This window comes from Kitasatospora sp. NPDC092286 (assembly GCF_044755565.1).
Taxonomy (GTDB): Bacteria; Actinomycetota; Actinomycetes; order Streptomycetales; family Streptomycetaceae; genus Kitasatospora.
Genome location: NZ_JBIVRD010000016.1, coordinates 1 through 56,218 on the forward strand (window position 1 = coordinate 1; position 56,218 = coordinate 56,218).

At 71.4% G+C, this 56,218-nt stretch carries 49 protein-coding genes, 1 tRNA gene and 1 pseudogene (1 of these 51 cut by a window edge); 27 read left to right on the top strand and 24 right to left on the bottom strand.

Going from position 1 to position 56,218, the window contains the following annotated elements; genetic code table 11:
- Positions 1-378 precede the first annotated feature (378 nt).
- The gene (locus ACIQIB_RS18060; RefSeq protein ID WP_363607148.1) at positions 379-1,212 is read right to left on the bottom strand and encodes a serine hydrolase domain-containing protein; all 834 of its coding nucleotides are present in this window, start codon (positions 1,210-1,212) and stop codon (positions 379-381) included.
- A gap of 108 nt (positions 1,213-1,320) precedes the next feature.
- Between ACIQIB_RS18060 and ACIQIB_RS18065 the strand changes: the two genes are divergently transcribed.
- From ACIQIB_RS18065 to ACIQIB_RS18075, 3 genes are all read left to right on the top strand, one after another.
- Complete coding sequence (locus tag ACIQIB_RS18065) at positions 1,321-1,812, top strand: MerR family transcriptional regulator (RefSeq protein ID WP_363607146.1); 492 nt, start codon at positions 1,321-1,323, stop codon at positions 1,810-1,812.
- The gene (locus ACIQIB_RS18070; protein ID WP_400758934.1) at positions 1,809-2,822 is read left to right on the top strand and encodes an aldo/keto reductase; all 1,014 of its coding nucleotides are present in this window, start codon (positions 1,809-1,811) and stop codon (positions 2,820-2,822) included. The genes ACIQIB_RS18065 and ACIQIB_RS18070 overlap by 4 nt, the downstream gene beginning before the upstream one ends.
- Positions 2,823-2,942: 120 nt before the next feature.
- A complete protein-coding gene (locus ACIQIB_RS18075) occupies positions 2,943-4,013 on the top strand; it encodes a helix-turn-helix transcriptional regulator (protein ID WP_400758936.1) in 1,071 nt (356 codons plus the stop codon).
- On the opposite strand, the gene ACIQIB_RS18080 is transcribed toward ACIQIB_RS18075, so the two are convergent.
- The 7 genes from ACIQIB_RS18080 to ACIQIB_RS18110 all read right to left on the bottom strand — a co-directional run bounded on the left by ACIQIB_RS18080 (position 3,977) and on the right by ACIQIB_RS18110 (position 11,216).
- Positions 3,977-5,188, bottom strand: coding sequence for an alpha/beta hydrolase (locus tag ACIQIB_RS18080; RefSeq protein WP_363607140.1), 1,212 nt, complete (start codon positions 5,186-5,188; stop codon positions 3,977-3,979). The two genes, ACIQIB_RS18075 and ACIQIB_RS18080, sit on opposite strands and share 37 nt — an antisense overlap.
- A gap of 160 nt (positions 5,189-5,348) precedes the next feature.
- Positions 5,349-5,696, bottom strand: a complete 348-nt coding sequence (locus tag ACIQIB_RS18085; protein ID WP_363607138.1) for an MmcQ/YjbR family DNA-binding protein — start codon at positions 5,694-5,696, stop codon at positions 5,349-5,351.
- Positions 5,697-5,775: 79 nt separating this feature from the next.
- Positions 5,776-7,005 carry an acyltransferase gene (locus tag ACIQIB_RS18090; RefSeq protein ID WP_400758938.1) on the bottom strand — a complete coding sequence of 410 codons (1,230 nt, stop codon included), beginning with the start codon at positions 7,003-7,005 and terminating at the stop codon, positions 5,776-5,778.
- Positions 7,006-7,076: 71 nt separating this feature from the next.
- Positions 7,077-8,219, bottom strand: coding sequence for an alpha/beta hydrolase (locus ACIQIB_RS18095; RefSeq protein WP_400758940.1), 1,143 nt, complete (start codon positions 8,217-8,219; stop codon positions 7,077-7,079).
- Positions 8,220-8,343: 124 nt separating this feature from the next.
- The gene (locus ACIQIB_RS18100; protein ID WP_363607132.1) at positions 8,344-9,018 is read right to left on the bottom strand and encodes a response regulator transcription factor; all 675 of its coding nucleotides are present in this window, start codon (positions 9,016-9,018) and stop codon (positions 8,344-8,346) included.
- Positions 9,015-10,316: a sensor histidine kinase gene (locus ACIQIB_RS18105; RefSeq protein ID WP_363607130.1), complete on the bottom strand. Its 1,302-nt coding sequence runs from the start codon at positions 10,314-10,316 to the stop codon at positions 9,015-9,017. Before ACIQIB_RS18105 ends, ACIQIB_RS18100 begins: the two co-directional genes overlap by 4 nt.
- Positions 10,317-10,442: 126 nt before the next feature.
- The gene (locus tag ACIQIB_RS18110; RefSeq protein ID WP_363607128.1) at positions 10,443-11,216 is read right to left on the bottom strand and encodes a TetR family transcriptional regulator; all 774 of its coding nucleotides are present in this window, start codon (positions 11,214-11,216) and stop codon (positions 10,443-10,445) included.
- Positions 11,217-11,433: 217 nt separating this feature from the next.
- On the opposite strand from ACIQIB_RS18110, the gene ACIQIB_RS18115 reads away from it, so the two are divergent.
- Positions 11,434-13,038, top strand: coding sequence for an MFS transporter (locus ACIQIB_RS18115; RefSeq protein WP_363607126.1), 1,605 nt, complete (start codon positions 11,434-11,436; stop codon positions 13,036-13,038).
- A gap of 142 nt (positions 13,039-13,180) precedes the next feature.
- On the opposite strand, the gene aceE is transcribed toward ACIQIB_RS18115, so the two are convergent.
- On the bottom strand, positions 13,181-15,931 hold the full coding sequence (aceE, locus tag ACIQIB_RS18120) for a pyruvate dehydrogenase (acetyl-transferring), homodimeric type (RefSeq protein WP_363607124.1): 2,751 nt from the start codon (positions 15,929-15,931) through the stop codon (positions 13,181-13,183).
- A 516-nt stretch (positions 15,932-16,447) separates the two neighbouring features.
- Here aceE and ACIQIB_RS18125 point away from each other — a divergent pair.
- From ACIQIB_RS18125 to ACIQIB_RS18145, 5 genes are all read left to right on the top strand, one after another.
- Entirely contained in the window at positions 16,448-16,882 is a 435-nt protein-coding gene (locus tag ACIQIB_RS18125) for a DUF3052 domain-containing protein (protein WP_363607122.1), read from the top strand.
- A gap of 326 nt (positions 16,883-17,208) precedes the next feature.
- Positions 17,209-17,667, top strand: a complete 459-nt coding sequence (locus ACIQIB_RS18130) for a peroxiredoxin (RefSeq protein ID WP_363607120.1) — start codon at positions 17,209-17,211, stop codon at positions 17,665-17,667.
- A 196-nt stretch (positions 17,668-17,863) separates the two neighbouring features.
- A complete protein-coding gene (locus ACIQIB_RS18135; RefSeq protein ID WP_400652129.1) occupies positions 17,864-18,439 on the top strand; it encodes a TerD family protein in 576 nt (191 codons plus the stop codon).
- Positions 18,440-18,647: 208 nt separating this feature from the next.
- Entirely contained in the window at positions 18,648-19,223 is a 576-nt protein-coding gene (locus tag ACIQIB_RS18140; protein WP_363607116.1) for a TerD family protein, read from the top strand.
- A gap of 152 nt (positions 19,224-19,375) precedes the next feature.
- A complete protein-coding gene (locus tag ACIQIB_RS18145) occupies positions 19,376-20,485 on the top strand; it encodes a DUF475 domain-containing protein (protein ID WP_400758945.1) in 1,110 nt (369 codons plus the stop codon).
- A 176-nt stretch (positions 20,486-20,661) separates the two neighbouring features.
- Here ACIQIB_RS18145 and ACIQIB_RS18150 read toward each other — a convergent pair whose 3' ends face one another.
- Positions 20,662-21,786, bottom strand: coding sequence for a DUF2637 domain-containing protein (locus ACIQIB_RS18150; protein WP_363607113.1), 1,125 nt, complete (start codon positions 21,784-21,786; stop codon positions 20,662-20,664).
- A gap of 359 nt (positions 21,787-22,145) precedes the next feature.
- On the opposite strand from ACIQIB_RS18150, the gene ACIQIB_RS18155 reads away from it, so the two are divergent.
- Positions 22,146-22,886 carry a Tellurium resistance gene (locus ACIQIB_RS18155; protein WP_363607111.1) on the top strand — a complete coding sequence of 247 codons (741 nt, stop codon included), beginning with the start codon at positions 22,146-22,148 and terminating at the stop codon, positions 22,884-22,886.
- Positions 22,887-22,939: 53 nt separating this feature from the next.
- On the opposite strand, the gene ACIQIB_RS18160 is transcribed toward ACIQIB_RS18155, so the two are convergent.
- A complete protein-coding gene (locus ACIQIB_RS18160; protein ID WP_363607110.1) occupies positions 22,940-24,055 on the bottom strand; it encodes a TerD family protein in 1,116 nt (371 codons plus the stop codon).
- 363 nt (positions 24,056-24,418) lie between these two features.
- On the opposite strand from ACIQIB_RS18160, the gene ACIQIB_RS18165 reads away from it, so the two are divergent.
- The 3 genes from ACIQIB_RS18165 to ACIQIB_RS18175 all read left to right on the top strand — a co-directional run bounded on the left by ACIQIB_RS18165 (position 24,419) and on the right by ACIQIB_RS18175 (position 29,218).
- Entirely contained in the window at positions 24,419-25,735 is a 1,317-nt protein-coding gene (locus ACIQIB_RS18165) for an HpcH/HpaI aldolase/citrate lyase family protein (RefSeq protein ID WP_400758949.1), read from the top strand.
- Positions 25,736-25,865: 130 nt separating this feature from the next.
- Positions 25,866-28,367 carry a phosphoribosyltransferase gene (locus tag ACIQIB_RS18170; protein ID WP_400758951.1) on the top strand — a complete coding sequence of 834 codons (2,502 nt, stop codon included), beginning with the start codon at positions 25,866-25,868 and terminating at the stop codon, positions 28,365-28,367.
- Between the two features lie 5 nt (positions 28,368-28,372).
- Complete coding sequence (locus tag ACIQIB_RS18175; RefSeq protein ID WP_363607106.1) at positions 28,373-29,218, top strand: HAD family hydrolase; 846 nt, start codon at positions 28,373-28,375, stop codon at positions 29,216-29,218.
- Between the two features lie 53 nt (positions 29,219-29,271).
- On the opposite strand, the gene ACIQIB_RS18180 is transcribed toward ACIQIB_RS18175, so the two are convergent.
- Positions 29,272-29,493 (bottom strand): zinc ribbon domain-containing protein, encoded by a 222-nt coding sequence (locus ACIQIB_RS18180; RefSeq protein ID WP_363607104.1) that lies wholly within the window; start codon positions 29,491-29,493, stop codon positions 29,272-29,274.
- A 107-nt stretch (positions 29,494-29,600) separates the two neighbouring features.
- Positions 29,601-30,962 (bottom strand): hypothetical protein, encoded by a 1,362-nt coding sequence (locus ACIQIB_RS18185; RefSeq protein ID WP_400759109.1) that lies wholly within the window; start codon positions 30,960-30,962, stop codon positions 29,601-29,603.
- 166 nt (positions 30,963-31,128) lie between these two features.
- On the opposite strand from ACIQIB_RS18185, the gene ACIQIB_RS18190 reads away from it, so the two are divergent.
- Positions 31,129-31,203 (top strand) — tRNA-Val (locus tag ACIQIB_RS18190).
- 536 nt (positions 31,204-31,739) lie between these two features.
- Here the strand turns inward: ACIQIB_RS18190 and ACIQIB_RS18195 are convergent.
- Both ACIQIB_RS18195 and ACIQIB_RS18200 read right to left on the bottom strand, forming a co-directional pair.
- A complete protein-coding gene (locus ACIQIB_RS18195) occupies positions 31,740-32,687 on the bottom strand; it encodes a hypothetical protein (RefSeq protein ID WP_400652142.1) in 948 nt (315 codons plus the stop codon).
- Between the two features lie 2 nt (positions 32,688-32,689).
- Positions 32,690-33,706: a DUF262 domain-containing protein gene (locus ACIQIB_RS18200; protein WP_400652145.1), complete on the bottom strand. Its 1,017-nt coding sequence runs from the start codon at positions 33,704-33,706 to the stop codon at positions 32,690-32,692.
- 412 nt (positions 33,707-34,118) lie between these two features.
- Here ACIQIB_RS18200 and ACIQIB_RS18205 point away from each other — a divergent pair, with 412 nt between their 5' ends.
- Together ACIQIB_RS18205 and ACIQIB_RS18210 are read left to right on the top strand one after the other, a co-directional pair.
- Complete coding sequence (locus tag ACIQIB_RS18205) at positions 34,119-34,658, top strand: winged helix-turn-helix domain-containing protein (protein ID WP_400653479.1); 540 nt, start codon at positions 34,119-34,121, stop codon at positions 34,656-34,658.
- Positions 34,583-35,182 carry a transposase gene (locus ACIQIB_RS18210; protein WP_400758955.1) on the top strand — a complete coding sequence of 200 codons (600 nt, stop codon included), beginning with the start codon at positions 34,583-34,585 and terminating at the stop codon, positions 35,180-35,182. The genes ACIQIB_RS18205 and ACIQIB_RS18210 overlap by 76 nt, the downstream gene beginning before the upstream one ends.
- Before the next feature lie 14 nt (positions 35,183-35,196).
- On the opposite strand, the gene ACIQIB_RS18215 is transcribed toward ACIQIB_RS18210, so the two are convergent.
- Together ACIQIB_RS18215 and ACIQIB_RS18220 are read right to left on the bottom strand one after the other, a co-directional pair.
- Entirely contained in the window at positions 35,197-35,658 is a 462-nt protein-coding gene (locus tag ACIQIB_RS18215; protein ID WP_400758958.1) for a DUF4279 domain-containing protein, read from the bottom strand.
- 259 nt (positions 35,659-35,917) lie between these two features.
- Positions 35,918-36,490, bottom strand: a pseudogene (locus ACIQIB_RS18220) (transposase); the annotation flags it as partial.
- A gap of 279 nt (positions 36,491-36,769) precedes the next feature.
- Here ACIQIB_RS18220 and ACIQIB_RS18225 point away from each other — a divergent pair.
- From ACIQIB_RS18225 to ACIQIB_RS18235, 3 genes are all read left to right on the top strand, one after another.
- Positions 36,770-37,660 (top strand): YDG/SRA domain-containing protein, encoded by an 891-nt coding sequence (locus ACIQIB_RS18225; protein WP_400758960.1) that lies wholly within the window; start codon positions 36,770-36,772, stop codon positions 37,658-37,660.
- Between the two features lie 137 nt (positions 37,661-37,797).
- On the top strand, positions 37,798-38,499 hold the full coding sequence (locus tag ACIQIB_RS18230; RefSeq protein ID WP_363607102.1) for a VIT family protein: 702 nt from the start codon (positions 37,798-37,800) through the stop codon (positions 38,497-38,499).
- Positions 38,500-38,585: 86 nt separating this feature from the next.
- Positions 38,586-41,117 carry an ATP-dependent Clp protease ATP-binding subunit gene (locus ACIQIB_RS18235; RefSeq protein WP_400652344.1) on the top strand — a complete coding sequence of 844 codons (2,532 nt, stop codon included), beginning with the start codon at positions 38,586-38,588 and terminating at the stop codon, positions 41,115-41,117.
- Between the two features lie 63 nt (positions 41,118-41,180).
- Here ACIQIB_RS18235 and ACIQIB_RS18240 read toward each other — a convergent pair whose 3' ends face one another.
- Positions 41,181-42,092, bottom strand: coding sequence for a metallophosphoesterase family protein (locus ACIQIB_RS18240; RefSeq protein ID WP_400758962.1), 912 nt, complete (start codon positions 42,090-42,092; stop codon positions 41,181-41,183).
- A gap of 393 nt (positions 42,093-42,485) precedes the next feature.
- Between ACIQIB_RS18240 and ACIQIB_RS18245 the strand changes: the two genes are divergently transcribed.
- From ACIQIB_RS18245 to ACIQIB_RS18270, 6 genes are all read left to right on the top strand, one after another.
- The gene (locus ACIQIB_RS18245) at positions 42,486-43,397 is read left to right on the top strand and encodes a serine protease (RefSeq protein ID WP_400652157.1); all 912 of its coding nucleotides are present in this window, start codon (positions 42,486-42,488) and stop codon (positions 43,395-43,397) included.
- Between the two features lie 124 nt (positions 43,398-43,521).
- Entirely contained in the window at positions 43,522-45,021 is a 1,500-nt protein-coding gene (locus ACIQIB_RS18250) for a S28 family serine protease (protein WP_400758965.1), read from the top strand.
- 141 nt (positions 45,022-45,162) lie between these two features.
- The gene (locus ACIQIB_RS18255) at positions 45,163-45,831 is read left to right on the top strand and encodes a TetR/AcrR family transcriptional regulator (RefSeq protein WP_363607096.1); all 669 of its coding nucleotides are present in this window, start codon (positions 45,163-45,165) and stop codon (positions 45,829-45,831) included.
- Positions 45,815-47,449, top strand: a complete 1,635-nt coding sequence (locus ACIQIB_RS18260; RefSeq protein WP_400652161.1) for an acyl-CoA dehydrogenase family protein — start codon at positions 45,815-45,817, stop codon at positions 47,447-47,449. The genes ACIQIB_RS18255 and ACIQIB_RS18260 overlap by 17 nt, the downstream gene beginning before the upstream one ends.
- Positions 47,446-48,456 carry an amidohydrolase family protein gene (locus ACIQIB_RS18265; RefSeq protein ID WP_400758968.1) on the top strand — a complete coding sequence of 337 codons (1,011 nt, stop codon included), beginning with the start codon at positions 47,446-47,448 and terminating at the stop codon, positions 48,454-48,456. Before ACIQIB_RS18260 ends, ACIQIB_RS18265 begins: the two co-directional genes overlap by 4 nt.
- 146 nt (positions 48,457-48,602) lie before the next feature.
- Entirely contained in the window at positions 48,603-49,040 is a 438-nt protein-coding gene (locus ACIQIB_RS18270; RefSeq protein ID WP_400758970.1) for a hypothetical protein, read from the top strand.
- 10 nt (positions 49,041-49,050) lie between these two features.
- On the opposite strand, the gene ACIQIB_RS18275 is transcribed toward ACIQIB_RS18270, so the two are convergent.
- From ACIQIB_RS18275 to ACIQIB_RS18285, 3 genes are all read right to left on the bottom strand, one after another.
- On the bottom strand, positions 49,051-49,887 hold the full coding sequence (locus ACIQIB_RS18275; protein ID WP_400652165.1) for a helix-turn-helix domain-containing protein: 837 nt from the start codon (positions 49,885-49,887) through the stop codon (positions 49,051-49,053).
- A 53-nt stretch (positions 49,888-49,940) separates the two neighbouring features.
- Complete coding sequence (locus tag ACIQIB_RS18280) at positions 49,941-50,423, bottom strand: DUF2269 family protein (protein ID WP_363607088.1); 483 nt, start codon at positions 50,421-50,423, stop codon at positions 49,941-49,943.
- Positions 50,424-50,585: 162 nt separating this feature from the next.
- The gene (locus ACIQIB_RS18285) at positions 50,586-51,302 is read right to left on the bottom strand and encodes a 4'-phosphopantetheinyl transferase family protein (protein ID WP_400758972.1); all 717 of its coding nucleotides are present in this window, start codon (positions 51,300-51,302) and stop codon (positions 50,586-50,588) included.
- A 295-nt stretch (positions 51,303-51,597) separates the two neighbouring features.
- Between ACIQIB_RS18285 and ACIQIB_RS18290 the strand changes: the two genes are divergently transcribed.
- Entirely contained in the window at positions 51,598-53,004 is a 1,407-nt protein-coding gene (locus ACIQIB_RS18290) for a choice-of-anchor A family protein (protein ID WP_400758973.1), read from the top strand.
- Positions 53,005-53,102: 98 nt separating this feature from the next.
- Here ACIQIB_RS18290 and ACIQIB_RS18295 read toward each other — a convergent pair whose 3' ends face one another.
- The gene (locus tag ACIQIB_RS18295; RefSeq protein WP_400758976.1) at positions 53,103-53,966 is read right to left on the bottom strand and encodes a helix-turn-helix domain-containing protein; all 864 of its coding nucleotides are present in this window, start codon (positions 53,964-53,966) and stop codon (positions 53,103-53,105) included.
- 217 nt (positions 53,967-54,183) lie between these two features.
- On the opposite strand from ACIQIB_RS18295, the gene ACIQIB_RS18300 reads away from it, so the two are divergent.
- Positions 54,184-54,357: a hypothetical protein gene (locus ACIQIB_RS18300; protein ID WP_363607083.1), complete on the top strand. Its 174-nt coding sequence runs from the start codon at positions 54,184-54,186 to the stop codon at positions 54,355-54,357.
- Between the two features lie 125 nt (positions 54,358-54,482).
- Here ACIQIB_RS18300 and ACIQIB_RS18305 read toward each other — a convergent pair whose 3' ends face one another.
- Together ACIQIB_RS18305 and kynU are read right to left on the bottom strand one after the other, a co-directional pair.
- Entirely contained in the window at positions 54,483-54,980 is a 498-nt protein-coding gene (locus ACIQIB_RS18305; RefSeq protein ID WP_363607082.1) for a hypothetical protein, read from the bottom strand.
- 154 nt (positions 54,981-55,134) lie between these two features.
- Positions 55,135-56,218, bottom strand: partial view of a kynureninase gene (kynU, locus tag ACIQIB_RS18310; protein ID WP_400652346.1) — the 3' portion only. The gene runs 137 nt beyond the window's last position; the window shows 1,084 of its 1,221 coding nt (coding positions 138-1,221); the start codon falls outside the window, past its right edge — the gene reads right to left on this strand; it ends in the stop codon at positions 55,135-55,137.

The window sequence follows — 56,218 nt, forward strand, 5'->3', positions numbered from 1 at the left end:
GCGTGAAACGGAGGTCGTCGCCGTGTCCGGCAGATCCCCATGTGGGTGACCAGATCGAACAACCTCAAGCCGATCACCGGAGGTAAAACGACAAGGTTAGGGCCTGTCGTCGAACTCCCGCCTGCGTGGCGGCGTTGGGGCACGCACTCCCCCAGCCTTCGGCCGGGAGGTGCCCCCACGCCGCGTTGTCGTCGGTCGCCGATGGCCCCCAGCCTCCGGCCGGGAGGTACCCCCACCGCAGTGGCTCCCTCCTCCGCCTTGCGATGCACGCACCCCAACGCCGCCACGCCCGCCCTCCGGGCGGACGACGGGAGTTCGACGACAGGCCCGAGCGGGGCCCGCGGTGGGCGGCCGGTGCGGCGCGCCCACCGGGCTTGCTCAGCCGCGCAGTTCGGCCAGGACGGCGTCGCTGAGGAGCGGCCAGGACTCGGCGGCCCACGGGCCGAAGTCCCGGTCGGTGAGCGCGACGCAGGCCACGCCCGCCTCGGGGTCGGTCCAGAGGAAGGTGCCGGACTGGCCGAAGTGGCCGAAGGTGGCGGGCGAGTTGGCGGTGCCCGTCCAGTGTGGCGCCTTGCCGTCCCGGATCTCGAAGCCGAGGCCCCAGTCGTTCGGGCGGCGGTGGCCGAAGCCGGGCAGGACACCGCTGGTGCCCGGGAAGGCGACCTCGCGGGTGGCCGTGCGTACGGTGGACGGGTCCAGCAGCTTGGGCGCCTGCAACTCGGCCGCGAACAGCGCGAGATCGCCCACGGTGGAGAGACCGCCGGCTCCGGCGGGGGACTTGTGCGCGGTGTTGATCAGCGTCGAGCGCATGCCGAGCGGCTCGAACACCGCCTCGGCGGCGTACCGGCCGAACTCGATGCCGGACGCCTGGGTCAGGGTCTGTGCCAGCACGTCGAAGCCGGCGTTGGAGTAGAGCCGGCGGTTGCCCGGCTCGGCCATCACCCGCTGTTCGTCGAAGGCCAGCCCCGAGGTGTGTGCCAGCAGGTGGCGGACGGTCGAACCCGCGGGCCCGGCCGGGTCGTCCAGCTCGAAGACGCCCTCCTCGACCGCGACCAGGACGGCGTACGAGGTGAGCAGCTTGGTCACCGACGCCAGCGGGAACAGGTGCTGCTGCGGGCCGTGTCCGGCGAGCACCGCGCCGTCCGCGCCCCGTACCACCGCCGCCGCGGCGTTGGGCACCGGCCAGTTCTCGATCATCCGCAAGCTCTCCATGGGCCCGACTCTAACCGGGTGGTCCGAGCACCCGCGTGGGAGGCTTGCTTGGAGTGCACTCCAACTCGCTAGCGTCGTAGACACCGCTCACCACTGGGGGTTCCGATCATGGCAACGCTCGCGCCGATCGAGGTCGACCCGCGCACCTGTTCCGACGTGTTCAACCAGCCGGTCGGCGACCCGGACCGGACCCCGCGGCACAGCATCAGCGAGGTCGCGGCGGCCAGCGGACTGACCGCCCACACCCTGCGCTGGTACGAGCGGATCGGTCTGCTCGACCCGGTCGACCGCTCCGCCTCCGGCCAGCGCCGCTACTGCGACGCCGACCTGCACCGGCTGGCCTTCCTGGGCCGGCTGCGGCTGACCGGAATGACGGTGGCCGACATGCTCCGGTACGTCGAACTGGCCCGCCAGGGCGAGCGGACCTTCGAGGGACGGCGCGACCTGCTGGTCGCCCACCGCGAGGAGGTCCGGCAACGCATCGCCGACCTGCACGCGACCCTCGCCGTGCTCGACTACAAGATCGATCTCTATGCCGGGAAGATCGCCGACCGCGGCGAACCGGCCCGCCGCCAGCAGAGGAAGAAGCAGAGCGCATGACTCTCCCCACCCTCCCCACCACCCAGCTGGGCACCGACGGTCCGTCCGTGGGCGTCCAGGGCCTCGGCTGCATGGGCATGAGCGAGTTCTACGGCCCGACCGACACCGCGGAGGCGCTCGCCACCCTGGACGCCGCCCTGGAGGCGGGCGTCACCCTCTTCGACACCGCCGACGCCTACGGCTTCGGCCGGAACGAGGAGTTGATCGGTCCGTTCGTCCGCGCCAACCGCGACCGGGTGGTGGTCGCCACCAAGTTCGCCATCGAGCGCAAGGAGGACGACCCGGCCCACCGGGGCATCCGCAACGACCCGGCGTACATCCGGGCCGCCGCGGACGCCTCGCTGCGCAGGCTCGGCGTGGACGTGATCGACCTCTACTACATGCACCGCCGCGACCCGGCCGTGCCGCTCGCCGAGTCGGTGGGCGCGATGGCCGAGCTGGTCCGGGCGGGCAAGGTGCGTCACCTCGGCCTCTCCGAGGTGACCGGCGCCGAACTGCGCGAGGCGTACGCGGTGCACCCGATCGCGGCCCTGCAGTCGGAGTGGTCGGTCTTCGCCCGGGACGTCGAGCGCTCGGCGGTGCCGGCCGCGGCCGAGCTGGGCGTCGCCTTCGTGCCGTACTCGCCGCTCGGCCGGGGCTTCCTGACCGGTTCGTTCGCCGCCGCCGAGGAACTGGCGGCGGACGACGTGCGCCGCACCCAGCCCCGGTACAGCGGGGCGAACGCGGCCGCCAACACCGCGCTGCTGGAGCCGATCCGGGAGATCGCGGCGGCGCGCGGGATCACCGCCGCCCAGGTGGCGCTCGCCTGGGTGCACCAGCGCGCCGAGGTGCACGGCCTGGCCGTGGTGCCGATCCCCGGCACCCGCAAGCGCAGCCGGCTCGCCGAGAACACCGCCGCGGCGACGCTGCGGCTCACCGCGGAGGAACTGGCCGCGCTGGAGCCGGTCGCGGCGAAGGTGGCCGGCGACCGCTACCCGAACATGGCCTTCACCTCGGTCGGCCGCGAGTAGCCGCGCGCCCGGTGCGGGCGCCGGCGGTCCGGTGCGGGGGCCGGCCGGTCCGGCCCCCGTTCCGGCAATCTCCCGGTAAAAGCTGACAACCGGCGTCAGGGTTTCTGGGATCCTCGTGCCATGAAGGCCGACCGCCTGCTCTCCATCCTGCTGCTGCTCCAGACCTGCGGCCGGGTGCCCGCCACCGAACTGGCCGAGCGCCTGGAGGTGTCGGTCCGCACCATCTACCGCGACGTCGAGGCGCTCTCGGCGGCCGGCGTCCCCGTCTACACCGAACGCGGCCGGCACGGCGGGATCAACCTGCTGCCCGGCTACCGCACCGACGTCAGCGGGCTCACCGCCGACGAGGCCCGCGCCCTGTTCGTGCTCTCCGCCCAGGGCGCGCACAGCGACCTCGGGCTGGACGGCGCGCTCGGCTCGGCGCTGCGCAAGGTGATGGCCGCGCTGCCGGCCCCGCACCGCCCGGCCGCCGAGCGGATCAGCGAGCGCGTCCTGGTGGACCCGGCCCGCTGGCTCCAGGCGGGCGTGCCCGCCGGACCGGACCTCGGCGAGCTGCAGTACGCCGTCTTCGCCGACCGCCGGCTACGGCTGCGCTACCGGCACAGCGGCACCTCGGGGCCCGCCGAGTACACCGTCGACCCGTACGGCCTGGTGAGCAAGGCGGCCGTCTGGTACCTGGTGGCCGATCTGCGCGGTGAGCCCCGGCTGTTCCGGGCCGACCGGGTGCTGGCCGCCGAGACCGCCGAGGAGCCGGTGCGCCGCCGTCCCGGTCTCGGTCTGGGCGAGGTCTGGGCGGTGCTGCGCGAGCAGGTCGAACGGCTGCCCAAGGAGGTGTCGGTCAAGGTCCGGGTGCGGCGCGCCCGGCTGGACATGTTCATCCGTCTCCACGGGACCAGGCTCACCGCGCCGCCGCCCGAGTGGGGTACCGGGCCCGCCGACGAGTGGGTCGAGCTCGCCCTGGGCTTCCAGTCGCTGCCGGCCGTCCGCTCGCTGCTCTCCTTCGGCGGGGACGCCGAGGTGCTCTCACCGCCCGCCGCCCGGCGGGAGATGGCCAGGGTCGCCGCCGAGGCCGCCCGGCTCTACCCGGACCGCGGGGCGGCCCCCGGCCGGGGCAGGGCGTCCGACCGGCCGCAGTCCGCCAGGGAGCGGAGGGTTCAGGCCCCGGCCGTCGGGCGGACCACCTCGTCGTAGTGGCCGAGCGAGATGGCCGCGAAGTTGTGCAGGCTGTCGGTGCCCTCGGTGAAGTAGCCGTTGTGGCCGGAGGCCCGGGCGGAGGAGATCTCCTCGGCGCCGAAGCCGGCCGAGGTCGGGTCGGCGCCGTGGCCGAGCCCGCCGACCTCCAGGTACGGCACGTTGCCGATCCAGTCGCTGCCGTTGCGGGTGGCCCAGACGTGCACGCCGGCGCCCAGTTCGGAGGTGGTCTGCACTCCCATGCCGGGGCTGCCGAACACCACCAGGTCGGTGACCCCGGAGGTGTCGGACGGCGAGGCGGCCGCCCGCGGGATGTCGGGGGCGGCGTTGCCGCAGACCACCGAGCCGTAGGAGTGGCAGAGCAGCGACGGCGGGGCGTCCGGCCGGGTGGTCTCCTTCAGCCCGGCGAGCAGCCGTTCCAGCCGGGGCGCGGCGACGTCGGCGAGCCGCGAGGTGACGGCGTCCGGACCGAGTCCGGAGGGGGTGACGTAGCCGGTCCAGGCGATCACCGCGGTCCGGGTGCGGGGCGACTGCCGCCGCTCCTCGGCGTACAGCGCGCGGGCCATCCCGGCGGGGGAGCGCAGCGGTTCGGCGGTCTGGTCGAAGTGGCCGAGGTCGGCGTCCGAGCCGGGGACCAGGACGGAGATCCGGTCGGCGTCCGCGAGATCGCCCCAGACCTCGGTGACCAGGCCGCGGCCGCGCGGGTCGAAGGCGAGGACCTGGCGGTCGGGGGCCAGCAGGTGCTCGATGTCGTTGGCGCGGGAGACGGCCAGCGCGCGCAGGTCGGAGTCGAGCTTCCGGTTGTTGGCGCGGTCCCGGGCGTGGTCCCGCTCGGCGGCGAGGGCGATCCGGTTGGCGCGGTAGCGCAGCTCCACCGGGGCGCCGTCGAAGTTGCCGACGACCAGCGGGTAGTCCTGGATCAGCCGGTCCAGTTCGGTGGGGGCGAGCGACGTGAAGAACTCGGCGGCGGCGGCCGGGGTGGTGGTGGCCGGGTCGGGCAGACCGCGGCCGAAGGAGTGGTCCTCGACCCAGGCGGCGCTGCCGGCCGGAGGCGTGGAGATCGCCAACTGCTCGGTGGACGCGGCGGCCTGGGCCGCCGCCGCACCGGCGTCGGCGAGCACGGCGCAACCCGCGAAGGCGCCGATCAGTACACGCTTCCACCGCCGACGGCGCATCGCGTCAACTCCCTAGGGGCCCGTCACCGTTCCGCGGGCGGGGGCCCGGAGGGTGCTACGACTGCCAACTTCCCTTCGCAAGCCTAGGGCGCCCGGAGGAGTGATGGACCCGCCCTAAACTGTGTTTAGCATCACATGAACCGCCGGTGTCCGGGCGGCGTCACCGGGCCGCCTCCGCGTCGAACTCCTTGACGAGCCGCTTCGGTGCGGTGCGCCGCCAGGCGTCGGTCAGCAGGTCGCGCAGCTCGTCCGGGTCGACCAGGTCGAGCCGGACGCCCACCCAGCCGTGCCGCCCGACGTACTGGGGGAAGGAGAACACCTCGGGCTCGGCGGCGAGCAGCTCGGCCTGGTCCTCCCGGGAGGCCTTCACGCTGACCGTCCCGCCGTCCGGCGAGCCCATCGCGAAGATCTTCGAGTGGACCCGCAGCGTCTCGATCTCCCAGGTCGGCTCCTGGACGGCCTGCGGCAGGGCCAGCGCCATCGCGCGGAACTCATCGAACGTCACCATGGCGGCAGGGTAGGGCAGCGGACCGACACCGCGCCCCGGAACGCACTGCGTTCCGGGGCGGAGGCCGCTCCGGCGCTGGTCAGACCAGACCCAGCGCGTACGCGGCGAAGAGCGCCGCCGCGGCCCCGGCCACGGCCTTCCAGACGCGGGAGAACGCCGTCCAGGGCCCGTCGAACCGGCGGGTGAACCACCCGATCGTCACCAGGACGGCGCCGAACAGCGGGAGCAGCGCCAGCCGGGCGGCCACCCAGCCCAGAGTCGACGGTGCGGTGGTCAGCCCCGGCACCGCGCCCAGGGCCGCCGCACCGGGCACCGCGACGGCGAGCATCGCGCTCTGGTGCCAGCAGAAGATCGTCATCGCCGAGAGGTTGACGGCCACCACCGGCAGCCAGAGCAGCGGCCGGCGCCCCAGCAGCCGGCCGAGCCGCTCGCGCAGCAGGACCGCCGCGCCGCACTGCACCGCCGCCAGCGCCAGGACCAGCAGGGACGGCGGGTGCGAGTTGGTCCGCTCGGCGCCGGGCACGCCGACCATGCTGGCCGGGTAGTGGAAGACCAGCAGCAGTACGGCGAACAGCGCACCGCCGCCGAGCAGCAGCAGCCGCGCGGCCGGGCGGCGCAGCCGGCCCTGCGCCCAGAGCACGCCCAGCTGGTAGCCGAAGAGCCAGCCCGGCAGCACGTTCACCAGCCCTACCCAGGACGGCACCGCGTCCGCCCAGGGGCCGTACCGCCCCAGGTCGACCAGGGCGACGACGGCCACCAGCGCGCCCGCCGACCAGCCGCGCAGCCGGCGGCCGGCCGCCACACAGAGCGGGGTGAGCGCGGTCAGCCCCAGGTAGACGCCGATGTACCAGAGCGGCTGCACCACCAGCACCGAGCCGGTCCGGACGGTGTCGCCCGGCACTCCGAGCCGCTCCAGCAGCGGGATCAGCAGTGCCCAGACGGCCGTCACCCCGAGCACCGGGCGCAGCAGCCGCACCGCCCGGCCGCGCAGCCAGCCCGGGTACGTCACGCCCTTGGCGCGGGCCCGCTCCAGCGAGTGGACGGTGGAGTGGCCGCCGACCAGGAAGAACACACCGAGCATCTGGAGCACCCAGCTGAGCGGGGCGAAGAAGCCGAGCGAGCCGAGCGGGCTGGCGTTGTGCAGCGCGCCGTCTGGGGAGAGGGTGAAGCCGCCGAGCATCCAGTGGCCGACCGGGACGGCGAGCAGGGCGAGGGCGCGCAGCCCGTCCAGGGCGCGGTCGCGGGTCTCGGGGGTGCGGGCGTCGACCTGGTGGGCGGCGCGGCGCAGGGCGGTGAGCGGGTGGGCCATGGCGGTGCTCCTCACGGTGGCACGGGCGGGACGGGCGGGACGGGCGGGACGGGCGGGTCGGGCGCGGCTCGTCAGCGGCCGAGGGCGATGTCGGCGAAGGCCGCGAGGGAGGCGGTGCCGGGCGCGAAGTACCCGGTGTGGCCGTGCGAGCCGGTGGCGGGCAGCGGGCGGGCGCCGAAGGCGGGGCCGGTCGGGTCGGCGCCGTGGCCGAGGCCCAGGACGGAGACGAACGGCACGTTGCCGATCCAGTCGGAGCCGTTGCGGGCGGTGGCCCAGAGCGGGACCTCCGGGTCGAGATCGGCGGCCGAGTCGACGCCCATCCCGGGCGAGCCGAGCACCACCACCCCTGAGGACTGCGCGGGCCCCGGCCGGGCCAGCCCGCAGACCACCGAGCCGTAGCTGTGGCAGAACACCGTGGCGGGCGCGTCGGGCCCGGTGGTGACGGCGAGTCCGTCGAGCAGCCGGGCCAGCCGCTTCGCCCCGGCGTGGGCCAGCTTCTCGGTGGCGGCGTCCGGGCCCACGCCGACCGGGGTGGTGTAGCCGGCCCAGGCGATCACGGCGGTCCGCCGGCCGGTCGCGTCGTGGAGCGCGCGGGCCATCCCGGCCGGGGTGCCGTACGGGTCGGTGGCGCGGTCGAAGCTCAGCAGGTCGATGTCGGAGCCGGGCACGACGACGGCCGTCCGGCGGGCGGTGGCCAGGTCGCCGTAGACCTCGGCGACCTGGCCGCGGCCGCGCGGGTCGAAGGCGAGGATCTGCCGGCCGCCGTCGAGCAGGGTGCGGTAGCGCTCGGCGCGGGCGCGGGCGGCGGCGTGGTCCTGCGGGGTGCGCGCCGGGTCGGTGGCGCGGGCCAGTTCGCGGCCACGCTCCTCGGTCAGGGCCAGCGCGTTGGCCCGGTAGCGCAGTTGGACGGGAGCGCCGTCCAGGTTGCCGACCACCAGCGGGTGGCGGACGGCCAGCGCGTCCCGCCGGGCCGGCGTGAGGCCGGCGAAGAAGGCGGCCACCTCGGCGGGCGTGGCGGTGGCCGGGTCGGGCAGGCGGATCCCGAGGGTGGTGTCCGCCACCCAGGCGGTGCTGCCCGGTGGCGGTCCGGTGAGGGCGTGCTGGGTGTCGGCGGCCCAGCCGCCCGAGCCCAGTACGGCGGCCAGGGCCACCGCGGCGGCGGTGAGCGCCCGGCGCAGACGTGTGGACCTGTTCTGGGGGCGCTGCTGCCGCATGTCCCTTGTCTCCCTTGTCCGTTCGGTCTCGACGGAGAGGAAGGTAGGAATGCGGCGGCCCCGCGGGCGTCACACCGCGGGGCCAACTCCCGGGTACTACCCGGGTATCACGAGGGGGGAAGTGCTACTGACCAGGTGTCACCAGGCCGGACTCGTAGGCGAGCACCACGGCCTGGGCGCGGTCGCGCAGGTCGAGCTTGGCGAGGATGCGGCCGATGTGGGTCTTGACGGTCTGTTCGGCGAGCACCAGCCGGGCGGCTATCTCCTGGTTGGAGAGGCCGCGCGCGATCAGCTCCAGCACCTCGGTCTCGCGCGGGGTCAGGCCGTTGAGCCGCAGCTTGGGGTCGCGGCGCCTGGCGGGCCTGGTCCGGGCGAAGTCCTCGATCAGCCGGCGGGTCACCGACGGGGCGAGCAGCGCCTCGCCGGCCGCGACCACCCGGACGGCGGCGATCAGGTCGGCCGGGGGCGCGTCCTTGAGCAGGAAGCCGCTGGCCCCGGCGCGCAAGGCCTCGTACACGTAGTCGTCCACGTCGAAGGTGGTCAGCATCAGCACCTTGGGGCGGTGCGCGCCGGGCACGGCCGGGTCGAGCAGCCGCCGGGCCGCCTCCAGGCCGTCCATGACGGGCATCCGGACGTCCATCAGGACCACGTCCGGATGGGTGCGGCCGGTGACCTCCAGGGCCTGCGCGCCGTCCGCCGCGTCGCCCACCACATCGATGTCGCTCTGGGCGTTGAGCAGGGCGGCGAAGCCGGCCCGCACCATCGCCTGGTCGTCGACGATGATCACGCGGATGGTCATGCGGATGTCTCCAGGGGGGTGTCGAACGGCAGGACGGCGGCCACCTTGAAGCCGCCGTCGGGCAGCGGGCCGGTGTCCAGCCTGCCATCCAGCAGGCGGACGCGTTCCCGCATGCCGACCAGACCGTGGCCGGTGCCCTCGGCCGAGGCCTCCAGGGACTCGACGCGCTCGGGCGGGGCGCCGTTCACCACGGTGACCAGCAGCGCGGGGCCGTCCACGGCCAGCGAGACCCAGACCCGCGCGCCGGGGGCGTGCCGGACGACGTTGGCCAGCGCCTCCTGGACGATCCGGTACACGGAGAGTCCGACGGCCTGCGGCAGGGCGTCGTCGAGTTCGGGCGCCACGGACAGTTCGGCCGGCACCCCGGCCCGGGCGACCGTCTCGACCAGCTGGGCCAGCTGCCCCACCCCGGGCTGCGGCACCTTCTCGGTGGTGGACTCCTCGCTGCGCAGCACACCCAGCAGCCGCCGCATCTCGGCCAGCGACTCACGGGCGGTGCCGGCGATGGCGGTGAACTCCTCGGCGGCGTCGTCCGGGACTCCGGTGATCCGGTAGGGGGCGCTGGCGGCCTGGACGGCGATCACCGACATGTGGTGGGCGACCACGTCGTGCAGCTCGCGGGCGATCCGGGCGCGCTCCTCCAGCAGGGTGCGCCGCTCGCGTTCGGCCTCGCTGATGTGCTCCTGCTCGGTGAGCAGCCGCTGGGCCTCGGCCCGCTCCCGCAGGGCTCCGCCGAGCAGCAGGACCGCGCCGGTCAGGACCACCGCGAGCATGCTGTTGTCGCTGCCGACCTCGGCCGTGGCGCCGGCCAGGGAGAGCGCGAGACTGGCGGCGGCGGTGGCCAGCCAGACGGAGAGCAGGGTGCGGCGCGGCTCGCGGAGGGCGAGCGGGAGCATCAGCAGCAGATAGCCGACCATGCTGGTGGCCGGCCAGGGCCAGGCGGAGGAGGTCCCCCGCCCGGTGGTCAGGATCAGCAGGGACGTCAGCAGGTTGGTGCCGCCGATGACCCACCAGGCGGCCAGCGGGCGGCTCGGCGTCAGCAGCAGCGGTGCCGTCTGCGCGATGGCGAGGCCCGCGGCGAGCCCGGTCGCGAGCTTGTAGTCGTGCGCGAGGACGTTGATCGAGTTGGGCAGCAGGGAGGTGAAGGCGGCCAGTGCGAGGACGTAGGGGAGGTAACGGACCCACCGGCTGGAGGCGTTGGCCAGCATCGGGGTGCGGTCGGCGGACGGTCGGGCGAGCGGCGCGAGCAGGGCCCGCAGCGGGTCGCTCCGGGCCGGTCCGGGGGGCGGGTCGATCATCCCGCCAGGGTAGGCGGGCCGGGCGCCGCCGTCGTCCGACCGGGGGCCGGGATCCCGGGTAGTACCCCGGTATGACCCGGTGCCCCGGGTGCGACCGGACGGCGGCCCGCCCTGGTCCGCCGGTCCTCAGTGCCGCCAGTCGCCGGCCAGGGCGGGGCCGAGCTGGTCGAAATGACGCTCGATCAGGGTGATCATGGCCTCCGGGCCGCACTTCTCCTGGTCGTCGCACCAGGACAGGTGGGCGGAGCGCAGCACGCTGCCGAAGACGGCGGCCAGTACGGTCGGACGCAGGTCCTCGGCCGGATCCAGCCCTTCGCGTTCGGCGATCACCGTGACCACGATCCGCTCCTGCTGCGTGATCCGGCGCAGGTGCGCGGCGAGCAGGGTGGGGGTCTCCTCGATCAGCCGCACCAGCTCCAGCGCGCTGGTGATCGAGCCCGGTCCGCCGAGGTCGCCGGAGCCCAGGTCGCGCCAGGACTGGACGATCGCGGCGCGCAGGGCCTGGAGCGGGTTCTCCTCGGCCGGGCGGCGGCGCAGGCACTCGATGAAGTAGTCCTCGGCGTCGGCCATCACGGCGAGCGCGACCTCGTCCTTGTTGGCGAAGTACCGGAAGAAGGTGCGCTGCGAGACGTCGACGACGGCGGCGATCTCGTCCACGGTCGTCCCGGCGAAGCCCTGGGTGAGGAAGAGCCCGTGGGCGGCGTGCACCAGGGCGTCCCGGGTGCGTTGCTTCTTGCGCTCGCGCAGCCCGGGCGGTCGGCCGGAGGCGCGGTCGGCCGGGTGGTCCGGTGTGCGGTCGGGCGTGTGGTCGGCGGCCGGATCGGGTGTCGCGCCGGGGGCCGTGCCGTCGGCGGTTCTGCCGTCCGGGGCGGTGGCGGGGGGCGAGGTCTGAGCGGCCATGGCGGGGGCCTTCCGGGCGGTGGTGCGGGAGGGGTGTGATCACAACCTTAGCGCTCTGACAAATGTCAGCTGAAGTCAGAAGTCACCATTTGCCGAATGTCAGTGGCTGACATAATCTGCCGGAAGTGGCGTCCGTCGGGCCGGGTGACTCGTGGGGACGGGTGGGCCGGGGCGCCACGACCACGTTTGTTCTCTGCCATGCCCCGGAGGGCCCCAGATGAGCCAGTCCGCCGTCAAGAACGCCCAGCCGGGCGTGGAGCCGCCACACCGGCCCCCGTCCGGGAACCGGCTGAAGGGACACCCCTGGCTGACCCTGCTGACCGTCGCCGTCGGCGTCATGATGGTGGCCCTCGACGGCACGATCGTCGCGATCGCCAACCCGGTCATCCAGGCCGACCTGAAGGCCGCGCCCTCCGAGATCCAGTGGGTGACCAGCGGTTATCTGCTGGCGCTGGCGGTCTTCCTGATCACCGCGGGGAAGATCGGTGACCGGTTCGGCCACAAGAACACCTTCCTGGTCGGCGCGGTCGGCTTCGCCGCCACCTCGGCCGCGATCGGCTTCGCCACCAACATCCAGACGGTGATCGCCTGCCGGGTGCTCCAGGGCCTGTTCGGCGCGCTGCTCCAGCCGGCCGCGCTCGGCCTGCTGCGCGGGGCCTTCCCGGCCGAGAAGCTCAACATGGCGATCGGCATCTGGGGCGGGGTGATCGGAGCCTCCACCGCGGCCGGCCCGATCGTCGGCGGTCTGCTGGTCGAGCACGTCAACTGGGAGTCGGTGTTCTTCATCAACATCCCGGTCGGCCTGATCGCGCTGGCCCTCGGCGTCTGGATCCTCCAGGACGTGCGGGCCGAGAAGGCCGCCAAGTCCTTCGACCTGCCCGGCATCGCCCTGCTCTCGGTGGCGATGTTCGCCCTGGTCTTCGGCATCATCAAGGCGCCCGAGTGGGGCTGGGGCAACGCCTCCACGCTGCTGCTCCTGGGCGGCGCGGTGGTCCTGATGGTGGCTTTCGCGCTCTGGCAGCGGGTGGCCCGCGAGCCGCTGATCCCGCTCGGCCTGTTCCGCTCGGTGCCGCTGTCGGCGGGCACCCTGCTGATGGTGCTGATGGCGTTCGCCTTCTTCGGCGCGATCTTCTTCGTGACCTTCTACCTGCAGAACGTCCACGGGATGTCGCCGGTCTCGGCCGGCGTCCACCTGCTGCCGATGACCGCCATGATGATCGTCGGATCACCGGTGGCCGGCCTGGCCATCGGCAAGCTCGGCCCGCGGATCCCGATCGTGGCCGGCATGCTGGTCACCACCACCGCCATGTTCGGGATGTCCACCCTGGACGCGGGCTCCGGCACCGGCGTGATGTCGCTCTGGTTCGTGCTGATGGGCCTGGGCATCAGCCCGGTCATGGTCGGTGCCACCGAGGTGATCGTCGGCAACGCCCCGCTGGAGCTGTCCGGCGTGGCCGGCGGCCTCCAGCAGGCCGCGATGCAGGTCGGCGGCAGCCTGGGCACCGCCGTGCTGGGCGCGCTGATGGCCGCCAGGGTCACCGACGTGCTGCCCGGCAACTGGGCCAGGGCCGGCCTGCCGCCGGTCGAGCCCGCGCAGACCGAGGGCCTCAACCAGGCCGCCCAGCTCGGCATCGCCCCGCCCGCCCCGGCCGGCACCCCGCAGCAGGCGGTGGACGCGATGGCCGGCGCGGTGCACGACTCCTTCGTCAGCGGGATGTCGCTCGCCTTCGCGGTGGCCTCCGTGGTGGCCTTCGCCGCCGCCCTGCTCGGCCTGCTCACCCGCCGCGGCACCACCGACGCGGGCCCGGCCGTCCACATCTGACCGGCCCCGCGCGACGGCGGCCCCGGACTCCGCGGAGTCCGGGGCCGCCGTGCGTCCGAACCGAAGACCGTTCGAGTGCCGCACATGCCGAAGGGCCGGACCTCCGTCGAGGAGGTCCGGCCCTTCGGTGTCCGACTGTGGATCAGGCGTCGCCGCCGGCGGCGCCCGGGTCGGCCGCCGCCACGTCCAGCAGCTGGTAGCGGTCGATCGCGTCCTTCAGGGCGCTGCGGTCGACCTTGCCCTGCTTGGCGAGCTCGGTGAGCACGCTCAGGACGACCGACTGCGCGTCGATGTGGAAGAAGCGACGGGCCGCGCCACGGGTGTCGGCGAAGCCGAAGCCGTCGGCGCCCAGCGACTGGTACTGGCCCGGCACCCAGCGGGAGATCTGGTCCGGCACCGCGCGCATCCAGTCGGAGACGGCGACGAACGGGCCCTCGGCGCCCTGGAGCTTCTGCGTCACGTAGGGGACGCGCTGCGTCTCCTCCGGGTGCAGCAGGTTGAACTCCTCGGCCTCCACCGCGTCGCGGCGCAGCTCGTTCCAGGAGGTCGCGGACCAGACGTCGGCCTTGACGTTCCACTCCTCGGCGAGGATGCGCTGGGCCTCCAGGGCCCACGGCACCGCCACACCGGAGGCGAGGATCTGCGCCGGGATCTGGCCGGCGGTGGCCGGCGCGTACCGGTGCAGACCCTTGAGGATGCCCTCGACGTCGACGTTCTCCGGCTCGGCCGGCATCTTGATCGGCTCGTTGTAGACGGTCATGTAGTAGAACACGTCTTCGCCGTGCGGGTGCTGCTCGCTGGAGCCGTACATCCGCCGCAGACCGTCCTGGACGATGTGCGCGATCTCGAAGCCGTACGCGGGGTCGTACGCGACGACGCCCGGGTTGGTCGAGGCCAGCAGGTGCGAGTGGCCGTCGGCGTGCTGCAGGCCCTCACCGGTCAGCGTGGTGCGGCCGGCGGTGGCGCCGATCACGAAGCCGCGGGCCAGCTGGTCGGCCATCTGCCAGAACTGGTCGCCGGTGCGCTGGAACCCGAACATCGAGTAGAAGACGTACACCGGGATCAGCGGCTCGCCGTGGGTGGCGTAGGACGAGCCGGCGGCGATCAGCGAGGCGGTGCAGCCGGCCTCGGAGATGCCGTCGTGCAGCATCTGGCCGGTCGGCGACTCCTTGTACGCCAGCAGCAGATCGCGGTCGACCGACTCGTAGGTCTGGCCGAGCGGGTTGTAGATCTTCGCCGACGGGAACAGCGAGTCCATGCCGAAGGTGCGGTACTCGTCGGGCGCGATCGGCACGAAGCGGTTGCCGATGCCCTTGTCCCGCATCAGGTCCTTGAGCACCCGGACGAACGCCATGGTGGTGGCGATGGTCTGGTTGCCGGAACCCTTCTTGACCGCCTTGTACGCGTCGTCGCCCGGCAGCTCCAGCTGGCGCGGCCGCACCTTGCGGGTCGGCACGTAGCCGCCCAGCTCCCTGCGGCGGTCGTGCATGTACTGGATCTCCTCCGAGTCACGGCCCGGGTGGTAGTAGGGCGGGTAGCCCTCCTCCAGCTGCTTGTCCGTGATCGGGATGTGCAGGCGGTCGCGGAAGCGCTTCAGGTCCTCGACCGTGAGCTTCTTCATCTGGTGCGTCGCGTTGCGGCCCTCGAAGTTGGGGCCCAGCGTCCAGCCCTTGACGGTCTGGGCGAGGATGACCGTCGGCTGGCCCTTGTGCTCGCGGGCCGCCTTGAACGCCGCGTACACCTTGGCGTGGTCGTGGCCGCCGCGACCCAGGTGCTGGATCTGCTGGTCGGTCATGTTCTCGACCATCTTGCGCAGGCGCAGGTCGCTGCCGAAGAAGTTCTCGCGGATGTACGCGCCGGTCTCGGTGGCGTAGGTCTGGAACTGGCCGTCCACCGTGGTGTTGAGCTTGTTCACCAGGACGCCGTCGCGGTCCTGCGCGAGCAGCGGGTCCCAGCTGCGGTCCCAGACGAGCTTGATCACGTTCCAGCCGGCGCCCCGGAACTGGGACTCCAGCTCCTGGATGATCTTGCCGTTGCCGCGGACCGGGCCGTCCAGGCGCTGCAGGTTGCAGTTGACCACGAAGGTCAGGTTGTCCAGACCCTCGCGGGCCGCCAGCGACAGCTGGCCCAGCGACTCCGGCTCGTCCATCTCGCCGTCGCCGAGGAAGGCGTACACGTGCGAGTCGGAGGTGTCCTTGATGCCGCGGTGCTCCAGGTAGCGGTTCATCCGGGCCTGGTAGATCGCGCCGAGCGGGCCGAGGCCCATCGAGACGGTCGGGAACTCCCAGAAGTCCGGCATCAGCCGCGGGTGCGGGTAGCTGGACAGGCCGTACGGAGCCTTCGACTTCTCCTGGCGGAACGCGTCGAGCTGCTGCTCGCTCAGCCGGTCCAGCAGGAAGGCGCGGGCGTAGATGCCGGGGGAGGCGTGACCCTGGAAGAAGATCTGGTCGCCGGACTCGCCCTCGGCGTCCTTGCCGCGGAAGAAGTAGTTGAAGCCCACGTCGTACAGCGACGCGGAGGAGGCGAAGGTGGCGATGTGGCCGCCCACGCCGATGCCCGGGCGCTGGGCCCGGGAGACCATGACGGCCGCATTCCAGCGGGTCGCGTTGAGGACCTTGCGCTCGATCTCCTCGTTGCCGGGGAAGAACGGCTCGTCCTTGGTGGCGATGGTGTTGACGTAGTCCGTGCTGCGCATCTCGGGCACGGCGACACGCTTCTCGCGGGCGCGCTCGATCAGGCGGAGCATCAGGTAGCGGGCACGCTCGCGCCCCCGCTCGTCGATGGCCGCGTCAAGCGACTCCAGCCATTCCGCGGTCTCCTCGGGATCGAAGTCCGGGACCTGACTCGGAAGGCCGCCAATGATGATCGGGTTGCGATCGGATCCGGAAGCCACGCTGTTCCTTCACTGTCGGTCGAAACTGAGGTGTGTCGCGCCGCCTCCATCGTGCTACCGCGCTCGGAGATCCGTCATCTCTACCGATCGGTAACCGTTCCGCCTGGTGGGCGGTACGGTCTGGCGGTGTGCGGCTCAGGCGCTGTCGCCTGCGCCGCGCACCACCGGGTGTTACGAACAGAGGTGGTCCGACCTGGTTGCCCGACCGTCCGATGGCGGGCGGTCGGGGTGAGGGCCAACAGGAGACTCTACGCCCGCGTACGCGCGGACCCGAATGCCGTTCGTATCTCGGGCACGCGTACGCCCTGTGGGCCGGGACCACCCGAAGCATCCTTGTCCTACGCAGAGAAGGGCAAATCGGTGTGATTCCCGACACGTCGACCGGCGTGTTTCGGTGCGACACGTCAACCTTTGGAGGGGATCGGGGGTCGGGTACTTGCGCGAACCGCCGCGCCCGTGTGGACTACGGCCACAGCCTCGGCATGGACGCCGGGCCGAATACTGGAGGTTATTCCCGTGAGCGCGACCGCGGACCCCGCGGACAAGTCCAACCCGGCGCACCGTCTCGGCTTCGAAGAAGGCCAGATCATCCAGGAGCTGGGGTACGACGAAGACACTGACCAGGACCTCCGCGAAGGCATCGAGGAGATCACCGGGACGGATCTCGTCGACGAGGACTACGACGACGTCGCCGACGCCGTCCTGCTGTGGCACCGCGACGACGACGGGGATCTCACCGACTCCCTCGTCGACGCCCTGGAATACCTTGCGGAGGGCGGCCTGATCTGGCTGCTGACGCCCAAGACCGGCCGGGACGGCCACATCGAGGCCTCGGACATCGCGGACGCGGCCAAGACCGCCGGTCTCTCGCAGACCAGCTCGATCGCGATCGCCAAGGACTGGGCGGCCACCCGCCTGGCCACCAAGGCCGCGAAGTCGGGCAAGCGCTGACCGCCCCCGGCGTCGCCGAACGCACCTGAGCACGGCCCGGCCGGGCCTCGCCGGAACTTCCTCCGGTGAGGCCCGGCCGCGTCCGTTTCCCGGCCGGGGGCGCCGGCGGGGGGTGTGCTCGGGGCCGTCACGGTCGCGCCGTCGGCCGGGGTCGGGGCCGCGGTCGCCGGGGTACCGGTGCGCCCGGGCGCGCGTTCGCCGAGGGCGAAAGCGGCTGGGTGCGGGGCCGGCGCCCTCACTCGTCCGGCGGAATCGGTCCGGGCGGATGGGAGGATGTGGCTCGCCGCGCCCGCCGCGCGGCACTGTCGCGTCAGAAAGGTCCCACCATGGCCATCGAGGTCGGTACCCAGGCTCCGGACTTCGAGCTGAAGAACCAGCACGGCGAGCTGGTCAAGCTCTCCGACTTCCGGGGCGAGAAGAACGTCGTCCTGGTCTTCTACCCGTTCTCCTTCACCGGCGTCTGCACCGGCGAGGTCTGCGCGATCCAGAACGAGCTGCCGCGGCTGCAGAACGACGACGTGCAGGTGCTCGGCGTCTCCAACGACTCGCCGTTCACCCAGCGCGTCTTCGCCGAGCAGCAGGGCCTGGAGTACCCGCTGCTGTCGGACTTCTGGCCGCACGGCGAGGTCTCCCGGGCGTACGGCGTCTTCGACGAGGAGAAGGGCTGCGCGGTGCGCGGCACCTTCGTGATCGACAAGGCCGGCGTGGTCCGCTGGAGCGTCGTCAACGACCTGCCGGACGCCCGCGACGAGCAGGAGTACCTGAAGGTCCTCGGCGCGCTCTGAGGCCCCCTGGACGCCCTGCGGGCCCGGTCCGGCCGAGATTCGAACAGCCACGCCGGGCCCGTTCCCCGTCCGGTACGGGAACCCGGCACTACGATCGGTCCGTTGGCTGGTCAGAGGCCCGGCGGCAACCGCCGGCCGGCGCCTTGAACCGCACCACGGGGGCACCGCGACGTGCCTCCCGAATCTTGGAGGACAAGTGGGTGTCAGCCTGAGCAAGGGCGGCAATGTCTCGCTCACCAAGGAGGCTCCCGGCCTGAGCGCCGTGGTCGTCGGCCTTGGCTGGGACGTCCGCACCACCACCGGTACGGACTTCGACCTGGACGCCAGTGCCCTGCTCTGCAACGACCAGGGCAGGGTCGACAAGGACGGAAACTTCGTCTTCTTCAACAACCTGAAGAGCCCCGACGGCTCGGTCGAGCACACCGGTGACAACCTCACCGGTGAGGGCGAGGGCGACGACGAGGCCATCAAGGTCAACCTGGCGACCGTCCCGGCGGACGTACAGAAGATCGTCTTCCCGGTCTCGATCTACGACGCGGAGAACCGGACCCAGAACTTCGGCCAGGTCCGCAACGCGTTCATCCGCGTGGTGAACCAGGCCGACAACAAGGAGCTGGCCCGGTACGACCTCTCCGAGGACGCCTCGACCGAGACCGCGATGGTCTTCGGCGAGCTGTACCGCAACGGCGCCGAGTGGAAGTTCCGCGCCATCGGCCAGGGCTACGCCTCCGGTCTGCGCGGCATCGCCCAGGACTTCGGCGTCAACGTCTGAGTCGGGCGCGGGCCCTTCGTGGCCTGACGGAGCACCACCGGCCGGGGCGGCCGCGGACGCGAGGCGTCGGCGGCCGCCCCGGCTCCGTGCTGCCCCGACGCACTGGAAGGATGGGAGTTCAGGAAGTTCAGCCGGCCAAAAGCGGCCGGACGGGGCCGCGGGGGAATACACCTGAGATGCGCCCCGGAGGCAAGGAGGAAGGACAGACATGAGTGTCACGCTCGCCAAGGGCGGCAATGTCTCGCTCACCAAGGCCGCACCGAACCTGACGCAGGTGCAGATCGGTCTGGGCTGGGACGCCCGCTCGACCACGGGTGCGCCGTTCGACCTCGACGCGAGCGCCCTGCTCTGCTCGGGCGGACGGGTGCTCGGCGACGAGTACTTCGTCTTCTACAACAACCTCAAGAGCCCCGAGGGCTCGGTCGAGCACACCGGTGACAACCTCACCGGTGAGGGCGAGGGCGACGACGAGGTCGTTCTGGTCAACCTGGAGCTGGTTCCGGTCCAGGTGGACAAGGTGGTCTTCGCGGTGTCGATCTACGACGCCGAGTCCCGGCTGCAGAACTTCGGCCAGGTGCGCAACGCGTACATCCGGGTGGTCAACTCGGTGGACCAGCAGGAGATCGCCCGTTACGACCTGACCGAGGACGCGTCCAGCGAGACCGCGATGATCTTCGGCGAGCTGTACCGCTACGCGGGGGAGTGGAAGTTCCGCGCGGTGGGCCAGGGGTACGCCTCCGGCCTGCGTGGCATTGCCCTCGATTTCGGCGTAAACGTACAGTAAAGGTCGGAAAATCGCATTCGACGAGCCCGTTCAACGATTAAAAGAACAGAGGGCAGTGCGGGGGTGACCTGACCGGGCCCGGCCCGGTCAGGGCGTCTCAGGACGACGCCGCACCCGTGGCACGCCCTGAGCCCGAAAGGTAATCAAATCCCGTGTTCCTCCGCACATTCGGCTGGTCATTCGCGATCACCGTCATCGGCCTGATCGCAGCCGGTCTGCTCTGGGGGGCAGAAGGATTCGGCATCGTGCTGATCCTCTCCATCCTGGAGATCTCCCTGTCGTTCGACAACGCGGTGGTCAACGCCACGGTGTTGAAGCGGATGAACCCGTACTGGCAGAAGATCTTCCTCACCGTCGGCGTGCTGATCGCCGTCTTCGGTATGCGGCTGGTCTTCCCGCTGCTGGTGGTCGGCCTCACCGCGCACCTCAACCCCGCGACGGTCGTCGACCTCGCGCTCAACTCGGACAAGACGTTCAACGGCTCCACGTACGGCCAGTACCTGGAGGCGGCCAACCCGGCCATCGCGGCCTTCGGTGGCGTCTTCCTGCTGATGATCTTCCTCGACTTCATCTTCGAGGAGAAGGACTACAACTGGCTGGCCTGGATCGAGCGCCCGCTGGAGAAGGTCGGCAAGCTGGAGGCCTTCTCGTCGGTCGTCGCGCTGGTCGCGCTCCTGCTGGCGGCCAACTTCTTCGCCGAGGAGCACGCCGAGACGGTGCTGCTCGCCGGCATCCTGGGCCTGGTCACCTACCTCGTCGTGAACGGCCTGTCCTCGATCTTCGAGTCGGGCCTGGAGGAAGAGGAGGAGAAGGAGGCGGAGGCCGAGAAGTCCGGGAAGTCCATCATCCAGGTGGGCGGCAAGGCCGCGTTCTTCCTCTTCCTCTACCTGGAGGTCCTGGACGCCTCGTTCTCCTTCGACGGTGTGGTCGGCGCGTTCGCCATCTCCAGTGACATCTTCATGATCACGCTGGGCCTCGGTATCGGCGCCATGTACATCCGTTCGCTGACCGTCTTCCTGGTCCGCAAGGGCACCCTGGACGACTACGTCTACCTGGAGCACGGCGCGCACTACGCGATCGGCGCGCTCTCGGCGATCCTGCTGGTCGGCATCAAGTACCACATCCCGGAGATCGTCACCGGCCTGATCGGTGTCGCCTTCATCGGTCTGGCGCTCGGCTCGTCGGTCCTGCGCAACCGCCGCGAGGCCGCCGAGGGCGGAGACGGTGGCGAGGAGCGGGAACTGGTGAGCGCCGGCGAGTAGCGGCCCTTCCGCCTTCCCCGGCAAGCACAACGGCCGCCCCCACATCCCCGGGGGCGGCCGTTGCGCGTTCTCGCGTCTGCGGAGTACGCGGAGTACTCGGTGGTTGAGCAGGGCGGGTCCGGGCCCGGCTCAGGCTCGCTGCGGGCTCGGGCCCGGACCAGACCCGGTGCCGGCGCTCAGCCGAGCTGCTGCTCGATGGCGCGCAGCTTGCGCTCCAGGGAGTCCAGCTTGGGCATCGACAGGGTGTCGTCGTCGGCCGTCAGGTCGATGGTCGAGCTGCGGTAGGACGAGGAGGAACCGGTGTAGGAGGAGTCGGCGGAGCCGGCCGAGGACGAACCGACGGCGGCGCGGGGCCGGCGGCCGGCGTCCAGGGCGCTCATGGACGCGGGCTCCAGCGACGAGGCGCCGGTCTGGGAGGTGCTGTCGGCGTCAGCGGCTAGGGCAGGCTCCGTAGCGCTCGGGCCGTCTCCGGCAGCGGTGAGCGCGGGCACCTGACGGCCGCCACGGGCCCGGGCGAGCATGCCGCCCTGGCGCGAGATGGCCTTGAGCTCGGCGCGCTCGCGCCGGTCGGCGCTCCGGGCGCGCAGCTTGGCGTCCATCTTCGCCTGGCGCTCCTCGCGGACCTCCTCGACCGCCTCGTCCAGGCTGCGGACGTTCTCCAGCAGCATCAGCGACCAGGCGGCGTAGGTCTCGCGGGGAGCCCGCATCCAGCGGACGATGCGGATCTGCGGCAGCGGGCGCGGGACGAGGCCCTGCTCGCGGAGGGCGGCCTTACGGGTCTGCTTCAGCGCCCGGTCGAACAGGATCGCGGCCGAGATCGACATACCGGAGAAGAACTCCGGGGCGCCGTCGTGCGACATGCCACGCGGGGCGTGCACCCAGTTGAACCAGGCCGAGGCGATCGCGAACACCCAGACCAGCAGGCGCGAGCCGAGGGCCGCGTCACCGTGGCTGGCCTCGCGCACGGCGAGCACCGAGCAGAACATCGCGGCGCCGTCCAGACCGAACGGGACGAGGTACTCCCAGCCGTTGGAGAGGCCCAGGTTCTCCTTGCCGAAGCCCACCAGACCGTGGAACGACAGTGCGGCCGCGACGCCGGCGCAGCAGAACAGCAGGACGTAGGAGGAGATCCCGTAGATCATCTCCTTGCGGCGGCGGCGGTCCTCGCTGCGCTCCCAGGAGTCACCCGACTCCTCGGCCTTGGTGTTCTTGAAGCGCAGGGTCGCCACCAGGATGGCGGTGAACAGCAGGGCTGCGCCGCCGACGACGGTCCAGACCAGCTGTATGGAGGTCAGGTTCATTGCGGGTCGGGCCTCGGGTTTCCGCAGGGGACAGGTCACAGTGCGACACAGGCGGTCAGGTTCGTGAAGAGGAACCGCGCCTGACGGTGCGTCGTCGCCGTCGGGCGAGCCCGCCGCGCCGGGGCGGGAGCGGACGGGACACCTGTGCGGCTAGACGATATCGCGTCCGAAGGGGCGGCATGTTACGGGAGGGGGGCTTGGCCCCGCCAATCGACCCGCCGGTGGCTCGAGATGGCCGCCCCGACGGCATCCCGGGAACGTGGATGGGTAGGGGAGTCGGGGTACCCGGCGGCCGGGCTGATGCCCGATCATGGAGCGGCGGACCGTCAGATCGACTGGCGGACCTTGGGAGGACGGGAATGGCCTCGATCTGGGAGTACCTGCGCGGGGAGCGGAACACTTTCGACCCGGGCGGGCAGCACAAGATCACGCTCACCAAGTCGACCCCGCACCACGCGATCACCGGGGCCGCCGCCACCACCGGCTACCTGTACGTCAATCTGCACTGGACCACGCGGATAGCGGCTTCGGGGCCGAGCGCCAGGGACATGGTCAAGCGCTGGTTCAGCCCGCGCATCCTCAGCCCGATGGAGCCGGACTCCCAGGCGGGCGGGCAGGTCAACGTCGACCTCGACCTGGCCTGCATGTACGAACTGGCCGACGGCAGCCGGGGAGTGGTGCAGCCGCTCGGTGGCTTCTTCGGGGACCTGCAGCACCCGCCGTACATCAAGCTCAGCGGCGACGACCAGTACGGGGCGCCGTCCGGCGAGACGATGTACGTCAACCTGGAGAAGAAGGACCAGTTCAAGCGGCTGCTCATCTTCGTCTACATCTACGACGGCACGCCCGCCTTCGAACAGGCCAACGCGGTCGTGACGATCGTGCCGCAGACCGGGCCGCGGATCGAGATCAAGCTGGAGGAGCGGGCGGCGGCCGCGCGGTCCTGTGCGGTGGTGCTGATCGAGAACGTCGGGGACAACCAGCTGACGGTGCGTCGCGAGGTGCGTTACGTGAACGGCTTCCAGGCGGACATCGACCGGCTGTACGGCTTCGGGATGCAGTGGCAGCGCGGTTACAAGGGCGGGGCGGGGGCGGAGTAGCGGCGGGCGGGGACGGGAGCCCCTGTCCGGCCGGGCAGGGGTTTCGACAGACCCTAACGGGGCTGGAACTGCGGGCCCTGCGGCGGCAGCGCGAACTCCTCCCCGGCGGCCGGGGGCCGGGCGGGCGAGGGCTGCTGCGGTGGCTGGTGCTGGGGCGGCTGGGGCTGTGCGGTGCTGTTCGGCGGGTAGCCGTAGCCGTCGGCCTGCTGCTGCGGTGGGTAGCCGTAGCCGGGCGAGGAATGCTGCTGGGAGGTCTGCGGGGGCTGCTGGGGGTACCCGTAGCCGCCGCGCTGGTGCTGCGGCTGCTGCTGGGGCGACTGCTGGGGGTAGCCGTACCCGGGCTGTTGCGTCGGGGGCGCCGGAGGGACGGGCGGGGTGCTCGGCGGCACGGTGGGCGGCGCCAGCGGCGGTGGGGGAGGGGGGACCGGTGCGGCGGTGACCGGTGCGACGGTGGGTGGCTGCGGCACCGGCGGCGTCAGGGTGTAGGTGCCGGGCTCGGCCCGCGAGGCCGGGTGCGGGTCCGGCAGGACACCGCGCGGGTCCGGGGCCGGGTCGGTGGTGGTGCGGGCGGTGGCGGCGTGCGCGGTCGGGTCGGCGGCCGTGCCCTGGGCGTCGCCCGCCTCGTCGTCGACGGTGATGCCGAAGTCGGTGGCCAGCCCGATCAGCCCGGAGGCGTAGCCCTGGCCGACCGCCCGGAACTTCCAGGCCCCGGCCCTGCGGTAGAGCTCGCCCGCGACCAGCGCGGTGACATCGTCGGCCTCGGGCATCGGGAACTCGGCGAGCGCGGGCGCGCCCTCGCCGGTGGCGGCGTCGAAGAGCAGCACGCGCAGCCCCGCCACCGCGCGGAACGAGCCGCCCTCGGAGGAGCCGGCCAGCACCACCCGGTCCACCTCGGCCGGCAGCTTGCCGAGCTCGACCTCCACGGTGTCGGTGATCTCGGCGCCCCCGCCGGTCTGCTGCTTCGGCAGGTGGCGCACCAGGCCGGAGGGGTGGCGCGGCTGGTTGTAGAAGACGAAGTCGGCATCGGAACGGACCCTGCCGTCGGGGCCCAGCAGCAGCGCGGACGCGTCCACGTCCGGTGCGCCGGACGTGGCGCTCCAGCGCAGCACGGCGCGGACCGCGGCCACCGGCAGTGCGATGTTGGCGCCCTTGGCCATCACGTGCGTCATAGCCGACCATCCTGCCTGTTCGCCACCCCTTCGGACAACGTGACCGAAGGAGGCGGAATGGTAGGGGACTTTGCCAACGCTTGCGCTTTGTGAAGTGGAGGGTAACCTTCCGAGAATTCGATGTTTCGGAACCGTATTCGACCGGAAGCCGTCCGTACGATGGGCGGCGGGAAGCCCCCCGGGGGGTTCGGCGGGGGGTAATCAGCAGCGCGTGCCCGGGAACCACCGCGCCCGGTGGGCCGGTTAACCATGGTGTTGCCCCGCACCCGGAACGGGGCCCGACGGCCCGCACTCCGACCCCCGCACCCGAACACCTCGCTCCCCCGCCCGGACCGGCGGTCGCACACCCCTGAGGAGAGCACCATGCGCCATTTCGGCCACCTCGCCGACGACGTACGCGGCCGGCTCTTCCTCGAACAGCCCCGGTCCTTCTCCGCGGGGAGCGAGGCGGCCGTGCTCGCCACCGCCCTCGGCGCGACCCTCTACAGCCCCGCCACCAGGCCCACGCTGCGCTCCGACATCCGCAGGCAGGCCGCCCGGGGCGTGGTCTCGATGGTGCTCTGCCTGGAGGACGCGATCGCCGACCACGAGGTGACCGCCGCCGAGGCCAATCTGGTCGCGCAGCTCGGCGAGCTCCTCGGAGAGGTGTCCGGAGAGGCCTCCGGAAAGGCGTCCGGGGAACTCCCCGGAGGGGGCTCGGGGGAGCTCTCGGGCGGGTTCTCCGAAAAGGGTGCGGGCGGGGGCGAGGGGGCGGTTTTCGGGGGAGATTCCGGGGAGGTCTCCACGGATTGCACACATGACCTCCCGTTGCTCTTCATCAGAGTTCGCACGGCCTCCCAGATCACCGACCTCGCCGATCGACTCGGCCCGGCCGTCGGGCTGCTCACCGGGTTCGTCCTGCCGAAGTTCACCGAGGAGAGCGGCGGCGACTTCCTGGAGGCGCTGACCGCCGCCGAGACCGCCACCGGCCGGCGGCTGTTCGCCATGCCCGTCCTGGAGTCACCCGAGCTGGCCCACCTGGAGACCCGCCGCGAGCAGCTGTTCGGCATCGCCCGCCTGCTCGACAAGTACCGCGAGCGCGTCCTCGCCGTCCGCCTCGGCGTCACCGACCTGTGCTCCGCGTACGGGCTGCGCCGCTCGCCGGACCTCACCGCGTACGACGTCTCGCTGGTCGCGGCGGTGATCGGGGACGTGGTGAACGTGCTCGGCCGGGCCGACGGCACCGGGTTCACCGTCACCGGGCCGGTCTGGGAGTACTTCCCGGTCCAGGAGCGGATGTTCAAGCCGCAGCTGCGCCGCACCCCGTTCGCCGAGGCCGAGCCCTCCGGGGAGGCCGTGCGCCAGCGGATCATCGAGCACGACCTGGACGGGCTGATCCGCGAGATCGAACTCGACCGGGCCAACGGCCTGCTGGGCAAGACCTGCATCCACCCCAGCCACGTCCCCGCCGTGCACGCGCTCTCGGTGGTCACGCACGAGGAGTACTGCGACGCGCGGGACATCCTCGACCAGGAGCGCGGCGGGGGCGGGGTGCTGCGCTCGGCGTACACCAACAAGATGAACGAGGCCAAGCCGCACCGGGCCTGGGCGGAGCGGGTGTTGCTGCGGGCCGAGGTGTTCGGGGTGGCCCGGGAGGACGTCAGCTTCGCCGAACTGCTCTCGGCCTGCCTCTGTGGCTGAGGCCGTGGCCGGGTCGGGGGCATCTGGCCGGGCCCGTGGCCCGGCTGAGGCCGGGCGCTGATCGGCGGCGGGGGCCGGCCGGTATCCAAGGACAATCGCACCACCGAAAGCACCGAAAGCAGGGCCAGTAGTGACAGCACAGCACGTGTGGACCGGACGTTGGGTCGCCGACCGGGTCGGCGTCGGCCTGACCGGCTCCGACCGGCTCCCCGAACTGGTCGGCCTGGCCCTGCGGGAGAACAGGAAACGCGCCCACCTGCTGGTCTCCACCGTGCTCGGCAAGCACGTCCCGCAGCGGCCCTCCGTGGTCCACGGCGCCGGCCTGGACCTCGGCCGCCGGGTGCGCGAACTGCTGGGCGGGGAGACGGCCGCGCGCGCCGTCGTCCTCGGCTACGCCGAGACCGCCACCGGCCTCGGCCACAGTGTCGCCGACGGCCTGGACGCCCCGTACCTGCACTCCACCCGTCGCCCGGTGGCGGGCGTGGAGCCGGTCGGCGGCTTCGAGGAGGAGCACTCGCACGCCACCTCCCACCTGCTGCTGCCCGCAGACCCCCGGCTGCTCGCCGGGAACGGCCCGCTGGTCCTCGTCGACGACGAGTTCTCGACCGGCAACACCGTGCTCAACACCATCCGCGAACTGCACGCCCGCCACCCGCGCGAGCACTACGTCGTCGTCGCGCTGGTCGACCTGCGCGGCGAGGCCGACCAGCGGCGGCTCGCCGAAACCGCCGCCGAACTCGGCACCCGGATCGACCTGGTGGCCGCCGCCGGCGGAGGCGTCGACCTGCCCGCCGACATCCTGACGCGCGCCGAGCGGCTGATCGCCGAGGTCGGTCCGGCCCCCGCGCCGCCCCCGGCCACGCCCGCCCCGCTCGTCCGGATCGCCCTCGACTGGCCCGCCGGTCTGCCGGACGGCGGCCGGCACGGCTTCACCACCGCGCACCGCGCCCACCTGGACGCCGTGCTGCCGAGGCTGGCCGGGCAGCTGGCCGACGGGCTCGACGGGCTCGACAATGGCCGGGAGAACGGCCGGGTGCTCGTGCTCGGCTTCGAGGAGCTGATGTACGCCCCGCTGCGACTGGCCGGCGCGCTCGCGGACCGGCTCGGTGAGGAGCGGGTCCGCTACTCCACCACCACCCGCTCGCCCGTCCTCGCGGTGGACGACCCCGGCTACGCCATCCGCACCCGGCTGGCCTTCCCCGCCCACGACGACCCGCGCGACGACTCCCCGCGCGAGCGCTTCGCCTACAACGTCGCCCCCGGCGCCGACCCCGCCCGCCGGTTCGACGCGATCGTGCTGGTGGTGGACGACGTCGCCGACACGCCCGCCCTGTACGAGGGCGAGCGGGCGCTGCTGACCCAGCTGCGGCAGGTCACCGACCGGGTGGTGCTCGCCGTGCTGCCGTCCCACCGGCCGGGCGGTCCCGGGGCCACGGACCCCGGGCCGGTGGGCCGGGCCGTCGACCCGGCGCTGCCGCGTCCGCTGTACGGCCCCGCGTTCTCGTCCTACCGCCCCGACGAGGTGGCCTGGCTGCTCAAGGACCTCTCCGACGTCCCGCTGGAGGCCCCCACCGAGGAGCGCGAGGAGGCCGTGCAGAACGGCGGCGCGCACTACGCCGAGTCACTGCCGGTCGAGTACCAGCCCAGCCCCGAGTACCAGGAGCTGTTCCACCAGGCCCTGCGGGTCTCCGCCCGGCGGATCGCGCTCGCCGTCGGCACCGTCGCCGAGACCCTGCTGCGCGAGCGCGGCCGCGGCCTGGTACTCGCCTCGCTGGCCCGGGCCGGCACGCCCGTCGGCATCCTGATCCGCCGCTGGTACGCCTTCGCGCACGGTCTGGACACCCCGCACTACGCCGTCTCGATCATTCGCGGCCGGGGCATCGACCCCGTCGCCGTGCGCTACCTGGACGCCCACCACCACGCCCCCGACGTGGTGTTCCTCGACGGCTGGACCGGCAAGGGCGCGATCACCCGCGAACTCGCCGACGCCCTCGCCGGCACCGCGTTCAACCCCGGCCTGGCCGTCCTCGCCGACCCCGGCCGCTGCGTGCGCACCTACGGCACCCGGGACGACTTCCTCATCCCCTCCGCCTGCCTCAACTCGACCGTCTCCGGCCTGGTTTCGCGCACCGTGCTGCGCGGTGACCTCATCGGCCCCGACGACTTCCACGGAGCCAAGCACTACACCGAGCTGGCCGGCGGCGACGTCTCCGGGGCCTTCCTCGACACCGTCGCCGACCACTTCGCCGACGTCCGGGCGGAGGCCGTCGCGGCCGCGGACCTCCTGGTCGCCGAGGGCCGCCTCGGCACGGGGGACCGCGACCCCGACTGGGCCGGCTGGGCCGCCGTCGAGCGGATCAGCGCCGAGTACGGCATCGACAACGTCAACCTGGTCAAGCCGGGCGTCGGCGAGACCACCCGGGTCATGCTGCGCCGTGTCCCCTGGCGGGTCCTGGCCCGCCGCGGCAGCGGAGCCGACCTGGACCACGTCCGCCTGCTCGCCGCGCAGCGCGGCGTCCCGGTGGAGGAGGTCGACGATCTGCCGTACTCCTGCGTCGGCCTCATCCACCCCCGTTACAGTCGTGGAGCGACCGGTGCCGCCGGCACAGCCGTTCTGGTGAAGGAGTCCTGAGCCCGATGAGCCGTTTCCTGGTCGCCAGCGACCTCGACCGCACCCTGATCTACTCCAACCGCGCCCTCGCCCTGGACGTGCCCGACCGGCTCGCCCCGCGACTGCTCTCGGTGGAGGTGCACGACGGCAAGGCGCTCTCGTTCATGACCGAGCAGGCCGCCGAGCTGCTGGCCGAACTCGCCCGGGAGGCCGTCCTCGTCCCCGCCACCACCCGGACCAGGACGCAGTACGAACGCGTCAACCTGCCCGGCCCGACGCCAGGTTGGGTGCCGGCCTACGCGATCTGCAGCAACGGCGGCCAGCTGATCGTCGACGGCGTACCGGACGAGGACTGGCGCGCCGAGGTGGCCGGCCGGCTGGCCACCGCGTCGGTGCCGCTCGCCGAGGTCGTCGAGCACCTGGCGCTCTGCGCGGACCCGGAGTGGACGCACAAGCGCCGGGTCGCCGACGAGCTCTTCGCCTACCTGGTCGTCGAGCGCGCCGAGCTGCCGGCCGGCTGGCTCGACGAACTCACCGGCTGGTGCGCCGAACGCGGCTGGACGGTCTCGCTCCAGGGCCGCAAGGTGTACGCCGTCCCGGCGCCGCTGAGCAAGAGCGCGGCGCTCGCGGAGGTCGAGCGGCGGCTCGGTGGGGCGGTCGTGCTGGCGGCCGGCGACTCGCTGCTCGACGCGGACCTGCTGCTCGCCGCCGACGCCGCCTGGCGCCCCGGGCACGGCGAGCTCGCCGACAGCGGCTGGACGGCCCCCGGCGTCACCGCGCTCGACCAGGTCGGGGTGGCCGCCGGGGAGGAGATCGTCCGTCAGTTCCTGGGCCGGGTGCGGGGCGAGGTCGAGGCGGTGGCGGTCGGGTAGGCGGGGTCGGCTGTTCGGTGCCGGCTGTTCGTGGCTGGGGGTGCCCGGCGTGGCTAGCCGCAGCAGCCGCCGCCGCAGCAGCCGCCCCCGCCACCGGACGGCGCCTGCTGCGGGGCGCCGCCGGAGGCCGCGCCGGTGACGGCGACGGTCGACAGCAGTTTCACGGTGTCCTCGTGCCCCTGCGGGCAGACCGCCGGGTCGTTGGCCTGCGCCATCGCGCGGCGGAGTTCGAAGGTGGCGCCGCAGGAGCGGCAGCGGAAGTCGTAGCGTGGCATACCGGCAGCGTACCCAGCCCGCCGTCGGATGAGCCGTCCGAGGGGCGCGGATCCCGGCACGGCTCTCCGGCAGCCCCTCCGACGTCTTCTACGGTTCTCCGGTCGGGCTACCGCTGGCTGCCCAGGTCGCCCCGGATCAGCTCCACCACCCGCGCCGCCGACTCCCGCACCGCCGCGAGCTCGGTCAGGAAGTGCCAGTAGTCGGGGTGCCGCCCGGCCGCCTCCAGCGTGGCCACCGCCCGGTCCAGCCGCCCCACCGCGGCGTCCAGTGGACCGGCGTGCCGGGGGTCCGGAGCCTGCCGGCCCGCCATCGCGAGCCGCTGGGCGTCGCGGAGGGCGAACCTGGTCCGCTCGATCTCGCGGTTCGGGTCGTGCTGTACCTCGTTCAGCTGCCGCAGCCGCTCGTTGACGGCGACCACCGAGCCGTCCGCCGTGTCCAGCAGGGCGCGCACCGTACCGATCGCGCCCGTCGCGTCCGCCCAGCGCTGCTCATCGCGCGCCCGCGCCGCCTCCGCGAGCTTCTGCTCGGCCGCGCGCCCCGTCTCCGCCACCTGGTCCGGCACCCGCTGGAGGTCCTGCCAGCACGCCGTGCTGAACCGCCGGCGCAACTCGCTCAGCGCCGGCTCGACCGTGGCCGCCTTGGTCTCCAGCGCCTGGATCCGGGTCCGCAGACTGGCCACCCGCCGGTCGATCTCCCGTGCCCGCTCCGGCAACTGCCCCGCGTCCGCCGCGATCGCGTCCGCGCGCTCCTGCACGTTCTCGGCGCGCTGCAGCGTCGCCGCCACCCCGTGCCGGGCCGCGCCCTCGTTCAGCCGCCCCAGCTCCGGCGCCAGCTCCGCCAGCCGCGTCGCCAGATCGTCCGCCCGCAGCCCGGCCCCGCGCACCGCCTCCAGCGCGGTGGTCGCGGCGAGCAGTGAACGCTTCGCCTGCTCCACCGCCGGGGTCACCCGCATCAGCTGCGACTCGGCGTGCTGCAGCACCGGCTGCAGCCGCTCCAGGAAGGCGTTCAGCTCCGCCTGCGCCGAGCCCAGCTGCCCCTTCACGTCCTCCAACTGGTGCCGCGCCCGGGCCGCCGCACCCGCCTCCAGCTCCTCCGCGTCCAGATCGTGCGCGTCCAGCGCCGCCAGGTAGTTCACGGTCACCTGGTCGATCCGGCCGGAGATCGCCTCGAAGTCCGCCGTCGCCCGTCGCGCCGTCGCACCGTCCTCCGCCGCGCGCACCGTCTCCACCGCCAGCCGCACGTCGCGCTGCGTCGAGTCCAGCTCGTAGAAAGCCTGTTGCGCCGCGTCCCGGGCCGCCTTGGCGTCCGCCCGCATGCTCTCGCCGCCGCGCCGCCCCCACCAGCCGCCGCCGGCCCCGAACGACGCCGCCCCGGCAGCCCCCAGCGCACCCGCGACCACCAACGGCAGCACCAGCGCCTCGACCGCCGCACTCCCCAGCCGCCGCCCTCGCCCGCTCCCGTCGGCCACTCTCACTGCGCGCTCCCTGCTCCGACCGCTGATCCGCCACCCATTCTTCCCGATCACCCCGCCCCACCGGCACCCCACCCGTCCCACTCCCCGACCACCTGCACGACACCACCCCCCGGACCAGGTACCCTAGGCAGTCGTCGTGCCCCCACCAGGCCGCGACAGGGGGCGCGTAGCTCAGTGGTAGAGCGCTGCTCTTACAAAGCAGATGTCGGCGGTTCGAAACCGTCCGCGCCCACCAGTCCTTGGGGCCAGTTCAAGAGGAATGATCCTCCCGAACTGGCCCTTGATCCTTGCGGTCGACGTTCACGATCTTGTCGCCGACCCACACAGGGGCGCTTTGAGTTGCTCGCCCCCCAGACCGCGGAGCGTGCAGGAGTCGCCGAGGTGCTGCCGGGATACCTTGGCAGCCAGGCGGACGAGCAACTACGAATTCAAGGACGCGTGTTGCGCGCCAGGGCGCCAGCCTTGCTGCTCGCCTCGCACCCCGTCTTCGCCCGGGGGCGGGTGGCGGCCGGTCGCGCCAAGCGCCGGACCGGAAGGGATGGGTACAGGCCTCTACCGGCTGTGGCTGGCGACGGGTGGCCTTACGGTCTTACCCACATCCCTGTCCGGGACCCGCGTTGAGCAAGAACGGGGGCAACTCGGTCAGATCGCGGGCAAGCGAGGAGCCTGCCCGATTCGCGGGGCAGTTCGCGGTCCCCGATCATGCTTGGTCCCAGACCAGGCAAGGCGCCGGCTAAAATCGCTCCCCCGCCCTTGAATCGGAGTAGGGATCTAGATATTTACGCGATTTACTTGGGGAATTCCCTGGGCCTCTGGAACGAGAGCCTCAAGTTCCGAGCTGACCAAGATCTTCCGCTTTTTGAGCGAGCTGATGAATTGAGTTGAATTGTGTCGAAGAATTACCCCAAGGACCTTGTCGATAGGCGTCAAGGAGAAGGCGGAAATTAGATCCGTGTTGGATTCAGCAAGGTCGATCCACTGGCTCACGGTGAGGCCAGAAATTTTGAGAAGGCCTTCGACTGTGATTGCGAACCTGCGAAGATCTGTTGGTAGCTGACCTTCACTCCAAATTTCCTGCGCTGCAGCGATGATCTGATTGCGCGAGTCGAATAGTGGGTATGAAGGGTCCTCATTAACCTTTGCAAGGTCAGCTAGGTTTGCCAAGACATCGTCAACTATCTCAAGGAGCCCGCGAAGCCTGCTATCTAGGCGATGTTCTCGCCATGAGAAGCGTGCACCCTTGTAGATTACGTCGTGTGTTGACTCCTGCAGGGCATGCTGGATATAGGTTGTGAACTGCAGTTCAACCTTTATATTGCCGAGCTCGGGGCGTCGCTCAGAATAATCCTCGGGAAATCCGACGATAAGGTGAGGTTGTTGGTATCTGAAGTCTTCCGGTTTGCCGGCCTCTGTATTCTTTTCCTCCCTAACTGGGAATGTCTTTCGGCACCTGTCGATGGCGTTAGAGACCTGATCTGGATGAAGGAATACCGCGCGGGCGGCAATAAGGTCGTCCAGGTCTCGAAGCTGTGACGATTCACCCTTCTGAAGCTTCTCATATACGGAAGCAGCAGCCTTTACCCGGACCTGAATAACCACCGGACTTAGGTCTGATAGCTCCGCTTCCAGGCGGGAGAGGAAGTATTTCCTGCCTACTTCAAGCTCTGAGGCGATATTGTCGTAGAGGCCTCGAAATGATGCCGGTATTGTCGTCGACATTGCTACCTCTGCAAAGCTTCGATGAGGTAGCTCGAGCGCAATTCTCGGTTCGACTTCTTGTTTGACCCTTGAACTGCTGCGACGCGATAAGAATTCGATCGCCTAGTCTCCTGGGCCTCGACCTCTGCGGCGAACTCGCTTAGGCGGGTAGCTGCCAACTTCACATCGGGCAGATTTCCATCCCGGTGCATCGTCGTTACTGCAGCCCAGAGGGAGTAGAAGTCTGCTACGTTTGAAAACCGGGTTTGCTTAAGCGGAAAAATATCATCAAGACTCTTCAGGTAATCCTGAACCGAGAAGAATCGAACGTCTGCATCGCGCTCGTCTTTAATCTCTCGGTCGTATCCGGCGTAGATTTCGTCAAGGTAATCTTTGCCCTCTTGGATTCCATCCAAGGAAACTACATACAGCTCCGATACGTACTCGACATCCTGCATTCTGCGAATTCGAGCTGGCGTAACAAGGCCGACCTGAACCCAGAAGGGGTGTTCGGCGAGTTGCTCAACCTTTTTGATGAACTCGCCTTCAAACTTGGCGTGTCTCAACTCTTGCTTGTTTAGGCGAGCGACGTTCCGGTTGAGCCTATCGAAAGCCTGGTTGAGTTCACCCGGGGAGGCGTTCTTGATCTGCTCGACCGTGAATATGTATTCCAGGATCTGAAGCTTTACCGGTTGGGGGAGTTCTGAAAAATACATCCCGCCCAGGCCGATGTCGTCGAGAGTGTCAGGCGTTGCGAATTCATCTCTCTGAAACTCGAACAGCGCCGAAAGTCGCTGCTTGCCGTCGATAACTCGATACAAGGTTGGCTTGTCCACAAAGACGTCAACCTGTAGAAATATGGTCGGCGCCGGGTAATTGCGAATAAGTGAATCGATGAAGAATTGTTTGAAGGAGAGGTTCCAGACGCTTCGCCGCTGGTATGGAGGGTCGAGGTCGAGGCGACCTGCCGAGTGCAGGTCAAGAAACCATCCTGCAGACTGCATGCCCGTGCTGCGCGTCAGGCTGTGCTGTGTCGTCATGGCACTATCTCTCACAGTTATATGATCAACATTGAGGTCTGGGTAGTCTAGGCCCTTCTGGCCATGAACCACATCCCAAGCGAGAAATTTGGCACGCTGATCGCCAAGTTGTGGGTGGCGAAGCCTGCAGGGCGGAGTCCGGTGCTGGCTCTCGTGTGGTCACAGGGCGTCCTCTATGGTTGCTAGATCGAGCCGTACGTGGCGGTGAGTCGTCGCCGGCGGCGAGGAGACGGCGCAGTGGGCGTGGGCCGCCCGCAGGTTAGGGCAGGTACGCCGACAGTTGCTGTGTAAAGGGGTTCCCCTGCTCCACCCCGGGAGAATGTGGTCGCAACTCCGCAGCTACTGAACTTGATTGGGTGATGTCGGGGCCGTTTGCCTGACAGCGGCCAGCCGGATTCGGTAGCCCTGTGCTGTGAGATACGCGCAGGGTGGCGGGCTGACCGACGCTGGGAGGGCCGCACGGGAGCGGGTCCGGTTGCAGGCCGTGGAACGGTTCGAGGGCGGAGAGAAGAACCGGGAGATCGCTGCCGCGTTGCGGGTGAGCGAGCGCTCGGTGGAGCGATGGCGTCGGCAGTGGCGCGAGCGCGGTGAGGTTGGGGTTCTGTCGAAGGGATCTCCGGGGCGGCCGCGACTCAGTGATCGACAGATCGCCAGGCTGGAGCGGGAGTTGGAGCGCGGCCCGCTGGTCCACGGCTGGACGGATCAGCGATGGACGTTGGCCCGGGTGAAGGCGCTGATCGGGCGCCTGTTCCAGGTGAGCTACACGGTGGAGGGCACGTGGCGGCTGCTGAAACGGCACGGCTGGTCATGGCAGCAGCCGGCCCGGCGGGCGATCGAGCGCGACGACGCGGCGGTGGAGTTGTGGAGGAAGGAGGTGTGGCCGCAGGTAAAAGCATTGCGGCGGGTCGCGGCGCCTGGATCGTCTTCGAGGACGAGGCCGGGCAGTCGATGACGCCGCCGCGCGCCAGGACCTGGGGCCGCGTCGGGCGAACACCGGTCGTCCGCGTGCGTGGTCGCGGTTCCGGCCGGGTCTCGATGGCGGGCATGGCCTGCTACAAGTCGGGCGAACGCTCCCGACTGATCTACGGGATCCGCGAGTACCGGGGCCGCAAGGGCGAGCCGAAGGGCTTCACCTGGCGCGACTTCCGGGATCTGATCGTCCGCGCCCGAATCCAGCTCGGTGGACCGATCGTCCTCATCTGGGACAACGCCCGCATCCACCTTGTGCCGCCGCTCACGGAGTTTTTCGAGGCCAACGCGCACTGGCTGACAGTCTTCCAACTGCCCACGTACGCCCCGGACCTCAACCCGCAGGAGGGCATCTGGTCGCTGGTCAAGCGCGACATCGGCAACCTCGCCGCAGCCAACCTCGGTCAGCTCACCCGAGCCGTCAAGCACAAGCTCAAGCAGATCCAATATCGCCCGCACCTGGTCGATGGGTGCCTCGCCGGCACCGGCCTCGCCTTGGACGGCTGATTGGGCTGCGGCGGTCACATCTCGATGGCCGCAACCTCCGGTGCCGGCGGATAAAGATCCAGAATCACATCGACTCCCAGAGCGCCGATCTCTGCGAGCATGCGCGCTGGCAAGACACAGACCCCTTGACCGTCCTCACTCCCGAAGCCGAGAAACAACACTAGATCGCAGTCGGCTGATAGCCGCAGCAGCTCTTCACGGTGCCCGTCGACCAAGCTCAGCAGGGCCGCAACATGTTCATCCAGCCAGCGGTCGTTCCCCAGACCGCTCCCTCGGATCCACACGCTCGCCTCCCGCCGGAGGCTGTTCGGACTGCGTGGGCTCGTCAGGCTCCCCTGCTCGAACTGCTGATCTGGGATGATCCCGAGCCGAGCCGAGATGTCGGCGGCGCTGATCGTGCGGCTTGTGATCCGCAACGACCCGGCTGACCACTTCGTATCCGGCATCGGCGGCTGCATCGTCAGATCATCTGGCACATCCTCACGATCGCAGCCAGCACCGTCCAAAGCCAGCGAGTTCTTCCGAGCACCCCATCAGGCGAAGCCTGCCCTCGCCCACCCGACACCACCAGTTCAAGTTCAGTAGCGTGCAAGTCTGACGTGCAGTCGATGTCACCGTCGCCGTGGTAATCCTTCGTATCCCGCTCCTGCGTAGCATCGGGTTCTCACCGACCTGGCGGTCTTCTTCGCTCTGGTGATGGATGGCAGCAGTGCAACAGCGAGTAGCCGAAGCGTGCTTGTAGGTCGGAGCCGCGTTCTCCTTCTCGGAGTGGCAGGTGACCAGGGTGGCGTCGATGTCCAGGACCAGGCCTGGCAGTTCACGTCCGCCGGCGTGGGCGACAGGGATGCCGTCGCGGGTCTCGCCGGCTTGCAGCCAGGCGGTCTTGCGGGCGGCGGCGCGGCCCGCGCGCAGCGCTGCGAGTGCGGCAAGGTCGATGCCAGCCAGTAGTCGCCAGGCGGTCGGGGTGGAGGCAACCGGTCCGAAGACTTCGGGCTGGTCACGTAGGAGGGGCAGGTCGGCGATCGCTTCGCCGCCGTCGGCGAGCATCACCGCCAGATCGGCGGCGATCCGGCCCGGTTCGTGGCCGGTGCCGCGCGGACGAAGCCGACGCAGGGCGTCGTTGAAGGCCTATGTGAGGCCGGTGGCATCGGCGAGGTCGGCCAGCAGGCGCGACCTGGCGTGGCTGCAGACCCCGCGCCCGTTGGTGGAGACGATGAGCCGGGGACGTGACCCGGTAGTGTGCACGTAGAAAGTGCCTTCCTGCTGGGCTGACGGAGACCTTAGACAGGCCTCATCGTCCCAGTTCAGAAGGCACTTTCGCGTTCCTGGCCATGATCCGGACAGGGGTCCAAGTGAAACGCGCAGGTTAGGGCTGGGCGGCGGGACGTGGCCGCGGGCGTCGAGGGGCGGGCGTAAGTGGGTCCTATCAAGCGGGTGTTGGCGGCTTGAAACCGTCCGAGCCCACCTCAACCGGCCCCCCAGCCGCCACCGTGAAGGATCCGTCCGACGGTGGATCCTCAAGACCTGACTCTCTGCCGTCTCCAAAAATCGGGCCGCGATGTCGTACTCGCTTGCGAAACTGGTGTCATGGCTAAGGTCTTTGGGCACATTGAAGGTCACCCGGTGGGGTCTCACTACCAGCGGCGGAGGGAGCTCAGCGAGGCTGGAGTGCACGCGCCGCTGATGAGCGGCATTCACGGCAACTCGTCGGAAGGGGCAGACTCAATCGTCGTATCGGGTGGCTACCGAGACGATGAAGATTACGGCGATGTGATCATTTATACCGGGCATGGCGGCCAGGAGAACAAGCGTCAGGTCCGTGATCAGAATATCGATGATCCTGGCAATGCCGGTCTAGTTCGGAGTGAACTTGAAGGTAATCTGATCCGTGTCATTCGTGGCGCCAAGGGAGACCCCGAGTATTCGCCCGAGTCGGGTTTTCGTTACGATGGCCTCTTTCGGGTGGAATCACATCACAGCAAGCTTGGCGCGGACGGCTACCGCATTTGGCAGTTCCGGCTGGTTGCCGCAGATTCGGAGGGTCGTGATGAGGTTGAGGTCCAGCCGTTTCACGGCGACGAAGGCGTGCATGGGCCGGTGCCCAGGCAGTCCGTCACGATCCAGAGGACTGTCCGTAAGAGTGCCGTCACGCAACTGGTGAAACGGCTACACAAGGGGCACTGTCAGATGTGTAGCCAGATCCTTCAGGTGCCGGGCGGCTCCTTCTATAGTGAGGGCGCGCACATTCAGGCAATCGGCCACCCTTATCATGGTCCGGATGTCCCGGAGAACATCCTTTGTCTCTGCCCTAACTGCCATGTTCTTTTCGACTGCGGGGCGCGATATCTCACCGACGACCTTCGAATTGTCGACGGGCTCACGCATCAGGAGATAGGGGCTCTCCGGACTCATCAGAAGCATCGAATCGACGCTCGATTCGTTTGCCATCACCGTGGCCGCTGGGTCGCGGTTGACTGATCCATAGCTGCTGCGTCGGAGGTTCGAAGCCGGCCTGAGCATGGACGGGGGCCCTCGGCCGGGCGGGTGGTGGAGGTGCGGGGGGTGGTGGGGTGGGTGATCATCGGGTGGGGGAGGTGGTCGAGGGAGTGGCGCCGATGGGTGAGCAGGAGGCGAGTCGGGCGGAGCTGTCCGCGCGGCTCAACTGGCTGCGGGCGGCGGTGCTCGGGGCGAACGACGGGGTGGTCTCCACGGCGGGCATCGTCACGGGTGTCGCGGGTGCGGCGGAGTCGCGGACGGCGTTGCTGGCGGCGGGTGTGGCGGGGCTGCTGGCGGGGGCGATGTCGATGGCGGCCGGGGAGTACGTCTCGGTCAGCACCCAACGGGACACCGAGCAGGCCGCGTTGGCGCAGGAGCGGCGCGAGCTGGCGGAGGACCCGCAGGGCGAGCTGGACGAGCTGACCGACTTCTTCCGCGGCGCCGGCCTGGCGGACGGCCTGGCCAGGGAGGTGGCCGTGGCGCTCACCGAGCGGGACGCGCTGGCCGCGCACGCGCACACCGAGCTGGGCATCGATCCGAAGGCGCTCACCAACCCCTGGCAGGCGGCGGTCGCCAGTGCCGCCGCGTTCACCCTCGGCGCGCTGGTGCCGCTGCTCGCGGTGCTGCTGCCGCCGGATTCCCTGCGGCTGGTGGTGACGGTGGCGGCCGTCCTGGTGGCGCTGACGCTGTCGGGCTGGGTGAGCGCCCGCCTCGGTGGGGCCGGGCCCGGGCGGGCGGTGCTGCGGAACATCGTGGGCGGCGTGCTGGCGATGGTGGTCACGTACAGCGGCGGTGTGCTGCTCGACCACTTCACCGGGTAACCGGGCGGGTTGTCCCGACAGGCGGGGGCTCGCCGCCTGTGTTTGTGTGGGGCCAAACCGCTTGGGAGAGGTGATCCACCGTGACGATGCCCCCGTTCGGATCGAACGATCCGTTCTCCGATCTGCTCAGCCGGTTCTTCGGAATGAGCCCGATGGCGTCCCCGCCCGCCGTGCAACGGGTGCCGATCGGCCGGCTGCTGAGCGAGTCCTCACAGGAACTGCTGGCGCTGGCCGCGCAGCGTGCGGTGGAGGACGGTGGCAGCGACCTCGACACCGCGCACCTGGCCTGGGCCGCCACCCGGGTGGACCCGTCGCGCCGAATGCTGGAGCGGGCCGGGATCGACCCGGACCGGCTCGCGGACGACCTGGCCAAGGCGCTGCCCTCCGGGGACACGACGGCCGCGCCGGAAGGGCGGCCCTCGCTGACCCCGGCCGCCAAGCGCGCGCTGCTGGCCGCGCACGCCCGTTCGCAGGCGGCCGGTGCCTCCTACATCGGGCCGGAGCACATTCTCGGCGCGCTGCTGGGAGAGGAGCGCTCGGGCGCCGGTGCGGCCCTGCGCAACGCCGCGCCCTCGCAGGAGGCGCTGCGCACGGTCCTGGACGGGCGTGGCGTGGGCGGTGAGCGCAGCAGCACGGGCGCGCACCCCAGCCAGACGCCCACCCTGGACGAGTACGGCCGTGATCTGACCGAGGAGGCCCGTGCCGGCCGGCTGGACCCGGTGGTCGGGCGGGCCGAGGAGATCGAGCAGACCGTCGAGATCCTCTCCCGCCGGACCAAGAACAACCCGGTGCTGATCGGTGAGCCGGGCGTCGGCAAGACCGCGATCGTCGAGGGCCTGGCGCAGCGGATCGTCTCCGGGGACGTGCCGCAGAACCTCGAGGAGAAGCGGGTGGTCGCCCTGGACCTGACCGCGCTGGTGGCCGGCTCCAAGTACCGCGGCGAGTTCGAGGAACGGCTGAAGGCCGTGATCGACGAGGTCACGGAGGCCGAGAAGAGCGTGATCCTCTTCCTGGACGAGCTGCACACGGTGGTCGGCGCGGGCGCCGGCGGCGAGGGTTCGATGGACGCCGGCAACATCCTCAAACCGGCCCTGGCCCGGGGCGAGTTGAGCGTGGTCGGCGCCACCACCCTGGACGAGTACCGCAAGCACGTGGAGAAGGACGCCGCGCTGGAGCGCCGCTTCCAGCCGGTGCTGGTGCCCGAGCCGAGTGTCGAGGAGACGATCGAGATCCTGCACGGGCTGCGCGACGCGTACGAGGCGCACCACCAGGTGCGGTTCACCGACGAGGCGCTGGACGCGGCCGCCGCCCTCTCCGACCGGTACGTCAGCGACCGCTTCCTGCCCGACAAGGCCATCGACCTGCTCGACCAGGCCGGCGCCCGGGTCCGGCTGCGCAGCCTGAGCGGCGCGACGGAGGCGGCGCCGGTGCAGGACCGGATCACCAAGCTCCGGCGGGAGCTGGAGGAGGCCATCGCGGACGAGGAGTTCGTGCGGGCCGCCAACCTCAAGACCGAGCTGCGCCAGACCGAGGACGAGCTGGCCGCGATGGCGGAGTCGCGCGAGGAGGTCGTCGAGGTCACCGCGGACGACATCGCGCAGGTGCTCTCCCGGCGGACCGGCATCCCGGTCGCCGAGCTGAACGCCACCGAGCGGGAGCGGCTGCTGAAGCTTGAGGAGCACCTGCACCAGAAGGTGATCGGCCAGGACCAGGCGGTGACCGCGGTCTCCCAGGCGGTCCGGCGCGGCCGGGCCGGGATGGGCGACCCGGAGCGGCCGACCGGCAGCTTCCTCTTCCTCGGGCCGACCGGTGTGGGCAAGACCGAGCTGGCGAAGGCGCTGGCCGAGCTGCTGTTCGGCGACCCGGACCGGATGGTCCGTTTCGACATGAGCGAGTTCCAGGAGAAGCACACCGTCTCCCGGCTGGTCGGCTCCCCGCCCGGGTACGTCGGCTACGAGGAGGCGGGGCAGCTCACCGAGGCGGTCCGCCGCAAGCCGTACTGCGTGCTGCTCTTCGACGAGGTGGAGAAGGCCCACCCGGACGTCTTCAACCTGCTGCTCCAGGTGCTGGACGACGGACGGCTGACGGACGCCCAGGGGCGTACGGTCGACTTCCGCAACACCGTGGTCATCATGACCAGCAACATCGGCTCGCAGCGGATCCTCGACCACTCGGGCAACGTCGACGAGATCAGGGACGAGCTGATGCGCGACCTGCGCTCGCAGTTCCGCCCGGAGTTCCTCAACCGGATCGACGAGGTGATCGTCTTCCATGCGCTCACCCGGAAGGACCTGCTCTCCGTGGTCGACCTGCTGCTGGAGCGCAGCAGGCGCCGGCTGAAGGCGCAGGACGTGCGGCTGGAGGTCACCGAGCAGGCCAAGGAGTGGCTGGTGAACCGGGGTTACCAGCCGGAGTTCGGGGCGCGGCCGCTGCGCCGGACCATCCAGTCGGAGCTGGACAACCGGGTCTCCAACCTGCTGCTGGAGGGCACCGTGCAGGAGGGCGACACGCTGATCGCCGAGGTGAGCGACGGCGAGCTGGTGGTCACGCTGGCCCGGCCGGAGGCCTCGGCGACCTTCGAGGAGGCGGAGGCCAAGGCGCAGGCCGGGCCGGAGTGACCCACACCTGATTCCGCGCCCGCCGCGCCCGCCGCGCCCGCACCGGGCGCGGCGGGAAGCGGCTCAGTCGGCCTCGGGGAACACCTGGCGCAGCAGCGGGTCCGGCAGACCGCGGCGGCGCCACTCCCGCGGGTAGCCGAGCGACACCTCCTCGAAGCGGACGCCGTCGTAGCTGGTCACCCGCGGGATGTGCAGATGGCCGTAGATCATCGCGGCGGTGTTGAAGCGGCGGTGCCAGTCGGCCGTCAGCTCGGTGCCGCACCACTGGGCGAACTCCGGGTACCAGAGGATCTCGGTGGGGTGGCGGACCAGCGGGTAGTGGTTGACCAGCACCAGCGGCAGCTCCGGGTCGCAGGCCGCCAGCCGCTGCTCGGTGAGCCGGACGCGCTCGCGGCACCAGGAGTCGCGGTCGGGGAACGGGTCGGGGTGGAGCATCCGCTCGTCCGCGCAGACCACGCCGCTGGTGTAGGCGGCCTCCAGGGACTCCTCCTTGGTGGTCGTGCCGGGCGCGCGGAAGGAGTAGTCGTAGAGCAGGAACAGGGGGGCGACGGTGACCGGCCCGCCGGCGCCCCGCCAGACCGGGTACGGGTCCTCGGGGGTCTCCACGCCCAGGCTGCGGCAGAGTTCCACCAGGTGCTCGTAGCGGGCCACACCGCGCAGCTGCACCGGGTCGTCGGGGTGGGTCCACAGTTCGTGGTTGCCGGGGGCCCACACCACGCGGGCGAAGCGTTCGGCGAGCAGGCCCAGGGTCCACTCGATCGAGGTGGTGAGCTCGGCGACATCGCCGGCGACGATCAGCCAGTCGTCGGGGGAGGAGGGTTGCAGCTTCTCCACCAGGTCGTGGTTCTCCTGGTAGGAGACGTGCAGATCGCTCACGGCGAGCAGGCGGCCGGCGCCGGTCGCGCCCTGCCGCGCTCCTCCCGTCGGCTCCGACTGTGCGTCACTTCGGTACTCGGTCGTCACTCCAGCCCCCATACGGTCACTCGGCCGATCCCGCCACAGTACGGTGGCCGACCGGCTTTGCGTGGCAGGTTGGCTGGATCAGTCGTTCGATCGGCTTGACCGGTTCGACGTCTCTTCGGCGCTTCTTCAGTCGTTCTCCAGTGGCCGTCGCGCGAGCGGGCCGGGGCGGTGTGGCGGGTGCGCGGGGTGGGCCACCGGTGCGGCGCAGCGCGGTCACCGGCCTGAGGTAGGACTCGATCGCCTTTGCTGGAACGGAAGTTGACGGACGGGATGGCTGGCGGGGGCGGGCGTGCGCGGCGCCGGTAGGACCCCGCCCTTCCCCTGGCCTCGGCGTTGTGGCGGGACTCTTGACAACACGTCATGTCCGCGCCAGCTTTGGTGCACCCCCACAACGAGAGGTCTCTCATGAAGAAGCCGCTCACTGGCATACTCACCGCACTCCTGTTCGCCGGGGCCACCGCCCTCGCCGGAGCGGCCCCCGCCGCCGCGAGCGCCCCGGCCCCGGTCGGCGCCACGGCCGCCACCGTCACCGAAGCCGCGGTCGAGGCCGTGGCCGCGCAGGGGCAGCAGGCGCAGGCCGCCGCCGCCGTCAACTTCGCCGGGACGGTGGCGCTCAGCAACTGTTCCGGTTCCCTGGTCCGGCTGCCCGGCTCGGCCGCGAACGACCCGGCGCTCGTCCTGTCCAACGGCCACTGCCTGGAGTCCGGTATGCCCGGCCCCGGCCAGGTCGTCGTGAACAAGGCCTCCAGCCGCACCTTCTCGCTGCTCAGCTCCACCGGCGGCAGCCTCGCCACGCTCCGCGCGACCAAGGTGGTCTACGGCACCATGACCGACACCGATGTGTCGATCTACCAGCTGAACACCACCTATGCGTCGATCCAGTCGCAGTACGGGATCGCCCCGCTGACCATCTCCGCCGGCCACCCCGCGCAGGGCGCCTCGATCAAGGTCGTCTCCGGGTACTGGAAGAAGATCTACTCCTGCTCGATCGACGGCTTCGCCTACCGGCTGAAGGAGGGCGGCTGGACCTTCAAGGACTCGGTCCGCTACACCTCCAGCTGCAACACCATCGGCGGCACCTCCGGCTCGCCCGTGGTCGACGCCGGCACCGGCCAGGTCGTGGCCGTCAACAACACGGGCAACGAGGACGGTCAGTACTGCACCGTCAACAACCCGTGCGAGGTGGACCAGAACGGTTCGGTGACGGTCCGGCAGGGAATCAACTACGCCCAGCAGACCTACGGCATCCCGGCCTGCTTCGCGTCCGGCAACCGCCTCGACCTCACCCTCCCCGGCTGCACCCTGCCGCGCCCCTGACCAGGACTCCCTTCCCGATGGGCCATCCGCTACCGGCGGATGGCCCATTCGGCCGTCTACCGGACGGCCATCGCTCGACCTGTCGAAGAGTGACGAACAGTTCCGTTGACCCAATGGAGAGTTGATGTCCACCACGCTCAGAAGGCTGCTGGTCGCCGTCCTGCTGATACCCCTGCTCGCCCTCGGTCTGGCGTCGCCCGCGCTCGCGCGGAGCACGGGAGCCCCGGACGTCCCCGCCGTGGACGCCCCCGCGGTGGACGCCGTCGGCTCGGCCACCGCCGACAACCCCTCCGCCGACATCAAGGACCGCCTGGCGGCGATCCCCGGGATGACCGTCACGGAGGAGAAGCCCACCACCACCGGCCACCGCTACTTCCTGCTCACCTACACCCAGCCGATCGACCACTTCCGGCCCTGGCTGGGCACCTTCCAGCAGCGGCTCAGCGTGCTGCACCGCGGTGACGACCGCCCGACCGTCTTCTACACCAACGGGTACACCCTCGGGACCAACCCGTCGCGCACCGAGCCGACCCGGCTGACCGACGGCAACCAGGTCTCCATCGAGTACCGCTACTTCACGCCGTCCCGCCCGGAGCCCGCCGACTGGACCAAGGCCGGGATCCGGCAGGCCGCGGCCGACTCGCACCGGATCATCACCGCGCTGAAGCGGATCTACCACCGCGACTGGCTCTCCACCGGGGCCAGCAAGGGCGGCATGTCCTCCGTCTACCACCGCCGCTTCTACCCGGACGACGTGACGGCCACGATCGCGTACGTCGCCCCGAACGACGTCGACAACCGCGAGGACTCCGCCTACTCCGCGTTCTTCCGCAACGTCGGGACCCCGGAGTGCCGCGCCGCGCTCAACGCCGCCCAGCGCGAACTCCTGGTCCGCCGCGACCGGCTGGAGGCCCGCTACGTGGCCGACAACGCCGCCGCCGGCTCCACCTTCACCACCGTCGGCAGCGCCGACCGGGCCTACGAGGCGGGCGTGCTTGACGTCGTCTGGGCGTTCTGGCAGTACAGCACCGAGGCGGACTGCGCGACCGTCCCGGCGGCGGCCACCGCGACCGACGACCAGCTGTACGCCTGGTTCGACGCCCAGTCCGGCATCACCGGCAACAGCGACCAGTCGCTCGCCAAGTACACCGCGTACTACTACCAGGCGGGCACCGAGCTGGGCTCGCCCGGCTTCGACGTCTCGCACCTCAAGGGCGTGCAGCACTACGACTTCAAGGAGCTGTACTCGCCGCGCAGTTACGTGCCGAAGAACATCCCGATGCGCTTCGACCCGTCCGCGATGTCTGACATCGACCGCTGGGTGAAGCGCTCCGCCGAGCGGATCATCTTCGTCTACGGGCAGAACGACCCGTGGGGCGCCGAGCCGTTCCACCTCGGCCGGGGCAGCGAGGACAGTTACGTCTACACCGTGCCCGGCGGCAACCACGGCTCCAACATCGGCAAGCTGACGGCCGACGACTCGGCGGCGGCCACCGCCAAGGTGCTGGAGTGGGCCGGGCTGGCCGACCCGGCCACCGCCCGCTCCCTCGCCCAGAGCCACCGGATCCCGCCGTTCGGTGAGCTGGACGCGGAGGGTCTGAGGCTGGAGCGTCACCGCCCGTAGCGGGACGGCGCACACGAAGGGGTCACCCGTCGGCACCGGGCCGGCGGGTGGCCCCTTCCCGTGGGCGCACGGGGTGGAGCGTACGCGGGCACACAGGGCGCACCCCTCCCCGAAGCGGTGAATCAGTGCTTCAATACTTCTATGGCCTACCGTCGCACGCCCGCCGTACAAGCCCGCCTGGACGCCCAGCGCGAGGCCGTACTGCAGGCCGCCGTCGGGCTGCTCGCCGAGCGCGGCTACGGCGGCTGCTCGATGGCCGCCGTGGCGGACCGCACCGGGATCGCCACCGGGAGCCTGTACCAGCACTTCGCCGGCAAGGCCGAGCTGTCCGTCGAACTGTTCCGTCGGGTGGTCACCCGCGAGATCGCCGCCGTCACCGCCGCCGTCGCCTGCCGGGAGACCCCGCGACAGCGGATCGCCGCCGTGGTCGAGACCTTCGCGACCCGCGCCCTGCGCGCGCCCGTACTCGCCTACGCGCTGCTGGTCGAGCCGGCCGACGCCGTCGTGGACGCCGAACGGCTGGTGTTCCGGCGGGCCTTCCGCGACGTGATCGCCACCGAGATCGCCGCCGCCGTGGCGGCCGGCCAACTGCCCCGCCAGGAGCCGGAGCTGACCGCCGCCGCGCTGGTCGGCGCGGTCGCCGAGGCACTGGCCGGCCCACTCGCGGCAGCCCCTGAAGCCGCTGCCCCCGCAGCCGCTGAAGCCGCCACCCCCGAAGCCGCCACCTCCGGCACCGTGCCCGAGGTGGTCCCGGCCCTGGTCTCCTTCACCCTGCGTGCCCTGGGAGGACGCGATGACAGCGACGCATGAGGTCACCAACCAGGTGCCCCTGCCGTACGGACACGACACCGCCGCCGACCCGTCCCTGCTCGCCGCCCTGCACCGGGCCGGCGCCGGCTGGGCCGAACCCGAACTGCGCGAACTCGGCCGCCTGGCCGGCTCCGAGCAGGCCGCCGAGTGGGGCCGGCTGGCCAACGAGAACCCGCCCGTGCTGCGTACCCACGACCGCTTCGGCCACCGGATCGACGAGGTCGAGTTCCACCCGGCCTGGCACGAGCTGATGCGCACCGCCGTCGGCCACGGTCTGCACGCCGCCCCCTGGCGCGACGAACGGCCGGGCGCGCACACCGCCCGGGCCGCCAAGTTCTTCGTCTGGAGCCAGGTCGAGGCCGGCCACACCTGCCCGATCTCGATGACCTACGCCTCGGTGCCGGCCCTGCGCGCGAACCCGGCCCTGGCGGGCGAGTTGGAGCCGTTGCTGGCCGCCACCGAGTACGACTTCGGGCTGCGCGAGCCGCACGGCAAGCGCGGCCTGATCGCCGGCATGTCGATGACGGAGAAGCAGGGCGGCTCGGACGTCCGCACCAACACCACCACCGCCACCCCGTACGCCGACGGCACCTACCGGCTCACCGGCCACAAGTGGTTCACCTCCGCCCCGATGTCGGACCTCTTCCTGACGCTGGCCCAGGCGCCGGGCGGTCTCAGCTGCTTCATGCTGCCGCGGGTGCTCCCGGACGGCGGACGCAACCTCCTGCTCCTCCAGCGGCTCAAGGACAAGCTGGGCAACAAGTCCAACGCCTCCGCCGAGATCGAGTACGACGGCGCGGTCGGCCTGCTGGTCGGTGAGGAGGGCCGGGGTGTGCGGACCATCATCGAGATGGTCAACATGACCAGGCTCGACTGCACCATCGGCGCCGCTTCCGGCATGCGCCTCGGCGCCACCCGGGCGGTCCAGCACGCCCTCCACCGGCGGGCGTTCGGCAAGGAGCTGATCGACCAGCCGCTGATGCGCAATGTGCTCGCCGACCTGGTCGTCGAGTCCGAGGCGGCCACCACCGTCGCGATGCGCCTTGCCCAGTCCACCGACCGGGCCCTCGCCGGGGACGAAACCGAGTCGCTGGTAAGGCGGTTGGGGCTGGCCGTCGCCAAGTACTGGGTCTGCAAGCGCGGTCCGGCGCACGCCGCCGAGGCGCTGGAGTGCCTCGGCGGCAACGGCTACGTCGAGGAGTCCGGTATGCCCCGGCTCTACCGGGAGGCGCCGCTGGTCTCGATCTGGGAGGGCTCCGGCAACGTCGCCGCCCTGGACGCGCTGCGGGCCATGGCCAAGCACCCGGAGACGGTCGAGGCCTTCTTCGGCGAACTGGACGCGGCCGCCGGTGCGGACCGCCGGCTCGACGCGGCCGTCGCCGGACTCCGCAAGCAGCTCGGGGACACGGCGGACCTGGAGTACCGGACGCGCCGGCTGGTCGAGTCGATGGCGCTGGCCTTCCAGGGCGCGCTGCTGGTCCGCCACGGCAGTCCGGAGGTGGCCGACGCGTTCTGCGCCTCCCGCCTCGGCGGTGACCACGGCGCCGCCTTCGGCACCCTGCCCGCCGGCCTCGCGGTCGGGACGATCATCGACCGCGCCCGTCCGGTACCCGCGTGAGCGCCGCCACCGCCGGGCGGCCGGAAGGCCCCGGCGGGCGGCGCGCGGAGGCGGCCGAGGTCCGCGCCTTCTGGCAGGGCCTCGGCCTGCCCGGCCTGATCGACGTCCACACCCACTTCATGCCGAAGAACGTCCTCGACAAGGTCTGGGCGTACTTCGACCGGGCCGGCCCGCTGGTGGACCGGCCCTGGCCGATCACCTACCGCGAGGACGAGGCCGAACGCGTCCAGCGGCTGCGGGACTTCGGCGTCCGGGCGTTCACCTCGATGCTCTACCCGCACAAGCCGGGCATGGCCGGCTGGCTCAACGCCTGGGCCGCCGACTTCGCCGCCCGCACCCCGGATTGCCTGCACACCGCGACCTTCTTCCCCGAGCCCGGCGCGCCCGGCTATGTGGCACGGGCCCTGGCGGACGGGGCCAGGGTGTTCAAGGCGCACCTCCAGGTCGGCGGGTACGACCCGGCGGACCGGCTGCTCGACGAGGTCTGGGGCCTGCTCGCCGAGACCGGCACCCCCGTGGTCACCCACTGCGGCTCCGGTCCCGTCCCCGGCAAGTACACCGGCCCCGGTCCGGTCGGCCGGGTGCTCGCCCGCCACCCCCGGCTCAACCTGGTGGTCGCCCACCTGGGCATGCCCGAGTACACCGACTTCCTCGACCTCGTCGAGCGCCACCCCGGCGCCCGCCTCGACACCACCATCGCGTTCACCGACTTCGCCGAGCGCGACACCCCGTTCCCGGCCGCCGAACTGCCGCGCCTGCGGGGCCTGCGGGAGCAGGTCCTGCTCGGCAGCGACTTCCCCAACATTCCGTACCGGTACGTTCACCAGCTGGACGCGCTGGCCCGGCCGGGCCTGGGGGAGGAGTGGCTGCGGGCCGTCTGCCACGACAACGCCGCCCGGCTGTTCGGCCTGGCGGACGCCGGAGGCCCGGCCCACCCGGCCCGCCCCGGGGGCCGGGCGGCGCCCGAGGGGGGCGTACCGCTTCGGCGCACCGGGCCGTACGCCTGAGCCGGTGGGCCATGACCTCGGAGGTGCATGACCTCGGAGGTAATCGACGGCCGGCGGCCGGCCGGGCAGGGTGGGGAGCACCCGGTGCCGAACGCGGCGCCGGGCCCCGGCCCCCTGCCCCGACTCCTCCCGGAGGTTGATCCGCCATGTCCGCGAACACCCTGCCCGGCGGCCGTACCGCCCTCACCCCCGTCGACGCCCCGTGGAAGGCCCTGCGCGGCTTCCTGGCCCTGGACGCGGTGGTCAGCGGCGGCAACGGCCTCGCCTATCTGGCCTTTCCCGGACAGCTCGGTGACCTGCTCGGCGCAGGCCGCGCCACCCTGCTCGGCCTCGGCGCCGTCCTGGCGGTGTTCGGTGCCGCGGCCGGCGTCCTGGCCGCCCGCCGGCGACCGCCGCGGCTCGGCGTGCTGGCGGTGATCGACATCAACCTGGCCTGGGTGGTGCTCAGCCTGGTGGCGATGGCGGCCTGGCTGGAGCCGACCACCACCGGGCTGGTCTGGATCCCGCTGCAGGCCGCCGTCGTGGCCCTGTTCGGAGCCCTGCAGTTCACCGCCCTGCGCCGGACCGGTGCGCTCTCCCGCTGACCAGGCCGCGCTACGCCCGGGGCACCGCTTCCCGGGGCGCCGCCTCCCGGAGCACCGCCGCGGTCTGCGCGTCGGCCGGCAGGAAGGTCTCCATGGCCAGCTCGGAGACGGTCACGTCCATCGGGGTGTTGAAGGTCGCGACGGTGGAGAGGAACGACAGCACCCGCCCCCGGTACGCCACCCGCAGCGGCAGCGCGAACGGGAAGAGCTCGGCGATGTCCTCGTCGGTGTCGTCCAGCAGCCGGTTCGCGGGCTCGGGGTAGGCGCTGACCTCCTCGTACAGCGCCCGCAGCGGCGCCGAGCGGACCAGCTCGATCTGGCGTTCCATCCGTTCCAGCAGGTGCCGCCGCCACTGCCGCAGGTTGGCGATCCGCGGTGCCAGCCCCTCGGGGTGCAGGGTGATCCGCATCGCGTTGAGCGGCGGTGCCAGCAGCCGGGGGGCGACCCCGTCGAGCAGGACGCCGAGCGAGCGGTTGACCGCCAGCACCCGGAAGACGCCGTCGACGACCAGGGCGGGGTACGGGTCGTGTGCGGCCAGCAGCCGCTCCATACCGCCGCGCAGGGCGTCCATCGCCGGGTCGTCGAGCGGGGTCTCCGGGTAGTGCGGGGCGTAACCGGCCGCCAGCAGCAGCGTGTTGCGCTCCCGTACCGGGACGTCCAGGTGCTCGGCGAGCCGCAGCACCATCTCCTGGCTGGGCCGGGACCGGCCGGTCTCGATGAAGCTGATGTGCCGGGCCGAGGAGTCGGCCCGCAGGGCCAGTCGCAGCTGGCTGAGCTGCCGCCGCTCGCGCCAGCCGCGCAGCAGCGCCCCCACGCCCGTACCGGTTCCGGTCTCCGCCGTCGTCATGCCAGGACGGTACTACCGGGAGACCGGACCGCAGTGGCCGAACCGTGGCGTTCTCAGACGCCCGTGGTCGAGCCCGGCCGGATGATCATCAGGACCACGACCACCGCCCAGAGCAGGTTGAACACCCCGGCCGTCATCGGCAGCAGGCGCAGCCCCTGCACGGCCTTGCCGTGTTCCGGGTCCTCGGCGCCGAGGTCGAGCGCGTCCACCGCCGCCTGCTGTGCGGGCAGCACGAACAGCAGCAGCGAGAGTGCGGCGAGGGCCGTGAGCACCATCGAGACGATCATCCAGGACTGCCCGAGCACGTCCATCACCTGGGCGACGCCGATGCCCATCACCGGGACGGCGATCCCCAGCAGCGCGTAGACCTGGGTGATCCGGTGCAGTACCCGCAGCACGCCCGCGTCGGCCGCCCCGTCGGGCCCGCCGGCGAGCGCGGCCCTGGCCCGGCGGGGGAACATGCTGACGGCCACCGCGACCGGGCCTATGAACAGCACCGAGGCGAGGACGTGCAGGCTCAGCAGGAACTTGGCCATGGCGGGGACACCCTTAATCCGACGTCGGGCTGCGCGACGGGCACACCCGGCGCGGGCAGCCGGGGCGTCCGGTTCCGAAGCCCTGAGCACGCACGCTAACACCGCTTATCCGGGGCCCCGCCGGTCGGGTGGCCGTCCTTCGCGGGCTGTTCAGCGGGCTGTTCAGCGGGCCGTCGGCGGCGTCAGCGCGACCACCCGCGGCGCGACGGTGCTCACGGCCGAGACGGCCGCGCCGCCCAGGTCCTCGTCGGCCCAGTCGAGCAGGTGGAGGTCCTGGTAGCGGCTGCGCAGCGGCGTACCCGGAGGGACGTCGAGCGGCAGGGCGGAGAGGTCGACGGCGGCGAGGGTGTCCAGGCTGGTCCGGCCGAGTTTGATCAGCGACTCCTTCCGTACCCAGAGCCGCAGGAACGCCCGATCCGGCTCCGGGTGCGCCTCGACCAGGCGCAACTCTGCCGGGGCGAGTACCCGTTGGGCGACCGGGAGAAGCGATCCGCCGCGCGTCGACAGCTCGACGTCGACGCCGACCGGCTGATGTCCGGCGGCGGCCGCGACCACGCCCTTGGTGTGCGAGAGGCTCACCTCCACGCCCGGGTGGTCCGGCAGGTACGGCTTGCCGTGGTCGCCCTTCCCGCAGTCCGGGCAGTTCTGGGCCAGGGTCAGCCCGGCGGCCGGGACGCCGAGCAGCCGGGCGGCGCAGAGCCGGACGAGGATGTGCGCGGCGGTGAAGTCCACCCGTCCCGACTCGTGCCGGAAGCGCGCGGCGCGCTCGAGCTCGACGGCGGTGAGCAGGTGCTCGCCGGCCTCGGGGTGCCGCAGGACGTCGGCGCTGGCCGCGACGGCGGCGAGCGGGGCGTTCTGGTCCAGGTCCTCGGAAGTCATGCTTCCCAACCTAGCGGGGTCGGCGAAAGGACGGGGCCGCTGCGCCGGCCGGATGATTTCCATATCACGCCTGATGGTCTGTAGGGTATAGATAGTCCGATTTGGGGTTGGATGTCCCGGATCGGCCGGGATTACCCGGTGATCGGACGAAAACGTGGCAGGAGTTGTGAGGCCTGCCCTTTTCCATGTGCGGAGGAATGTGTCGATGGGTCAGGGCACCGGTACGCCGGATCACAGAACGACCGCCGTGAAAAGTCCGCCGACGGCCCGCAGGCGTCGGGCCGTTCGGGTGGCGGTGGCCACCACGCTCGCCGTGCTGCCGATGGCCGCGGTGCTGACGGTCGGTTCGGCCGCCCCGCTGGCGCCGCCGCTGGGCGCCTGCACCGGGCCCGACTGCCCGGCCACCTGGCCGCCGCCGAACAACGGCGACTTCACCGGCCGGGACTCCACGATCAACATCTTCACCGGTGGCAACTACACCGTGAACGGCCGCGCCGCCGAGGCCGAGGGCAAGATCGTCACCCTGGGGAACCTGACCGTCGACAAGAGCCAGGGCGGCGGCGCCTTCAACATGGGCGTCGTGGGCGTCGGCTCGCGCGTCGTGCCGCCCAACGGCAGCGACTTCGTCACCGTCGGCGGTAACGTCGACGTGGTCACCGGCAACCAGATCCTGATCGGCGGCAGCGACTCCACCGGCCCGGCGTTCGGCAACCTCCGCTACGCCGGCACGCTCTCCGGGATCGTCAACATCGACCCCACCGGTCAGGCGATCAAGGACCCGAACGCCGCCGCGCCCTACCAGGCGGTGCTCTCCCAGATCGAGGAGGCCTCCACCTGCGCGGGCCAGGCCACCGCGACCGGCACGGTCGCGGTCACCAACAGCGAGGCGACCTTCACCGGTGACGGGACCAGCATGCGGCAGGTCTTCAACGTCACCGGAAACCTGGGCACGGCCACCCAGCAGATCGGGCTGGTCTTCAACAACATCCCGGCCGGCGCCACCGTCGTCGTCAACATGCTGTCGGACAACGCCATCATCAACACCTACACCGGTACCGGTCTGCCGGGCGACCCGACCACCGACATGCGCTCCAAGCTGATGTGGAACTTCCCCACCTCCACCAACGCGCAGATCCTTGGGAGCGCGCAGTTCCAGGGCTCGGTCATGGCGGGCAACGTGGGCGGCACGACCACGATCGCCACCCCCGGTCTCAACGGGCGGGTGTACCTGGCGGGCAACCTGATCCAGACCGGCAGCGGCGGCTACGAGATCCACAGCTACCCGTTCGACGGGGACCTGCCGGACTGCACGACGTCGCCGAGCGCGTCGCCGACCTCGCCGTCGTCCTCCCCGACCTCGCCCAGTTCGTCGCCGACCTCGCCGTCGTCCTCCCCGACCTCGCCCAGTTCGTCGCCGACCTCGCCGTCGTCCTCCCCGACCTCGCCGAGCGCGTCACCCACCTCGCCCAGCGCGTCCCACAGCCCGTCCCACAGCGCGTCGCCGACCTCGTCGAGCCCCGCGCCGACCAGCCACCACCCAAGCGGCCACCACTCGAACAGCCACCACCCCGGTGGTGGCGGTGAGCTTCCGTCGACCGGAGCGGGCAACACGCCGGTCGTCTTCGGCCTGGCCGGTGTCGGCCTGCTGGGCCTCGGCGGTCTGGCCGTCCTGGCCGCCCGTCGCCGCGGACGCCACAGCTAGGGCTTGTCCGGCGGCTCGACAGTACTGAACGACGGTCAGGCGGCCCGGTTCCCGAACCGGGCCGCCTGACCGTCGCCGTATCCGGCCGGGCCCGGCGCTCAGCATCCCCGCGGGCGCCGGTCGGCCGGTGCCGGGGTGATGCCGGCGGCGCGGGACAGTGTGCGCAGCGCCTCGGCGGAGGGGGATCCGGGGGCGGCCGTGTAGACGAGTACGACCTCGTCGGGGCTGTCGGTCAGTTGGAGGGTCTCCCAGGAGAGCTCCAGCCGGCCGAACGGCGGGCAGATCAGACGGACGGTCGAGTGCGTGGTTTCGAGGACGAGCTGTTCGGACCAGAGCCGGCGGAAGTCCTCGCTCCGGGCGGTCAGCTGCCGGATCTCGTCGGCGAGGGCCGGGTCATGCGGCCGCTTTCCGGTCTCGGTCCGCAGGTAGGAGACGGCTTCGCGGGCCTTCGCCTCCCAGTCGGCGTAGAGGCGTCGGGCGCGGGGGTGGGTGAAGACCAGCCGCCCGACGGTCCGCTGCCCGGCGGGGATCCGGGAGAAGTCGGCGAAGACCGCGGCCGCCAGCCGGTTCCAGGCCAGCACGGTGCCGCCCGGGCCGACCAGGTAGGCGGGTGTGTCGATCATCGAGTCGAGGACGTGCTGCACACTGGGCCGGACGCCGGGGCGGCTCGTCTTCTCGTGTCCGGCGGGCGGCCGCGCGAGGCTGTGCAGGTACCGGCGTTCGCCCGGACTCAGCCGGAGGGCGTCGGCGACGGCGTCGAGGACGGCGTCCGACACCTGTGAGGCGTGGCCGCGTTCGAGCCGGATGTAGTGCTCCAGGCTGACGGCCGCCAGTTCGGCTACCTCCTCGCGGCGCAGCCCGGCGACTCTCCTCGGCCCGTGGCCGGACAACCCGACGTCGTCGGGCCGCAGCCGGGCCCGGCGGGAGAGCAGGAAGTCACGGAGAGCGCCGGAGGGGTCCACGTCAACGATTGTTCATCGTGGTGTCGCGCGATCACCAGGGGTCGGTCGAGCCTGTCGGCCCGCGGCATGGATTCGCCGGGTCGGCAAGGGCGCGGCATGACCTCCCGCTCTCGGTCCGGACGGGTGATCCTCGGTCCGTCGCCCCTCACCGGAGGGGCCGCTTCACCGCTTGTCGGCGCCGATCGATCCGGCGCCGGCCCATGGAGAGGGACCGTCTGTGGCTCGTACCACCACCCGCACCCGCAAGCACCGGGCGGCCGTCGCGGCCGGCGTCCTCGTCGCGCTGATCGGGATCGGCGCCGGCACGGCGGGCAGCGCCGCCGCCTACTACAACCCGAAGGCGGTGTGCGACATGCAGAGCATGCCGTCGAGGCCCAAGCCCGTGTGTTGACGGACCGCTGAGTTCCCTGCGCCCCGCCGGAGCCGCCTTCTGCCCGGCGGGGCGAGGACCCATACCCCGCGACGACGGGACGCCGGTCCTCGCGGCAGGTACCCGAGGGGCGCCGAGGCTCCGGCTCAGCGCTCGTCGAAGAACCGCTCCACGGTGCCGCGCCGGGCGGCGACGGCGGCCAGCGGCTCGCCGACCACCCGTCCGGCCAGCTCGACCGCCAGCTCGCCGACCTCCGCCTGGAGCGAGACCGCCGCGAGCGCCTGGTCCACGGAGATCCGGGCGCCCGCCTCCGCGACCAGCCGGTCGCGCTCGCGGATGCCCTCCTCGCGGGCCGCCGCGATGATCGCCGCACCTTGCCCGGTGGCCTCCTGGCGGATCCGCGCGGCCTCGTGCCGGGCGTCCGCCAGCTCCTGCCGGCAGGTGTCCAGGGTCCGCTCGGCCTCTGCCCGGATGGCCTCGGCCCGCTCCGTGCGCCCCTCGATGGCATCCCGCCGCTCGGCCAGCACCCGTTCCGCCCGCGGTAGCAGCAGCCTGCCCAGCAGCCAGAACAGCAGGAAGAAGCAGACCAGACCGACGATCAGCTCGGCAGGTCCGGGCATCAGCGGGCCGAGTTCCAGGTCCATGCGTCCCTCCCACAGTGTGATGACCAGTCAAATATCAGCCTGCCCAGGTTCACCGCCGCCGAACCCCGGCCGGAGTCGCACCAGCCCCGCCCACGCGCGGCAGGCCACCGGCCCGGCCGGGCCCAGGGTGCGGGCGGCGAGGGTGATCCCGCCCTCAGGTGACCTCGCCGCGCCGGCCGAACCGCTCCTGCCGCCACTCGCCGGACTCCAGTACCCCGGCCAGGTGCCGGGCCGCGTCCCAGACGTCCGTGTACGTGAGATAGAGCGGGGTGAAGCCGAAGCGCATCAGGTCCGGGGCGCGGAAGTCCCCGATCACCCCGCGTGCGATCAGCGCCTGCACCACCGGGTAGCCGTCGGCGTGCCGGAGGGCGATCTGGCTGCCGCGCCGGGCGTGCTCGCGCGGGGTGGCCACCTCGATCCCGTCCAGCCCCTCCACCAGGGCGACGAACAGATCGGTCAGCGCCAGGCTCTTCGCCCGCACCGCGCCCAGGTCGGCGCGCTCCCAGACGTCCAGGCTCGCCTCCAGCGCGGCCTGGCCGAGCAGCGAGGGCGAGCTGGTCAGGAACCGCCCGATGCCCGCCCTGGCGTCGTACCCGGGCTCGAAGGCGAACGGGCGGGCGTGCCCGAACCAGCCGCTCAACGGCTGGGCGGCGGCGGCCTGGTGCCGCCGCGCCACGTACAGGAAGGCGGGCGAGCCGGGGCCGCCGTTCAGGTACTTGTAGGTGCAGCCGACCGCGAAGTCCGCGCCGCCGGCGCCGAGTTCGACCGGCAGTGCGCCCACCGAGTGGCAGACGTCCCAGATCATCAGGGCGCCCGCGGCCCGCACCCGGGCGGTGATCCCGGGCAGGTCCAGCAACTCGCCGGTCCGGTAGTCCACATGGGAGAGGACGACGGCGGCGACCTCGCCGTCCAGGTGCCGGTCCAGTTCCTCCGGCGCGACCAGCACGCTGCGGGCGCCCTCGACCAGGCCGGTCACGCCCTCGGCGATGTACAGGTCGGTCGGGAAGGCCGCGCCGTCGCCGAGCACGGTGCGGCGGCCGGGGCGCAGCCGCAGCGCCGCCGCGAGCACCTTGAACAGGTTCACCGAGGTGGTGTCGCAGACCACCACCTCGTCCGGTTCGGCCCCGACCAGCGGCGCGATCCGCCGGCCCAGCCGGTACGGCTGCTCGAACCAGCCCGCGTCGTTCCAGCTGCGGATCAGCTCCCGGCCCCACTCCTGCTCGACCACCCGCCGCACC

Bases quoted from the DNA above. Each gene is read 5' to 3' on its own strand.
- ACIQIB_RS18060 (WP_363607148.1), bottom strand. From the start codon at position 1,212: ATGGAGAGCTTGCGGATGATCGAGAACTGGCCGGTGCCCAACGCCGCG.
- ACIQIB_RS18065 (WP_363607146.1), top strand. From the start codon at position 1,321: ATGGCAACGCTCGCGCCGATCGAGGTCGACCCGCGCACCTGTTCCGAC.
- ACIQIB_RS18070 (WP_400758934.1), top strand. From the start codon at position 1,809: ATGACTCTCCCCACCCTCCCCACCACCCAGCTGGGCACCGACGGTCCG.
- ACIQIB_RS18075 (WP_400758936.1), top strand. From the start codon at position 2,943: ATGAAGGCCGACCGCCTGCTCTCCATCCTGCTGCTGCTCCAGACCTGC.
- ACIQIB_RS18080 (WP_363607140.1), bottom strand. From the start codon at position 5,188: ATGCGCCGTCGGCGGTGGAAGCGTGTACTGATCGGCGCCTTCGCGGGT.
- ACIQIB_RS18085 (WP_363607138.1), bottom strand. From the start codon at position 5,696: ATGGTGACGTTCGATGAGTTCCGCGCGATGGCGCTGGCCCTGCCGCAG.
- ACIQIB_RS18090 (WP_400758938.1), bottom strand. From the start codon at position 7,005: ATGGCCCACCCGCTCACCGCCCTGCGCCGCGCCGCCCACCAGGTCGAC.
- ACIQIB_RS18095 (WP_400758940.1), bottom strand. From the start codon at position 8,219: ATGCGGCAGCAGCGCCCCCAGAACAGGTCCACACGTCTGCGCCGGGCG.
- ACIQIB_RS18100 (WP_363607132.1), bottom strand. From the start codon at position 9,018: ATGACCATCCGCGTGATCATCGTCGACGACCAGGCGATGGTGCGGGCC.
- ACIQIB_RS18105 (WP_363607130.1), bottom strand. From the start codon at position 10,316: ATGATCGACCCGCCCCCCGGACCGGCCCGGAGCGACCCGCTGCGGGCC.
- ACIQIB_RS18110 (WP_363607128.1), bottom strand. From the start codon at position 11,216: ATGGCCGCTCAGACCTCGCCCCCCGCCACCGCCCCGGACGGCAGAACC.
- ACIQIB_RS18115 (WP_363607126.1), top strand. From the start codon at position 11,434: ATGAGCCAGTCCGCCGTCAAGAACGCCCAGCCGGGCGTGGAGCCGCCA.
- ACIQIB_RS18130 (WP_363607120.1), top strand. From the start codon at position 17,209: ATGGCCATCGAGGTCGGTACCCAGGCTCCGGACTTCGAGCTGAAGAAC.
- ACIQIB_RS18140 (WP_363607116.1), top strand. From the start codon at position 18,648: ATGAGTGTCACGCTCGCCAAGGGCGGCAATGTCTCGCTCACCAAGGCC.
- ACIQIB_RS18150 (WP_363607113.1), bottom strand. From the start codon at position 21,786: ATGAACCTGACCTCCATACAGCTGGTCTGGACCGTCGTCGGCGGCGCA.
- ACIQIB_RS18155 (WP_363607111.1), top strand. From the start codon at position 22,146: ATGGCCTCGATCTGGGAGTACCTGCGCGGGGAGCGGAACACTTTCGAC.
- ACIQIB_RS18160 (WP_363607110.1), bottom strand. From the start codon at position 24,055: ATGACGCACGTGATGGCCAAGGGCGCCAACATCGCACTGCCGGTGGCC.
- ACIQIB_RS18165 (WP_400758949.1), top strand. From the start codon at position 24,419: ATGCGCCATTTCGGCCACCTCGCCGACGACGTACGCGGCCGGCTCTTC.
- ACIQIB_RS18175 (WP_363607106.1), top strand. From the start codon at position 28,373: ATGAGCCGTTTCCTGGTCGCCAGCGACCTCGACCGCACCCTGATCTAC.
- ACIQIB_RS18180 (WP_363607104.1), bottom strand. From the start codon at position 29,493: ATGCCACGCTACGACTTCCGCTGCCGCTCCTGCGGCGCCACCTTCGAA.
- ACIQIB_RS18195 (WP_400652142.1), bottom strand. From the start codon at position 32,687: ATGTCGACGACAATACCGGCATCATTTCGAGGCCTCTACGACAATATC.
- ACIQIB_RS18200 (WP_400652145.1), bottom strand. From the start codon at position 33,706: ATGACGACACAGCACAGCCTGACGCGCAGCACGGGCATGCAGTCTGCA.
- ACIQIB_RS18225 (WP_400758960.1), top strand. From the start codon at position 36,770: ATGGCTAAGGTCTTTGGGCACATTGAAGGTCACCCGGTGGGGTCTCAC.
- ACIQIB_RS18230 (WP_363607102.1), top strand. From the start codon at position 37,798: ATGGGTGAGCAGGAGGCGAGTCGGGCGGAGCTGTCCGCGCGGCTCAAC.
- ACIQIB_RS18235 (WP_400652344.1), top strand. From the start codon at position 38,586: ATGCCCCCGTTCGGATCGAACGATCCGTTCTCCGATCTGCTCAGCCGG.
- ACIQIB_RS18240 (WP_400758962.1), bottom strand. From the start codon at position 42,092: ATGGGGGCTGGAGTGACGACCGAGTACCGAAGTGACGCACAGTCGGAG.
- ACIQIB_RS18245 (WP_400652157.1), top strand. From the start codon at position 42,486: ATGAAGAAGCCGCTCACTGGCATACTCACCGCACTCCTGTTCGCCGGG.
- ACIQIB_RS18250 (WP_400758965.1), top strand. From the start codon at position 43,522: ATGTCCACCACGCTCAGAAGGCTGCTGGTCGCCGTCCTGCTGATACCC.
- ACIQIB_RS18255 (WP_363607096.1), top strand. From the start codon at position 45,163: ATGGCCTACCGTCGCACGCCCGCCGTACAAGCCCGCCTGGACGCCCAG.
- ACIQIB_RS18260 (WP_400652161.1), top strand. From the start codon at position 45,815: ATGACAGCGACGCATGAGGTCACCAACCAGGTGCCCCTGCCGTACGGA.
- ACIQIB_RS18270 (WP_400758970.1), top strand. From the start codon at position 48,603: ATGTCCGCGAACACCCTGCCCGGCGGCCGTACCGCCCTCACCCCCGTC.
- ACIQIB_RS18275 (WP_400652165.1), bottom strand. From the start codon at position 49,887: ATGACGACGGCGGAGACCGGAACCGGTACGGGCGTGGGGGCGCTGCTG.
- ACIQIB_RS18280 (WP_363607088.1), bottom strand. From the start codon at position 50,423: ATGGCCAAGTTCCTGCTGAGCCTGCACGTCCTCGCCTCGGTGCTGTTC.
- ACIQIB_RS18285 (WP_400758972.1), bottom strand. From the start codon at position 51,302: ATGACTTCCGAGGACCTGGACCAGAACGCCCCGCTCGCCGCCGTCGCG.
- ACIQIB_RS18305 (WP_363607082.1), bottom strand. From the start codon at position 54,980: ATGGACCTGGAACTCGGCCCGCTGATGCCCGGACCTGCCGAGCTGATC.